This window comes from Streptomyces oryzae, assembly GCF_017676365.1.
In the GTDB taxonomy this organism is placed as follows: domain Bacteria; phylum Actinomycetota; class Actinomycetes; order Streptomycetales; family Streptomycetaceae; genus Streptomyces; species Streptomyces oryzae.
In genome coordinates, this window is record NZ_JADKMA010000017.1 from 1 (window position 1) to 54,183 (window position 54,183).

At 70.8% G+C, this 54,183-nt stretch carries 58 protein-coding genes and 2 pseudogenes (1 of these 60 only partly in view); 24 read left to right on the top strand and 36 right to left on the bottom strand.

What is annotated here, in order from left to right; translation table 11 throughout:
- A pseudogene (locus tag ITI46_RS05480) lies at window positions 1-291 on the bottom strand (hypothetical protein); the annotation flags it as partial.
- Between the two features lie 314 nt (window positions 292-605).
- Here ITI46_RS05480 and ITI46_RS05485 point away from each other — a divergent pair.
- Complete coding sequence (locus ITI46_RS05485) at window positions 606-905, top strand: YiaA/YiaB family inner membrane protein (RefSeq protein ID WP_209238240.1); 300 nt, start codon at window positions 606-608, stop codon at window positions 903-905.
- A gap of 28 nt (window positions 906-933) precedes the next feature.
- On the opposite strand, the gene ITI46_RS05490 is transcribed toward ITI46_RS05485, so the two are convergent.
- From ITI46_RS05490 to ITI46_RS05500, 3 genes are all read right to left on the bottom strand, one after another.
- Window positions 934-1,551 (bottom strand): DUF4865 family protein, encoded by a 618-nt coding sequence (locus ITI46_RS05490; RefSeq protein ID WP_209238241.1) that lies wholly within the window; start codon window positions 1,549-1,551, stop codon window positions 934-936.
- 109 nt (window positions 1,552-1,660) lie between these two features.
- On the bottom strand, window positions 1,661-2,311 hold the full coding sequence (locus ITI46_RS05495) for an O-methyltransferase (RefSeq protein ID WP_209238242.1): 651 nt from the start codon (window positions 2,309-2,311) through the stop codon (window positions 1,661-1,663).
- A 102-nt stretch (window positions 2,312-2,413) separates the two neighbouring features.
- Window positions 2,414-2,722: a DUF8827 family protein gene (locus tag ITI46_RS05500; RefSeq protein ID WP_016472248.1), complete on the bottom strand. Its 309-nt coding sequence runs from the start codon at window positions 2,720-2,722 to the stop codon at window positions 2,414-2,416.
- A gap of 386 nt (window positions 2,723-3,108) precedes the next feature.
- On the opposite strand from ITI46_RS05500, the gene ITI46_RS05505 reads away from it, so the two are divergent.
- Window positions 3,109-4,089 (top strand): C40 family peptidase, encoded by a 981-nt coding sequence (locus ITI46_RS05505; protein ID WP_307808068.1) that lies wholly within the window; start codon window positions 3,109-3,111, stop codon window positions 4,087-4,089.
- A 280-nt stretch (window positions 4,090-4,369) separates the two neighbouring features.
- Window positions 4,370-5,089 carry a phosphatase PAP2 family protein gene (locus ITI46_RS05510; RefSeq protein ID WP_209238244.1) on the top strand — a complete coding sequence of 240 codons (720 nt, stop codon included), beginning with the start codon at window positions 4,370-4,372 and terminating at the stop codon, window positions 5,087-5,089.
- A gap of 63 nt (window positions 5,090-5,152) precedes the next feature.
- Here the strand turns inward: ITI46_RS05510 and ITI46_RS05515 are convergent, their stop codons facing one another.
- Window positions 5,153-5,410, bottom strand: a complete 258-nt coding sequence (locus ITI46_RS05515) for a hypothetical protein (protein ID WP_209238301.1) — start codon at window positions 5,408-5,410, stop codon at window positions 5,153-5,155.
- A 138-nt stretch (window positions 5,411-5,548) separates the two neighbouring features.
- Here ITI46_RS05515 and ITI46_RS05520 point away from each other — a divergent pair, with 138 nt between their 5' ends.
- Window positions 5,549-6,457, top strand: a complete 909-nt coding sequence (locus ITI46_RS05520) for an SCO4651 family lipoprotein (RefSeq protein WP_209238245.1) — start codon at window positions 5,549-5,551, stop codon at window positions 6,455-6,457.
- Window positions 6,458-6,611: 154 nt separating this feature from the next.
- A complete protein-coding gene (locus ITI46_RS05525; RefSeq protein ID WP_209238302.1) occupies window positions 6,612-6,836 on the top strand; it encodes a hypothetical protein in 225 nt (74 codons plus the stop codon).
- A gap of 148 nt (window positions 6,837-6,984) precedes the next feature.
- Here ITI46_RS05525 and ITI46_RS05530 read toward each other — a convergent pair whose 3' ends face one another.
- A complete protein-coding gene (locus tag ITI46_RS05530) occupies window positions 6,985-7,353 on the bottom strand; it encodes a metal-sensitive transcriptional regulator (RefSeq protein WP_209238246.1) in 369 nt (122 codons plus the stop codon).
- A gap of 207 nt (window positions 7,354-7,560) precedes the next feature.
- Between ITI46_RS05530 and ITI46_RS05535 the strand changes: the two genes are divergently transcribed.
- Together ITI46_RS05535 and ITI46_RS05540 are read left to right on the top strand one after the other, a co-directional pair.
- A complete protein-coding gene (locus tag ITI46_RS05535) occupies window positions 7,561-8,181 on the top strand; it encodes a DUF47 domain-containing protein (protein WP_209238247.1) in 621 nt (206 codons plus the stop codon).
- Window positions 8,182-8,187: 6 nt separating this feature from the next.
- Window positions 8,188-9,183, top strand: coding sequence for an inorganic phosphate transporter (locus tag ITI46_RS05540; RefSeq protein ID WP_209238248.1), 996 nt, complete (start codon window positions 8,188-8,190; stop codon window positions 9,181-9,183).
- Window positions 9,184-9,378: 195 nt separating this feature from the next.
- Here the strand turns inward: ITI46_RS05540 and pstB are convergent, their stop codons facing one another.
- The 4 genes from pstB to pstS all read right to left on the bottom strand — a co-directional run bounded on the left by pstB (window position 9,379) and on the right by pstS (window position 13,570).
- Window positions 9,379-10,155, bottom strand: coding sequence for a phosphate ABC transporter ATP-binding protein PstB (pstB, locus tag ITI46_RS05545; protein WP_209238249.1), 777 nt, complete (start codon window positions 10,153-10,155; stop codon window positions 9,379-9,381).
- Between the two features lie 13 nt (window positions 10,156-10,168).
- Window positions 10,169-11,242 (bottom strand): phosphate ABC transporter permease PstA, encoded by a 1,074-nt coding sequence (gene pstA, locus ITI46_RS05550; protein WP_209238250.1) that lies wholly within the window; start codon window positions 11,240-11,242, stop codon window positions 10,169-10,171.
- A complete protein-coding gene (gene pstC / locus ITI46_RS05555; protein ID WP_209238251.1) occupies window positions 11,239-12,240 on the bottom strand; it encodes a phosphate ABC transporter permease subunit PstC in 1,002 nt (333 codons plus the stop codon). The genes pstA and pstC overlap by 4 nt, the downstream gene beginning before the upstream one ends.
- 208 nt (window positions 12,241-12,448) lie before the next feature.
- Window positions 12,449-13,570, bottom strand: a complete 1,122-nt coding sequence (gene pstS / locus ITI46_RS05560) for a phosphate ABC transporter substrate-binding protein PstS (protein ID WP_209238252.1) — start codon at window positions 13,568-13,570, stop codon at window positions 12,449-12,451.
- A 316-nt stretch (window positions 13,571-13,886) separates the two neighbouring features.
- Here pstS and ITI46_RS05565 point away from each other — a divergent pair, with 316 nt between their 5' ends.
- Entirely contained in the window at window positions 13,887-14,942 is a 1,056-nt protein-coding gene (locus ITI46_RS05565; protein WP_307808070.1) for an NlpC/P60 family protein, read from the top strand.
- A gap of 666 nt (window positions 14,943-15,608) precedes the next feature.
- Window positions 15,609-16,961 carry a PP2C family protein-serine/threonine phosphatase gene (locus ITI46_RS05570; RefSeq protein WP_372451850.1) on the top strand — a complete coding sequence of 451 codons (1,353 nt, stop codon included), beginning with the start codon at window positions 15,609-15,611 and terminating at the stop codon, window positions 16,959-16,961.
- Between the two features lie 83 nt (window positions 16,962-17,044).
- Here ITI46_RS05570 and ITI46_RS05575 read toward each other — a convergent pair whose 3' ends face one another.
- From ITI46_RS05575 to ITI46_RS05595, 5 genes are all read right to left on the bottom strand, one after another.
- On the bottom strand, window positions 17,045-17,401 hold the full coding sequence (locus ITI46_RS05575) for a DUF2516 family protein (RefSeq protein ID WP_209238298.1): 357 nt from the start codon (window positions 17,399-17,401) through the stop codon (window positions 17,045-17,047).
- 181 nt (window positions 17,402-17,582) lie between these two features.
- The gene (locus tag ITI46_RS05580) at window positions 17,583-18,239 is read right to left on the bottom strand and encodes a hypothetical protein (RefSeq protein WP_209238255.1); all 657 of its coding nucleotides are present in this window, start codon (window positions 18,237-18,239) and stop codon (window positions 17,583-17,585) included.
- Window positions 18,240-18,377: 138 nt separating this feature from the next.
- A complete protein-coding gene (locus ITI46_RS05585) occupies window positions 18,378-18,788 on the bottom strand; it encodes a helix-turn-helix domain-containing protein (RefSeq protein WP_209238256.1) in 411 nt (136 codons plus the stop codon).
- Between the two features lie 717 nt (window positions 18,789-19,505).
- A complete protein-coding gene (locus ITI46_RS05590; RefSeq protein WP_209238257.1) occupies window positions 19,506-20,279 on the bottom strand; it encodes an SAM-dependent methyltransferase in 774 nt (257 codons plus the stop codon).
- 369 nt (window positions 20,280-20,648) lie between these two features.
- A complete protein-coding gene (locus ITI46_RS05595) occupies window positions 20,649-21,011 on the bottom strand; it encodes a winged helix-turn-helix transcriptional regulator (RefSeq protein WP_209238258.1) in 363 nt (120 codons plus the stop codon).
- 76 nt (window positions 21,012-21,087) lie between these two features.
- On the opposite strand from ITI46_RS05595, the gene ITI46_RS05600 reads away from it, so the two are divergent.
- A complete protein-coding gene (locus ITI46_RS05600; RefSeq protein WP_209238259.1) occupies window positions 21,088-22,032 on the top strand; it encodes an NAD(P)-dependent oxidoreductase in 945 nt (314 codons plus the stop codon).
- 226 nt (window positions 22,033-22,258) lie between these two features.
- On the opposite strand, the gene ITI46_RS05605 is transcribed toward ITI46_RS05600, so the two are convergent.
- The gene (locus tag ITI46_RS05605; protein ID WP_209238260.1) at window positions 22,259-22,633 is read right to left on the bottom strand and encodes a MerR family transcriptional regulator; all 375 of its coding nucleotides are present in this window, start codon (window positions 22,631-22,633) and stop codon (window positions 22,259-22,261) included.
- Between the two features lie 102 nt (window positions 22,634-22,735).
- Between ITI46_RS05605 and ITI46_RS05610 the strand changes: the two genes are divergently transcribed.
- From ITI46_RS05610 to ITI46_RS05620, 3 genes are all read left to right on the top strand, one after another.
- Window positions 22,736-23,860, top strand: coding sequence for an alkene reductase (locus ITI46_RS05610; protein ID WP_209238261.1), 1,125 nt, complete (start codon window positions 22,736-22,738; stop codon window positions 23,858-23,860).
- Between the two features lie 9 nt (window positions 23,861-23,869).
- Complete coding sequence (locus ITI46_RS05615; RefSeq protein WP_209238262.1) at window positions 23,870-24,769, top strand: helix-turn-helix transcriptional regulator; 900 nt, start codon at window positions 23,870-23,872, stop codon at window positions 24,767-24,769.
- A 90-nt stretch (window positions 24,770-24,859) separates the two neighbouring features.
- Window positions 24,860-25,627, top strand: coding sequence for an SDR family NAD(P)-dependent oxidoreductase (locus tag ITI46_RS05620; RefSeq protein ID WP_209238263.1), 768 nt, complete (start codon window positions 24,860-24,862; stop codon window positions 25,625-25,627).
- A 37-nt stretch (window positions 25,628-25,664) separates the two neighbouring features.
- Here ITI46_RS05620 and ITI46_RS05625 read toward each other — a convergent pair whose 3' ends face one another.
- Window positions 25,665-26,435, bottom strand: a complete 771-nt coding sequence (locus ITI46_RS05625) for a TetR/AcrR family transcriptional regulator (protein ID WP_209238264.1) — start codon at window positions 26,433-26,435, stop codon at window positions 25,665-25,667.
- A 284-nt stretch (window positions 26,436-26,719) separates the two neighbouring features.
- Here ITI46_RS05625 and abc-f point away from each other — a divergent pair, with 284 nt between their 5' ends.
- The 3 genes from abc-f (at window position 26,720) to ITI46_RS05640 (ending at window position 30,290) form a co-directional block, all read left to right on the top strand.
- Window positions 26,720-28,369: a ribosomal protection-like ABC-F family protein gene (gene abc-f / locus ITI46_RS05630; RefSeq protein WP_209238265.1), complete on the top strand. Its 1,650-nt coding sequence runs from the start codon at window positions 26,720-26,722 to the stop codon at window positions 28,367-28,369.
- A 167-nt stretch (window positions 28,370-28,536) separates the two neighbouring features.
- Window positions 28,537-29,409 carry a Vgb family protein gene (locus tag ITI46_RS05635; protein ID WP_209238299.1) on the top strand — a complete coding sequence of 291 codons (873 nt, stop codon included), beginning with the start codon at window positions 28,537-28,539 and terminating at the stop codon, window positions 29,407-29,409.
- 116 nt (window positions 29,410-29,525) lie between these two features.
- Window positions 29,526-30,290: a class I SAM-dependent methyltransferase gene (locus ITI46_RS05640; protein ID WP_209238266.1), complete on the top strand. Its 765-nt coding sequence runs from the start codon at window positions 29,526-29,528 to the stop codon at window positions 30,288-30,290.
- A 32-nt stretch (window positions 30,291-30,322) separates the two neighbouring features.
- On the opposite strand, the gene ITI46_RS05645 is transcribed toward ITI46_RS05640, so the two are convergent.
- From ITI46_RS05645 to ITI46_RS05660, 4 genes are all read right to left on the bottom strand, one after another.
- A complete protein-coding gene (locus tag ITI46_RS05645) occupies window positions 30,323-30,742 on the bottom strand; it encodes an ankyrin repeat domain-containing protein (RefSeq protein WP_209238267.1) in 420 nt (139 codons plus the stop codon).
- Between the two features lie 65 nt (window positions 30,743-30,807).
- Window positions 30,808-31,527, bottom strand: coding sequence for an HAD family hydrolase (locus ITI46_RS05650; protein ID WP_209238268.1), 720 nt, complete (start codon window positions 31,525-31,527; stop codon window positions 30,808-30,810).
- A 92-nt stretch (window positions 31,528-31,619) separates the two neighbouring features.
- Complete coding sequence (locus ITI46_RS05655) at window positions 31,620-32,711, bottom strand: aminoglycoside phosphotransferase family protein (RefSeq protein WP_209238269.1); 1,092 nt, start codon at window positions 32,709-32,711, stop codon at window positions 31,620-31,622.
- 116 nt (window positions 32,712-32,827) lie between these two features.
- Window positions 32,828-33,694, bottom strand: coding sequence for a winged helix-turn-helix domain-containing protein (locus ITI46_RS05660; RefSeq protein WP_209238270.1), 867 nt, complete (start codon window positions 33,692-33,694; stop codon window positions 32,828-32,830).
- Window positions 33,695-33,988: 294 nt separating this feature from the next.
- Between ITI46_RS05660 and ITI46_RS05665 the strand changes: the two genes are divergently transcribed.
- Complete coding sequence (locus ITI46_RS05665; protein ID WP_209238271.1) at window positions 33,989-34,171, top strand: hypothetical protein; 183 nt, start codon at window positions 33,989-33,991, stop codon at window positions 34,169-34,171.
- A 114-nt stretch (window positions 34,172-34,285) separates the two neighbouring features.
- Here ITI46_RS05665 and ITI46_RS05670 read toward each other — a convergent pair whose 3' ends face one another.
- From ITI46_RS05670 to ITI46_RS05680, 3 genes are all read right to left on the bottom strand, one after another.
- Window positions 34,286-35,557, bottom strand: coding sequence for a GNAT family N-acetyltransferase (locus ITI46_RS05670; protein WP_209238272.1), 1,272 nt, complete (start codon window positions 35,555-35,557; stop codon window positions 34,286-34,288).
- Window positions 35,558-35,728: 171 nt separating this feature from the next.
- Window positions 35,729-36,679: an asparaginase gene (locus tag ITI46_RS05675; protein WP_209238273.1), complete on the bottom strand. Its 951-nt coding sequence runs from the start codon at window positions 36,677-36,679 to the stop codon at window positions 35,729-35,731.
- Between the two features lie 189 nt (window positions 36,680-36,868).
- Window positions 36,869-37,420 carry an RsiG family protein gene (locus tag ITI46_RS05680; RefSeq protein WP_209238274.1) on the bottom strand — a complete coding sequence of 184 codons (552 nt, stop codon included), beginning with the start codon at window positions 37,418-37,420 and terminating at the stop codon, window positions 36,869-36,871.
- Between the two features lie 152 nt (window positions 37,421-37,572).
- On the opposite strand from ITI46_RS05680, the gene dtd reads away from it, so the two are divergent.
- Entirely contained in the window at window positions 37,573-37,998 is a 426-nt protein-coding gene (dtd, locus tag ITI46_RS05685) for a D-aminoacyl-tRNA deacylase (RefSeq protein ID WP_209238275.1), read from the top strand.
- 37 nt (window positions 37,999-38,035) lie between these two features.
- Here dtd and ygfZ read toward each other — a convergent pair whose 3' ends face one another.
- The 12 genes and pseudogenes from ygfZ to ITI46_RS05745 all read right to left on the bottom strand — a co-directional run bounded on the left by ygfZ (window position 38,036) and on the right by ITI46_RS05745 (window position 48,004).
- Window positions 38,036-39,049: a CAF17-like 4Fe-4S cluster assembly/insertion protein YgfZ gene (ygfZ, locus tag ITI46_RS05690; protein ID WP_209238276.1), complete on the bottom strand. Its 1,014-nt coding sequence runs from the start codon at window positions 39,047-39,049 to the stop codon at window positions 38,036-38,038.
- 19 nt (window positions 39,050-39,068) lie between these two features.
- A complete protein-coding gene (locus ITI46_RS05695) occupies window positions 39,069-39,566 on the bottom strand; it encodes a Fur family transcriptional regulator (RefSeq protein WP_209238277.1) in 498 nt (165 codons plus the stop codon).
- A 28-nt stretch (window positions 39,567-39,594) separates the two neighbouring features.
- A pseudogene (locus ITI46_RS05700) lies at window positions 39,595-40,374 on the bottom strand (RNA-guided endonuclease InsQ/TnpB family protein); the annotation flags it as partial.
- 88 nt (window positions 40,375-40,462) lie between these two features.
- A complete protein-coding gene (locus ITI46_RS35715) occupies window positions 40,463-41,281 on the bottom strand; it encodes an LAETG motif-containing sortase-dependent surface protein (protein WP_209238278.1) in 819 nt (272 codons plus the stop codon).
- Window positions 41,282-41,665: 384 nt separating this feature from the next.
- On the bottom strand, window positions 41,666-42,229 hold the full coding sequence (locus tag ITI46_RS05710) for a heme-binding beta-barrel domain-containing protein (protein WP_209238279.1): 564 nt from the start codon (window positions 42,227-42,229) through the stop codon (window positions 41,666-41,668).
- A gap of 261 nt (window positions 42,230-42,490) precedes the next feature.
- The gene (locus tag ITI46_RS05715; protein WP_209238280.1) at window positions 42,491-42,859 is read right to left on the bottom strand and encodes a DsrE family protein; all 369 of its coding nucleotides are present in this window, start codon (window positions 42,857-42,859) and stop codon (window positions 42,491-42,493) included.
- Window positions 42,860-42,936: 77 nt separating this feature from the next.
- Entirely contained in the window at window positions 42,937-43,224 is a 288-nt protein-coding gene (locus tag ITI46_RS05720; RefSeq protein WP_209238281.1) for a DUF1416 domain-containing protein, read from the bottom strand.
- A gap of 38 nt (window positions 43,225-43,262) precedes the next feature.
- Window positions 43,263-44,099 carry a sulfurtransferase gene (locus ITI46_RS05725; RefSeq protein WP_209238282.1) on the bottom strand — a complete coding sequence of 279 codons (837 nt, stop codon included), beginning with the start codon at window positions 44,097-44,099 and terminating at the stop codon, window positions 43,263-43,265.
- 558 nt (window positions 44,100-44,657) lie between these two features.
- Entirely contained in the window at window positions 44,658-45,374 is a 717-nt protein-coding gene (locus ITI46_RS05730) for an LmeA family phospholipid-binding protein (RefSeq protein WP_209238283.1), read from the bottom strand.
- Between the two features lie 119 nt (window positions 45,375-45,493).
- On the bottom strand, window positions 45,494-46,756 hold the full coding sequence (locus ITI46_RS05735) for a hypothetical protein (protein WP_209238284.1): 1,263 nt from the start codon (window positions 46,754-46,756) through the stop codon (window positions 45,494-45,496).
- The gene (locus ITI46_RS05740) at window positions 46,753-47,019 is read right to left on the bottom strand and encodes a MoaD/ThiS family protein (RefSeq protein ID WP_209238285.1); all 267 of its coding nucleotides are present in this window, start codon (window positions 47,017-47,019) and stop codon (window positions 46,753-46,755) included. Before ITI46_RS05740 ends, ITI46_RS05735 begins: the two co-directional genes overlap by 4 nt.
- A 13-nt stretch (window positions 47,020-47,032) precedes the next feature.
- On the bottom strand, window positions 47,033-48,004 hold the full coding sequence (locus ITI46_RS05745; RefSeq protein ID WP_209238286.1) for an alpha/beta hydrolase family protein: 972 nt from the start codon (window positions 48,002-48,004) through the stop codon (window positions 47,033-47,035).
- A gap of 385 nt (window positions 48,005-48,389) precedes the next feature.
- Between ITI46_RS05745 and ITI46_RS05750 the strand changes: the two genes are divergently transcribed.
- The 6 genes from ITI46_RS05750 to mshD all read left to right on the top strand — a co-directional run.
- Entirely contained in the window at window positions 48,390-49,166 is a 777-nt protein-coding gene (locus ITI46_RS05750) for a winged helix-turn-helix transcriptional regulator (RefSeq protein WP_209238287.1), read from the top strand.
- 195 nt (window positions 49,167-49,361) lie between these two features.
- Window positions 49,362-50,420 carry a LacI family DNA-binding transcriptional regulator gene (locus ITI46_RS05755; RefSeq protein WP_209238288.1) on the top strand — a complete coding sequence of 353 codons (1,059 nt, stop codon included), beginning with the start codon at window positions 49,362-49,364 and terminating at the stop codon, window positions 50,418-50,420.
- A gap of 69 nt (window positions 50,421-50,489) precedes the next feature.
- The gene (locus ITI46_RS05760; RefSeq protein WP_209238289.1) at window positions 50,490-51,539 is read left to right on the top strand and encodes a S1C family serine protease; all 1,050 of its coding nucleotides are present in this window, start codon (window positions 50,490-50,492) and stop codon (window positions 51,537-51,539) included.
- 37 nt (window positions 51,540-51,576) lie between these two features.
- Entirely contained in the window at window positions 51,577-52,305 is a 729-nt protein-coding gene (locus tag ITI46_RS05765) for a response regulator transcription factor (protein ID WP_209238290.1), read from the top strand.
- 56 nt (window positions 52,306-52,361) lie between these two features.
- Complete coding sequence (locus ITI46_RS05770) at window positions 52,362-53,777, top strand: HAMP domain-containing sensor histidine kinase (RefSeq protein WP_209238300.1); 1,416 nt, start codon at window positions 52,362-52,364, stop codon at window positions 53,775-53,777.
- A gap of 58 nt (window positions 53,778-53,835) precedes the next feature.
- A protein-coding gene (mshD, locus tag ITI46_RS05775; RefSeq protein ID WP_209238291.1) for a mycothiol synthase crosses the window boundary here: on the top strand, window positions 53,836-54,183 show its 5' portion. It continues 552 nt past the right edge of the window; the window shows 348 of its 900 coding nt (coding positions 1-348); it begins with the start codon at window positions 53,836-53,838; its stop codon lies off the right edge, out of view.

Sequence of the window (54,183 nt, forward strand, 5' to 3'; positions counted from 1 at the left end):
GCCCTGGGACTGGGGGGCGTTGTTGCCCTTGCCATCGGAGGAGGCGTTGTCGCCGTCGCCGCTGCCCTCGCCGCCGCCGCGGTTGGCGAAGGCGATGGCGGCGATGAGGAGGACGACCACGGCGACGACCGTCACCAGGCTCCGCCCGGGGCGGCTGGGCGGCCGGTTGCCGCCGCCCTCACTTCCGGGCAGGCGTGTTCGAGTCGTTGTCCGTGCGCCGTCCCGGGCGCCGGGCACGCCTTCGCTGGTGCGAGTACGCGCCTCGTACTCGTCGCCGTCGCCGATGATCATGCCGGCCTGGCCCCCTCGACCTCTGTCGCTCAACTGCCGTCACTGCATTGTCTCCTCAGATGACGGTAGCGGTGTCACACCGCGCATGTGCCGTGTGCAAGACAGGTGAACGGCAGCATTTCGAACACCGCGACGGTGCGCCGTCTGTGTTCTTGCCGCTCAGGGGGCGATTACGCGCACGGTACGGGGGCGGGCGGTGCACCGGTGCGCCCCCGGTGCTCGGCGGGGCCCAGGGCGGCAGCTGAGCGGCTGCAGGGCGGGTTTGAGTATCCGTACCCATGTGCGGGGCGCCGGGGTGGTCCAGGCTGCCGGGTATGACTGATGTGACTCCTTCCGTGCAGAGACCCACCACCGCGGCGTTCTTCGTGCAGTCGGCGATTGCCTTCGGGGTCTCGCTGCTCGCGCTGCTCGTGGGGATCGTGCGGCTGCCGGTCGGCCCGTGGGAGCGCGGGTATCTGGGCCTCGGGCTGGTCTTCGTGGTGTCCTCCGCGTTCACGCTGGCCAAGTGCGTACGGGACAGGCAGGAGGTCTCGGAGGTGACGAACCGCGTGGACAAGGCGCGGATCGACAAGCTGCTGACCGAGGTCGATCCGTTCGGTCAGGGCAAGGTGTGAGGTTCGGCGGCAGCCTGCTGTTCGTACGTCACCACTGGCGGCCCGCGGGGAGTTCGGTGAGGCCGGGGGACGAGAGGTGCAGCACTTCGTAGCGTTCGGTCGCCGGTTCGGCCTCGTCCACGGTCTCGCGCCACAGGACGAAGCGCAGCAGCTGCCAGTGGTGGGGATCGAGGGCCAGCGCCGCGGTGTGGACGTCACCGTTCGCCGCCAGTGCCTGCAGCTCCTCGACCTCGCGTTCGACGAGAGCGGCCAGCCCGAGACCCGTACCGCCCTCCGCGTCGGGGTGCGGCGGGAGCGGCGTCAGGCGGCGGGAGGCGGCCTTGGGGGGTGTGGGGCGGGCTCCTCCGGGCACGCACGCCACTCCGGTCCAGTGCCGGACGGCGGGGCGGCCGAAGTCGCGGACGATGTTGTGGAATCCGCCGTCGCCGAAGAGGAAGTGGCCCATCGCGGCCGTGTCGTGCCACAGGTAGAAGGGCGCGTACTGGTTGACGGGAGAGCCGTGCACCCCGCGTTCCCGGATGAGATATGCCTTCAGGCCCAGGCCGGCCCGCTGATCGAGGGCGTGGCCGCCGCGGGCGACGCGGTGGCGGATGATCCCCATGTCGTAGTCGGCGGGGAGGGTGATCTCGTACTGGTTCGCGTACACGGGCTGCTCCGGGCTCGGCGGGCACGGTCCCGTGCATGGTAAGACCCGTACATACTAGTAGGTACAGTCGGGGTGCTCGGCCCCCTTGCCGGCGGCCTAAGGCCTCCGCCTACGCGCGTTTGCGGGCCAGTGTGACGCCGTCCCTCAGGGGCAGCATCACGGACTCCATACGTTCGTCCGCGGTGATGGTGTCGTTGATCCGGCGGATGGCGACGTCCGCCTCGTCCTGTGCTGCCGGGTCCACGACACGGCCCGAGCGCAGCACGTTGTCCAGCACGATCAGTCCACCGGGACGCAGCCGCGGCACCAGTGCCTCGTAGTACGCCGGGTAGCCGGTCTTGTCCGCGTCGATGAACGCGAAGTCGACGAACTCCTCCTGCGGCAGTGCGTGCAGCGTCTCGACAGCGGGGGCGAGGTGCAGGTCGACGCGGTCGGTGAGGCCGGCGCGTTCCCAGTAGCGGCGGGCGATGGACGTCCACTCCTCCGAGACGTCGCAGGCGATCAGCCGGCCGTCCGCGGGCAGCCCGCGGGCGATGCAGATGGAGGAGTAGCCGGTGAACACGCCGACCTCGACGGCGGTCCTGGCACCCGTCAGCCGCACCAGCATCGTGAGGAACTCGCCCTCGTCGTGGGTGATCTGCATGGTCGGGAGGTCCGGCACGCGCTCGTGGGTCTCCTCGACCAGATCGCGGAGGACTTCGTCAGCCGGCGTGCAGTGGGCCAGCAGATAGTCGTGGAGGGCGGGGTTCACGATGTCCATGGAGCTCCTTGTGAGCGGGCGCGGGCCGGCGCCGGGCGCGCCGCTGTGTCGTCTGTGGCCTCGCGGCTGAGCGGTCCTCGGAGCGCCGTGCCGCGGCGGGGGCTAGACCGCCATGCCGTAGACGATGGTGAACAGGGTGCCGAGGGAACCGATGATGAACACGCCGGTCAGCCCGGCGACGATCAGACCTTTCCCCTGTTCGGCGCTGAAGGTGTCGCGGAGCGCCGTGGCGCCGATCCGCTGCTTGGCAGCGCCCCAGATGGCGATGCCGAGGCAGAGCAGGATGGCCACGGCCATGATGACCTCGATCATTACCCGGGCCTCGTGCCCGAGGGAGCCGAACGGGCCCCAGTCCGGCGCGATCCCGCCGATGATGGTGGTGATATCGCCTTTGTCAGCCGCCAGGAACATGGTGAACTCACCGCCTAGTTTCAAGGTTTGTCTCTGACGGATTGTGCCACGGACCGGTGACATGAGGGCCGTCGAGCTTGCCCGAAGTGGCCCCGATTCGTGGCCGCTTCGGGAACCGTGGCGGGGAATCGACGGTCCTGGGCAGAAGAGGGGCAGAGAGAGGGGCAGAGAGAGGGGCAGAGAGGGACAGGAGACGGGTAAGAGGGGGGCACGGTCGCTCGGTCGTACATCCGTGCGCCCCTGGTGGGTCAAGTGCGGGGCGGGGCAGGTGATCTCGTTCACCTTCGCGCCCGTCGTCCGCCGTTCCGCTCGGAGGGCCGGCCTGGAATGATGTACGGGCGTGGTCGGCGTTACCGAACTGGGTTCCTGTGGGGGAGGGTTGGGCAGTGCGCCGTAGAAGAGCGTGGCTGCTGGCGATCGGTGGCGGAGTGGGGTCGCTGTCTCTGTTCGTCACGCTGCTCGTGGTGGGCACCTATGTGGCCTCCGCCGGCCTGCCGGGGGCGGTGGGCGGCGCCGTGGGGCTCGCCAAGGGCTCCGTGCCGGCTGCCTACGCGGGGCTCGTCCAGAAGTGGGGCAACCTGTGCAAGGCCCTCAACCCCGCGCTGCTCGCCGCGCAGCTCAACCAGGAGAGCGGCTTCAACCCCAAGGCGCAGAGCCCCGCAAAGGCGCAGGGCATAGCGCAGTTCATCCCGGCCACCTGGGCCACACACGGCATGGACGCCAACGGCGACGGCAAGAAGAACGTGCACGACCCCGAGGACGCCATTCCCTCCGCCGCGAGCTACGACTGCAAGCTGGCCGCCAACGTCAAGAGCGTGCCCGGCGACGCCTCGGACAACATGCTCGCCGCGTACAACGCGGGTCCGTACGCCGTCCTCAAGTACCGCGGCGTGCCGCCCTACAGCGAGACCAAGAACTACGTCTCCACCATCCGCAAGATGGAGCAGAGCTTCGCCGCGCCCACCGGCCGGCTCAGCCCCACCAAGCAGGGCGCGGGCGCCATCGCCTTCGCGCAGAGCAAGCTGGGCACCCCGTATCTGTGGGGCGGCAACGGCACGGCGGAGCAGGGCGGCCGGTTCGACTGTTCGGGGCTGACGAAGGCGGCGTACGCGAAGGTCGGCGTCAAGCTGCCCCGGGTGGCCAACGACCAGTACAACACCGGGCCGCATCCCAAGCGGAGCGAACTGCTCCCGGGGGACCTGGTCTTCTTCGCCAACGACCTGACCAGCTCCCGGTCCATCCACCATGTGGGCATCTACGTCGGTGGTGGCAAAATGATCAACGCTCCCTATACCGGAGCGAAGATCCGCTACGACCCGATCGACAGCCCGGACTACTTCGGGGCGACCCGGCCGAGCGCCAAGTGACCTGAAGGCCACGGCGTGGAGTACGCCAGGTTGCGCAGCTCAGGGGCAAGCTTGTGCGCACAGCGCAGGGATTGCGTCAACAATGCGTGAGGCATGGGCCCTGAGCTGCGCCGATGGGTCACCCTTGGGTAACGTCATGGTGATCGTTCGGTAAGAACGGAACGCTCCGCCTGCCGCAGCGCGTTTTCTCCACGGAACGGGACTTCCGCACCGCGACCACGGGGGGTCGTCAGCGTGATCCAGTGATGAGCACACAGCCGAAGTGAGGGGCCGCACCGCGATGGCACTCTGGGACAACCCTGATGTCGAACTGCTCTACGAGATCAACGGGCTGGCCAAGGACGCACCTACCTGGGCCGACCGCGTCATGGAGTACATCGGGGAGTACGGCATCGCCGTGGGGCTCGTCGTACTGACGCTGTGGGCCTGGTGGGGCGTGACCCGCAGACGCGAGAGCCGGGACGAGGCGCTGAGCGGATTCGCCGGGCTGCTCTGGGCTCCGCTGGCGGCACTGATCGCGCTCGCCGTGAACATCCCCATCCGCGGCTTCGTCGAGCGGCCGCGGCCCTTCCTGGAACACAAGGCCGTGGAGCCCCTCATTCAGGGCAAGACGGACTTCTCCTTCGTCAGTGACCACGCCACGCTCACCATGGCCATCGCCGTCGGCATCTTCATGGTCCAGCGCAAGCCCGGGCTCTTCGCCATCGCCCTGGCTCTCCTGGAGGCCTTCTGCCGCGTCTACATGGGGGTGCACTACCCCACCGACGTCATCGGCGGACTCGCGCTGGGCACCGCTGTCGCGCTGCTGCTGGCCCCCGTCGCCATGTGGGCGCTGACGCCGCTGGTGCGGGCCGTGGCCGGGAACGCCCGGCTGGAGACGCTGCTGTGGGCAGGTGCGGCTGCCGCGGCCGTAGGCGCTGCCGCGGCGGGCCGCCGGGCTGCGGGCCGGTCCGGCGAGGGCGAGCGGCGCCGCGCGGGGGACCGCGACCTGGCGGCTTGAGGGCTTGGCAGCCTGACGGGCCGAGGGCCTGAGGGCTGAACGGCACTACGGCTACAACTGCAACTACAGCGCCCCTGCCGCACTGTCCGGCGGGGACGCTGTCGTGCTGTTGCCGTGCTGCTGCAGGTGCGCCCGGCCGTCCTCGCGGGCGCGGTCGCGGGCTCGGCGGGCGGGGCCGCGCCAGCCGCAGCTGCACGACGCGGCGCAGAAGGAGCCCCGTTCGCTCAACGACGTCCCGTGCGGGGCCGCCTGGCCCGCCTGGGCCGTCGAGTGGGCCGGATTCGCCGGGTCCGGCTGGTGTTCGGGAGCTAGCTCTCGCACGTGACCACCGTACTCGGGCCGTGACGGCGTTCCCAGGGGCCTCGTTGAACCGTCGGATCCGGACCGGCCCTCGCCCCTGAGGGCACCTCCCGGCCGAAGGCTGGGCGGCGGCGACCGGGAGCGAGAGGTCGGCAGGACATGGCGGCGCGGCGGCAGTACCGAGGCGGCACGGTGCCCCTCCCGCTCGTGGCGGTGGCGCTCGGCGCGGTGCTGCTGTCGGTGGCCGGCTGCTCCGGGAAGGGTGCCGTGGCGACCGCCGGGCCTCCCACCGCCGCCGGGCCCCCTGCCGCCGGGCCGCAGGAGGGTGACGAGCCCTCCCGTCCCGGTCCGGCTGCCGTGCGGGCGGCGGCCGACCGGCTGGTACGGGCCGGGACGGCGCGGGTGCGTACGACCATGGAGATGGTCAGCGGCCACACCCGGGTCACCATCGAGGGCCGCGGCGCGTTCGACCTGGCGAGGCGTACCGGCCAACTGCGGGTCGCGCTGCCGCCCGGCGCCGACGGGGTAGCGCCGGGGGAGCGCAGGCTGGTGCGCGAACTGGTCACTCCTGGCGCCCTGTACATGCGGCACCGCGCGGGCGTGCCGGACGACAAGTGGGTGCGGGTGGACACCACCAGGCTGCCGGACGGGAACCTGGTCACCGGCGGGGCCACCGATCCGGTCACCGCCGCTCAACTGCTGTGCGGAGCACGCCGGGTGGCGTACGAGGGCCGCACCGAGCTGGACGGCGTCCGGGTGTGGCACTACAGCGGTGTGGTCGACATCGAGCGCGCGGCCGCGGGGGCGCCGCCACTGGCACGGCGTCAGCTCAAGGCGGCGGAGAAAGGGTTCTCCGGGCGTACGGTGCCGTTCGACGCCTACCTCGACGCACAGGGCCGGCTGCGGAAGGTCCAGCACCGCTTCACCTTCGCCGCGGACCCGGACAGCCCGCCCGACGCGGACTACGCGGTCTCTTCGACGACGGTGCTGCACGGCTTCGGTACCCGGGTGCGGATCGCGATGCCGGGGCGGGGCGACATCTGGACGGGGAAGATCGCGGCACCGTAGCCCCGCGCCATGGTGGCGTCCGTGGTTCCGGGCCGGTAAATGATTCGGAAGTGCCATGCGCCCGGGCGGCGGCCTCCCTAGGCTGGGAGGCTGGGCCCCGGCTCGGCCGCGGTGCTCCGCCCGGTGGATCCGTGCAGCACGGGAGGTGATACGTGTGCCCGTACCGAAGCGTGACGACAGGGGCGACGGCCGTGGGGGCCGCTGCCGACGGCGTTCGCTGATGCAGGACCACGTCGCTCTCGCAGAGATCGAGCTGTGCGGCGAGTTGATGATCGCTGCGTCCGCAGCCGAGGGGCCGCTGAGTGTGGCCCGTATCGACGAGGTGCTGCGGCGCGCGGCGGACGAACTGGACGACCTTCCGCGGTCGTCGGCCTGCTGAGACCGTCTCCGGGCCGGGCGGGGGTCCGGGCGAGGCGCGGGTCGTGCACAGCAGTCGCGAACGAGTGCGCAGCAGATGAAGATCAGGTGCGCAGCAGACGCGAATCAGCTGTGCGGCAGTCGCGGACCCGGTGCGCAGCAGTCGCCGATCAGGTGCGCAGCAGGCGGGCGATGGCGGCGGTGGCTTCCTCGACCTTGGCGTCCATCTCGGCGCCGCCGTCCAGCGCGGCGTGTGCCACGCAGTGCCGCAGATGCTCCTCCAGGAGCTGAAGCGCGAAGGACTGGAGGGCCTTGGTGGAGGCGGAGACCTGGGTCAGTATGTCGATGCAGTAGACGTCCTCGTCCACCATGCGCTGGAGCCCGCGGATCTGGCCCTCGATCCGGCGCAGTCGCTTGACGTGAGCTTCCTTGTTCTTGGTGTAACCGTGCTCGCCGGTGGCCGCGTGTGCCGAGCAGGATTCCGACGTGGCTTCGGCCACGGTCTGCGGCGTGTCCGGTGTGGTCTGCGGCGACGTCATGCGGTCCTCCCGGGTGGTGGTGAGGGGCTGCCGGAGCCGTGATATCGGGCTCGTCATACCCCTCCTGGGTATATGATACCGGACTTCTCGGAGCCCGCTTCAGAAGGCGAGTCTCCATGGGTGACACTGGGGGACGCCGGTTCGCTGTGGCCGGATGATGCGCCTAGCATCAACGAGACCGTCGCCGATGCACCCCGAGGACCCCCAGTGCGCTTTCGTCTGACCCCCAGGGAGACGAGCTTCTACGACATGTTCGCGGCCTCCGCGGACAACATCGTGACCGGCTCCAAGCTCCTCATGGAACTGCTCGGGGCTGAGTCCTCCGCGCGGACCGAGATCTCCGAACGGATGCGCGCGGCGGAGCACGCGGGAGACGACGCGACGCACGCGATCTTCCACCAGCTCAACTCCTCGTTCATCACGCCGTTCGACCGCGAGGACATCTACAACCTCGCGTCCTCCCTCGACGACATCATGGACTTCATGGAGGAGGCCGTCGACCTCGTCGTCCTCTACCAGATCGAGGAGCTCCCCAAGGGAGTCGAGCAGCAGATCGAGGTGCTGTCGCGGGCGGCCGAGCTGACCGCCGAGGCCATGCCGAACCTGCGGACCATGGACAACCTCACCGAGTACTGGATCGAGGTCAACCGGCTGGAGAACCAGGCCGACCAGATCCACCGCAAGCTGCTGGCCCATCTGTTCAACGGCAAGTACGACGCCATCGAGGTCATGAAGCTCAAGCAGGTCGTGGACGTGCTGGAGGAGGCCGCCGACGCTTTCGAGCACGTGGCCAACACCGTCGAGACCATCACGGTCAAGGAGTCCTGACGCTCCGTGGACACCTTCGCGCTGATCGTGACCGTCGGTGTCGCGCTCTTCTTCACGTATACGAACGGCTTCCACGACTCCGCGAACGCCATCGCGACGTCGGTCTCCACCCGGGCGCTCACCCCGCGTGCGGCGCTGGCGATGGCCGCGGTGATGAACCTGGCGGGTGCCTTCCTCGGCAGCGGCGTCGCCAAGACCGTGAGCAAGGGGCTGATCGAGACCCCACACGGCGACAGTGGCATGGCCATTCTGTTCGCCGCGCTGGTCGGAGCCATCGTCTGGAACCTCATCACCTGGTACTACGGACTGCCCTCGTCCTCCAGCCACGCCCTGTTCGGCGGCCTGGTGGGCGCGGCGCTGGCCGGCAGCATCGCCGTCCACTGGTGGGGAGTGCTCGAGAAGATCGTCATCCCGATGGTTCTCTCGCCGCTGGTCGGGCTGCTGTTCGGCTATCTGGTGATGTGCGCCATCATGTGGGTCTTCCGCAAGGCGAACCCGCACCGTGCGAAGCGGGGCTTCCGGATAGCGCAGACCGTCTCGGCGGCCGGTATGGCGCTCGGCCACGGTCTCCAGGACGCGCAGAAGACCATGGGTGTCGTCGTCATGGCGCTGACCATCGCCGATGTGCAGCAGCACAACGAGATTCCCATCTGGGTCAAGATCGCCAGCGCGGGCATGCTGTCCCTCGGTACGTACGCGGGCGGCTGGCGCATCATGCGCACGCTGGGGCGGCGCATCATCGAGCTGGATCCGCCGCAGGGCTTCGCCGCCGAGACGACTGCGGCTTCGGTGATGTACTCCGCGTCCTTCATGTTCCACGCGCCCATCTCCACAACCCATGTGATCACGTCCGCGATCATGGGCGTCGGGGCGACCAAGCGGGTCAGCGCGGTGCGGTGGGGCGTGGCGAAGAACATCATTCTGGGCTGGTTCATCACCATGCCGGCCGCGGCGATTGTCGCTGCGCTCATCTATGGAGCCATCAAGCTGGTCTTCGGCTGACCCGGCGCCCCGTCAGGGGCGCGGGGAACGGCGCGAGCAACCACAAACGCACCCGCACCCCGCAACCAACAGCAAGAGGCACCCCCTCCCCGGAAGAAACAGGGAGGGGGCGACAGGGATGCCCGCGGTGGCACCGCCATGCAGCACCGCGGGCGGTCAATGGGTGGCCGGTCAAGGCCGGCCAGGGCCGAGGGCTTAGCCGAAGCGGCCGGAGATGTAGTCCTCGGTGGCCTGGACCGACGGGTTGGAGAAGATCCGCTCCGTGTCATCGATCTCGATGAGCTTGCCCGGAGCACCGACCTCGGCGAGGTTGAAGAAGGCGGTGCGGTCGGAAACCCGCGCCGCCTGCTGCATGTTGTGCGTCACGATCACGATGGTGAAGCGCGACTTCAGCTCGCCGATCAGGTCCTCGATCGCCAGGGTGGAGATCGGGTCGAGCGCCGAGCAGGGCTCGTCCATCAGCAGCACCTGCGGCTCGACGGCGATGGCCCGGGCGATGCACAGCCGCTGCTGCTGACCGCCGGAGAGGCCGGATCCTGGCCTGTTCAGCCGGTCCTTGACCTCGTTCCACAGGTTGGCGCCCTTGAGGGAGCGCTCGACGATCTCGTCGAGGTCCTTCTTCTTGGCGTCGCCGTTCAGCCGCAGCCCCGCCGCGACGTTGTCGTAGATCGACATGGTCGGGAAGGGGTTGGGCCGCTGGAAGACCATGCCGATGGTGCGCCGTACGGAGACGGGGTCGACGCCGGGTCCGTACAGGTCCTCGTCGTCCAGCATCACCTTGCCCTCGACGCGTCCGCCGGTGGTGACCTCGTGCATCCGGTTGAGGGTGCGCAGGAAGGTGGACTTGCCGCAGCCGGAGGGGCCGATGAAGGCGGTCACGGAGCGGGGCTCGACGGTCATGGATATGTCGTCGATGGCGCGGAAGTTGCCGTAGTAGGCGGAGAGGCCGCTGACGTCGATCCGCTTGGCCATGGGAATCACTCCCTTAGTGCTTGGGGGCCTTCCAGCGGGCGATGCCGCGGGCGACCAGATTGAGGATCATGACGAAGGCGATCAGCACGAGGGCGGCTGCCCAGGCGCGGTCGTAGGACGGCTCGTTGCCGAGGGCCCACTGCTCGTAGATGTAGTACGGGAGCGAGGACTGCGCGCCTTCGAAGGGGTTGTTGTTGATCTCCGCGGAGCCGAAGACCAGCAGCAGGATCGGGGCCGACTCACCGGCGATGCGCGCGACGGCGAGCATGATGCCGGTGGTGATACCGCCGACCGCGGTCGGCAGCACGACCTTGAGGATCGTCTTCCACTTCGGTACGCCCAGCGCCAGCGACGCCTCGCGCAGCTCGTTGGGTACGAGCTTGAGCATCTCCTCCGTCGAGCGGACGACGATCGGCATCATCAGGATCGCCAGCGCCAGCGCGCCCGCGAACCCGGAGTAGCCGAAGCCGAGAATGATGATCCAGAACGAGAGGATGAACAGACCGGCGACGATCGAGGGGATGCCGGTCATGACGTCCACGAAGAAGGTGATGGCCTTGGCCAGCCGGCCGGTGCCGTACTCGACCAGGTAGATCGCCGTCAGCAGCCCGATGGGCGCCGCGATCAGCGTGGCCAGGCCGACCTGCTCCATGGTGCCGATCAGCGCGTGGTAGATACCGCCGCCCGGCTCCATGGTGATCACGCCGCTCATGGAGTGGGTCAGGAAGTAGCCGTCCAGCACCTTCACCCCGCGCGCGGCGGTCTCCCACAGCAGGGAGGCCAGCGGGACGACGGCCAGCAGGAAGCAGACCCAGATCACGCTGGTCGCCAGCCGGTCCTTGGCCTGCCGGACGCCCTCGACGGCGCCGGCGATGCCCGCGGTCAGTACGACATAGAGCGCGGCGGCGATCAGACCCCACTGGATACGGCTGTCCAGCCCGGCCACCAGGCCGATACCGATGCCGAGCGCGGCTGCGAGGGCGGCCAGGCCTGCCGGGGCCCAGCGCGGCAGCCGCGGCTGGCGCAGCCTGGGCAGCGGCGGCGCCGCGCCGTCCACGGGGGCGTCGGCCACAGCTGTCTGGCTCATGCGTTCGCTCCCGAGTACTCCTTGCGGCGCGCGATGATCAGTCGGGCGGCGCCGTTGACCAGCAGGGTGATGACGAAGAGGACCAGGCCGGAGGCGATCAGCGCGTCGCGGCCCATGGACCCGGCCTCCTTGAAGCCCGCGGCGATGTTCTGCGCGAACGTGCCGCCGCCCGGCTCCAGCAGGCTGGCCTTGATCAGGAAGCTGGGGGAGAGCACCGTGGCGACGGCCATCGTCTCGCCCAGCGCGCGGCCCAGGCCCAGCATGGAGGCGCTGATGACGCCGGAGCGGCCGAAGGGCAGCACCGACATGCGGATGACCTCCCACCGGGTCGCGCCCAGTGCGAGGGCCGCCTCCTCCTGCATCTTCGGCGACTGCCGGAAGACCTCGCGGGAGACGTTGGTGACGATCGGCAGAATCATGATCGCGAGCAGGATGCCGACCGTGAACAGGGAGCGGGCAGCGCCGCCCTCGTACGTGAAAAGCCCCGTCCAGCCGAGGTACTGATCCAGCCACTCGTAGAGGCCGGTCAGATGCGGGACGAGGAAGAGCGCGCCCCACAGGCCGTAGACGATCGAGGGGACGGCTGCCAGCAGGTCGATGACGTAGCCGAGCGGGGTCGCCAGCTTGCGCGGTGCGTAGTGCGAGATGAACAGCGCGATGCCGACGGCGATCGGCACGGCGAGCACCATCGCGATGATCGAGCTGACGACGGTGCCGAAGGCGAGGACCGCGATGCCGAAGCGGGGCGGGGTCGCGTTGGCGTCCCACTCGAAGCTGGTGAGGAAGCTGGCCTCGTCGGCGTTGATGGCGAGGGCCGCGCGCCAGGTGAGGAAGACGGCGATCGCCGCCATGATCACCAGAAGGGTGATCCCCGAGCCCCGGGAGAGCCCGAGAAATATTCGGTCACCCTTGCGCGTCGCACCCTTCGCGCCGTTCGCGCCCTTCACGGGCTGCGGCGCCGTGGGGCCCGCTGTCGCGGGAGGGGTTTCGGTAGCCATGGTTTCTCCGGTCTGACGGTGCGGGGCGCTTCGCGCTGCGCGTTCCGCTTTGCGGAGTCGCCCCTTTGGCGGTGCACCGGAACTTTCTGTGGCCCCGCATTTGCCGCGTGAGCGGACAATTGGGGTGCCGTTTGCATGCGGAGGGTGGGCGGCGGTGCGCTGGGCACCGCCGGTCCACCTCCGGGAGTGCCGCCTTCGCGGCCTCGGGTCAGCTCAGGCCGTCGATCGTGGTACGGACCTTGGAGTTGATCTCCGCGGGGATCGGGGCGTAGCCCTTCTCCTTGAGGGCCTTCTGGCCGTCCTCGCTCGCGGTGTACTTCAGGAAGGACTTCGTCGCGTCCAGCGACTCCTTCTTGTTGCCCTTGTCGCAGGCGATCTCGTACGTCACCAGGGTGATCGGGTACGCGCCCTCGGCCTTGGTCTTGTAGTTCAGCTCCAGGGCGAGGTCCTTGCCCTGGCCGACGACCTTGGCGTCCGCGATCGCCTTGGAGGCGTTGTCCGTGGTGGCCTCGACGGGCTTCTTGGCGCCGGTGTCCAGGTTGACCGTGTTGAGGTCGTTGCCGGTGGCGTAGGAGAGCTCGACGTAGCCGATGGAGCCGTCGTTCTGCTTGACGTTCGTGGCGATGCCGGACGAACCGTCGGCGCCCTGGCCGCCCTTGCCGGCCCACGCCTTCTCGGGCTCGTGCTTCCACGAGGAGGGGGCGGCGGAGTTGAGGTACTTGGTGAAGTTGTCCGTGGTGCCCGACTCGTCGGAGCGGTGGAACGTCTGGATCTTCTTGCTCGGAAGCTTCGCGTCCGGGTTGAGCTTCTTGATCGCGGGGTCGTTCCACTTGGTGATCTTCGAGTCGAAGATCTTGGCCAGCGTGTCGGCGTCCAGCACCAGGTCGTCGACGCCGCCGAGGCTGTAGGTGACCGCGATCGGGCCGCCGACCATCGGCAGGTTGATGCCCTGGCCGCCCTTGCAGACCTTCTTGGACTGGGCGACCTCTTCCGGCTTGAGGGCCGAGTCGGAGCCCGCGAAGGCCGTCTTGCCCTGGAGGAACTCCTGGATGCCCGCGCCCGAGCCGGTGGGCTTGTAGTTGATCTGGGTGCTGCTGCAGGCCGACTGGTAGGTCTGCGTCCAGATGTCCATCGCGTTCTTCTGCGCGCTGGACCCGGAGGCCAGGAGCTTGCCCTCGCCGTCACACTTGATCTTGCTGGCGGCCTTGGTGGTGTCACTGCCGGAACCGCCGGAGTTGTCGTCCGAGCCGCAGGCGCTCAGGGCCAGGGCGCCACAGACCGTGAGAGCGCCGACAGCTGCAGGGAGCCGGAGCGTGCGCTGAAGCTTCACTTTCGTTCAGTTCCTTCCTGGGCCCGGGAGCGACGACCGGCCGGCCGTCGGATTCTCTGGCTATGGGGCGCAGTCCCTGTCTCTGGGATGCCGCGCTCGTCGTAAGGCTGAAATTAGCCAGATCAGGTGAAGCGGCCGACGGAGCTGAGTGAACGCCGAGTGAACCTCGGCGGACAGCCCGGTGCCACCGTGCGGCGTGGGCGCAGAGGGGGAGCGCCGTCCATACTCGTCAGTACTTTTCTCTGTCGTCTTCGGGCCGGCCATGGCACCATCCGCTGCGTTGGCCAAAGTTGACCATATCCAGGGGGTGGCCCGGGTGACACGGCCGCAGACCAACTCGACCCTCCCGTCCGGCCGGTACGGCACGCTGGTGCTGGCCTGCACCATGGCGCTGCTCGCGGGGCCTGCGGTGGGTACCGCGTACGCGGAGCCGGACAAGCCGGGCCTGGAGGAGATCCGCAAGCGGATCGAGCGGCTGCACGACAAGGCCGGGTCGGCGACGGACGCGTACAACGCTGCCGAGGACGCGGTCAAAAAGCAGCAGAAGCACATCGTCAAGCTCGCCAAACGCATCGAGACGACCCAGGGAAAACTGGACGAACTCAACAGAACGGCGGGCGCCATGGCCCGCGCGCAGTACCGGGGCGGCGGAATGCCGGACGAGGCCAAGCTGATGCTCGGCGGCGATCCGGAGAAGTTCCTGCACAACGTCTCCCTCGCCCGCAAGGGCCAGCACGCGACCCGGGGATTCATCGGCACCCTCACCAAGACCCGCGGCAGGCTTCAGGGGTACGCCAAGGACGCCACGGACGAGTGGAAGAAGCTGGAGAAGACCCGCAAGAAGAAGGCCGCTGCCAAGAAGAAGATCACCGCGCAGCTGAAGCAGGCCAAGAAGATCGAATCCGGCCTGAAGAAGGACGAACTGGAGCGGCTGCGCCGGCTGGAGGACGAGGCGGCGAAAGCACGTCAGGCGAAGTGGCTGAAATCCGGCGTGCTCAAGAATCTCAAGGGCAAGGCGTCCCCGGCGGGCCGACGGGCCATCGAATGGGCCACCAAGCAGCTCGGCAAGGACTATGTCTGGGGCGCCGAGGGCCCCGACACCTTCGACTGCTCGGGCCTGACAATGCGTGCCTGGGAGGCGGCGGGCGTGCGGATCCCGCGTACTTCGCAGGAGCAGTGGAAGCAGTTGCCGCATGTGCCGATCGGCAAAATGCGCCCGGGCGACCTGATCATTTACAAAAAGGACGCCAGTCACGTGGGGATCTACATCGGTGACGGAGCGCTGTTGCACGCGCCGCGCACCGGTCGGCAGATCACCGTCGAGGGCGCCGGAACCATGCCGATACTCGGCGTGGTGCGCCCGGACAAATAAGGCATTCGTTCCGCAGCGGCAGGGTCGGCCAGGGAATTCCGGGCGGATTTCTTCCCGGGTGTGTGCTTTACGGTTTTCGATGCGTGAGCTTGGTCATGCGAGGGCCGGCGAAAACGGCTGTATCTGGGCGTGAACTCCCGGTCTGGGATGGGCATATGACAGTGGCGGATTATTGTCAGCCATTCCGTCCCTCTGTACGAGGGCGCTATGGTCCTGTCCGATAGCCCGGGATGACGAGCGCCCGACCACCGCGAGCCGTTCCGGGCTCAGCCATGGTGGCCGCCGCTCGGCGCGCGCACCACGCCCTCGGGGGAGGGAGAGGTTTTCAGCATGCCCGTAAGCGCGCCCCTGGCCGGGGCGGCGGCACAGTCCGCCGGCGCGCCGGCCAGACAGGCCGCGCCGGGACCCGGCAGCAGCCTGACCCTGCTGGTCATCGAGGACGACCCAGCAGGGGCGCTGAGTGTGCCCCGCATGCTCGACGCGTACGGCAGGCCCGTGCGGGTCCGTACGGCCCGCAACCTCACCGAGGCCGCACGGCTGCTCACGGACGATGTCCACTGCATCCTGCTGGACCTCGCGCTGCCCTGTGAGGCGCGCGGGGACTCCGAGGAGGCGCCGGCCGAGGGCCTCCCGGCCGAGCTGCCGGAGGCCGCGCCCGGCGGCGCCATCCCCGGCATCGGCGGCGTCCCCGGCACGGCGGCTCCCGCGGCCCGGCCCGTGGGGGCGGACGGAGCCGGTGGGGTCAGCGGGGCTGCTGGTTTCGGCGGGGCTTTGGGGGGCTCGGGTGCCTCCGGTGCCGCTGGTGCCTCCGGCGCTTCGGGCGCGAGCGGGGGCGCGGGCGCGAGCGGTGGTGCGGGCGCCACGGCGGGCGCAGGTGCGGGTGCGCCCTCCAGCGCGGGTGCCGGCGCCGGTGCCGTCCCCGAGCCCGGCTCGGCCGCCGGTGCCGGTGCCCGTACCGGCTCCGCTCCCGCTTCCCGAACGGCATCCGAGCCCGACGAGCTGCAGATCCTCCGCCGCGTGCTGCGGATGGCCCCGCGCCATGCCGTACTGGCGCTCACGGACGGCAGCGACGCGGAGCGGGCCGCCGAGGCCGTACGGGTCGGCGCCCAGGACTACCTCTTCCGGGACGAGCTGGACGGCAGGCTGCTGATGCGTGCCATCCGCTACGCAGTGGAGCGGAAACGGGCAGACCTGGCCCAGCGCCAGCTCACCGAGACCCGGCTGCGGGCGCAGGAGAACGCCCGGCTGGAGCGCGGGCTGCTGCCCCGGCCGCTGCTGGAGGGCAGCGATCTGCGGTTCGCCGCGCGCTACCGCCCGGGCCGCTCCCGCGCCCTGCTGGGCGGCGACTTCTACGACACCGTCCGCACCCCCGACGGCGTGGTCCACGCCATGATCGGCGACGTGTGCGGGCACGGCCCGGACGAGGCGGCACTCGGGGTCGAGCTGCGTATCGCCTGGCGTGCGCTGACCTTCGCGGGGCTGTGCGGCGAGGCGCTGCTGAGCACATTGCAGAAGGTGCTGGAGAACGAGCGGGCCAGCGAGGAGATCTTCGCGACGCTGTGCACCGTGGACATCGCCGCCGACGGCCGCAGCGCCGGGATCTATCTGGCCGGGCACCCCTCGCCGCTGTTCGCGGGGGAGGTGGCAGAGGGGGAGCCGGTGCCACGGCTGCTGCCGGAGGACGGGAGCGGGCCCGCGCTCGGGCTGCTGCCCCAAGCGCGCTGGCCGCGCCGCCAGGTGCTGCTGGGGCGCTCCTGGAGCCTGATGATGTACACGGACGGGCTGATCGAGGGCCGCGTGGACGAGGGTCGCGCGGAGGAGCCCGGCGCAGGAGAAGGCCGGGCGCCGAGCCGGGAGCGGCTCGGCCAGCAGGGGATGCTCGACATCGTGGCCCGGCGGCTGGCCGACGGCGCGCGGGGCGAGGACCTGCTGGACGCGACGATGGACGAGGTGCGCGGCCTCAACGGAGGCGAGCTGACCGACGACGTCGCCGTTCTGCTGCTGGAACGCGGACGGTGAACCGGCAGGAACCCGGCACCGTGCCGGGCCTCGCGCTCAACAGCGCGTACTGATCGACCTGGTCGGCTCAGCAGCGCCCAGCGTCACCGGCCGTTGAACGGGCCGTACGGGCCGTCGCTGCTGCTGCCTCCGCGGCGCTGGCCCCAACGCCGGCCCCGGGAAGCACCCATGACCTGCTTGAGCGCCGGGCGGACGTCGACGATGTACACGATGGTGGCGACCAGGCCGATGAGCTGCAGCAGGAGGAAAGGGATCTGCAGTACGTTCACCAGCGCCGTCAGACCCAGGATGATCAGCCAGAAGGGCTTGCTCTGCTTGTCGGCCGCGCGGTAGGCGTCCTCCCGCCGCAGTGCGGCGTCCACGAACGTGAAGACCGCCAAGGCGAGCAGCACGACGCTGATCAACGTCATGACGGTGAGCTGGAAGCCCTCGAACAGCATGGTGCTCACTCTCCTGGTCGGTCTCGGGCCGTGCGCGGTGTCGACTCGGTCCTGAAGGGGCTTGCCGCAACCGTACCCCAGCGCTGACGGAACATACCGGGCCCGCACTCATGGAACGGGCCGGGCCCGCGAAGGGTGCCCGGCCCGTTCCGTGCTCTTCCCCCGCGCCGTCCCATGTGGCTCAGGACTCGTTCTTCGGAGCCGACTTCCGGGTGGAGGACGTGGTGCTGCCGGTGCTGCCGGTGCTCTTCCGGGCGGAGGTGCTCGTCTTCTTGGCGGCGCCCGCCTTGGTGCCGTTGCCGCCGGCGCTCTTGGCGCTGGTGTCGTCGGGCTTGACGGTCTTGGCGGTCTTGTCCGTCTTGGCGGCCGTACCGGCGCCGGCGCCGGTGTCGGCTTCGGGGGACTCCTCGGCCGGCGGCTCGGCGATCTTCACCGACTGGGCGGGCTCGCGCTCGACGGTCACCTCGGGGGCCTCGTCGCCGCTCTCGCCGCGCCAGTTCCTGACCGCCTCGCGGCCGCGCACCGAGAGCTCCTCGTACGTCTCCCGGGCCTTGACCGCGTACTCGGCCGCGACGCCGACCCCCTGGAGCGCGAGGTGCTGGGCCTGCTCGCGGAGCTTCTTGATGTCGGTGTCGATTCCGCTGAGGGTCTCGCTCACCTTGGCCTGGGTCTCCTTGGCCTGCTGGGTGAGCTTCGCCTGGACCTCCTTGGGGTCCGTCTCCCGGACCGCGGCGAGGGCCTGCGGCGCCTCCTCGCGGATCTTGTCGACGACGCCGGCGGCGAAGTAGAGGGGCGTCGGGTCGGTGAGAGTCTTGCGCAGGTCGTTCGCGATGGGCATGAGGGTACGCCTTTCGTGGCTTTTGTGGCTCAACTCGCCTGACAGGGCCGTGCGTCGCGTCTCAGCGCTACGGCGCACGTCCGGTGCCGGTGGTCCGCACCGTTGCGGCCCTTGGTGTCCTTGCTCCGCTTGTTGTGCTTACTCCGGCTGCCGAGGCCCCTCGGCGGGCGGGGCCGCCGCGTCGTGGGCGGTCGTCCGCTGCTGTGCGTTCTCCTTGCGGAACGACTCGTAGATCTGGAGCAGCGCCTGCTTCTGCTGCTCGTTGATCGAGGAGTCCGCGAGGATCGCGGCGGGGACCTGCAGCAGGTCCTGCCGGTCCCGCTCGTCGAGAATCCCGGCCTGCACATAGAGCGTCTCCGCCGAGATCCGCAGTGCCTTGGCCAGCTGCTGCAGGATCTCCGCGCTCGGCTTGCGCAGGCCGCGCTCGATCTGGCTCAGATACGGGTTCGAGACGCCGGCGGCCTCCGCGAGCTGCCGCAACGACAGCTTCGCGGTCCGCCGTTGTTCCCGCAGGAACTCGCCGAGGTTCCCGACATTGAGCGAGGCCATGTCCCCAGAGTGCACCGGATCGCTAACTATTGCAAGCAGGCTGCTTGCAAGTGTGTGCCTCCGGGTGGCTTGGGGCCTTGGGCTTGAGCCCGTGATCTGTCCCGCTGAAGGCGGGCCGGCCTCGGTCCATCTGAGTCATCTGGCCTTGCGGCCCGGTCGATCTGGGCCATCTGCCGATCCGTCTCGCTCTTTCTGAGCCACTGCCGGGCCCGGCTCCCTACGGTTGTCGTATGTGGTCAGCGCCGGGTGGGGGTGGCTGGTGGAAGCTGAGGACTTCTCCCTGGGGTACGGCGACGCTCGTGGTGAGCTGCACAGCGGGCCGTTTGAGGCGATGCGGTCGACGCGCTCCGCGTCTGCCGGGCAGGTGCGGACGTTCCCGTCGTACCGGGGCAGCGCAACTTCCCGGCTGGTGCTGGGCCGTCACCAGTGGCGAGTTGGCCGGACTGCTTCGTGCGTCGTCCGGACGGCTCCGCCGTGGTGCTGGATGTGCGCCGATGACCGGATCGAGCCCGAGGATGCCGTGAAGTTCGCGGCGACGGCGGCGGCTTGCGCCGTGGCGGGCTACGGGGCGATCTATCCCGAGATCGTCAAAGCCATGGTGTTCTACGCAGCCCGCGCTGGCACAGCGCACACACCATCGAGGCAGCGACAGCACTCGACGCTGCCAACTCGGAGCTCAGTTGATACTCCCGTTTCGCCCCCAGTTTTCGGCAGCGTTCAGGTTCTGGTAACCGGGACGAGGGTCAAGTACGTGATGCCGAGGATGTTGCGGTAGCCGTCAGCCCAGGTCGACCGCTGGCGGTCGACTCGTTCGCGGGTCTCGGCGGCGAGTGGATGGTCCGGGTTCATGGCGAGCCAGAGTTCTGTGTCGTGGCGGTAGCCGGACTCGAACTCCTCCCACTCCTCACGGCTCGCCGACTCGATCCAGGCTGGCCGGAAGCCCGCCTCGACAGCGAGGTCGACGAGTGGTCCGAGCCGCAGGTGGTCGCCTGCGTGCGCCCCGGGCCACATAGCCGCGAGTTCCTCGTCCGTCGGGGTGCGATCCCAGAAGCCCTCGCCCAGAACGACACGTCCGCCTGGGCGGACCAAGCGGCGCAGCTCGTGCAGTACGACGCTGGGATCGTACGGCTGCTCGGGGTCGCACAGCGCCTGACCAGCCCCCAGGCAGAGCACCGCGTCCACGGGCCCGCGTGCCGTGCCGAGGGCCGACTCCTCGGCGAATTCGACCCGTCCGGCCAGTCCGCGCCCCTTCGCAAGGTCCCTGCCCCTGGCCAGATCCTCGGCGTTGATGTCGAGGCCCACTCCTGTCGCCCCTGGGACAGACTCCAGAACGCGGAGCAGCAGTTCGCCCCAGCCGCACCCGATGTCGAGGACGGTGGAGGGTGACACGGCGGCGAGCCGCGCGACGATGCGCCCGGCGCGGGCTTCGGAGAGCGGTCCGTGGAAGGTCAGACTGCCGAGACGCGGGGGAGGATCGGAAGCGGTTGCCATAGGGCGGAACGTTAGTTCGCCCTGAGTAGCGTGCCGAGTGATTTAGATCTGGCTCGCCGTTCTCACCGCTTCAGACGGCCTCCTGCACAAGGCGCGGGGCATCCTGCCCACGGAGCTCAAGTCTCAGATTGAGTGAGATGTCGGCCCTGCTCGTCTCACTCAATCTGAACCACTACAGGTCACAGCGTTGCGATGCCCCATCTTCATTGAGACAGGTCAACCCGGGCTTGGGTCGGGCGTCGGCGGTAGCCACCTTTTTGTGGGTACTTGGCAGTGGCAAGCGGCCGGGTGAGTCTGTTGGTGGCCGGCCGGGAGACCGGCGGCCATGCGGTAACGAGAGAAGAGTGAGGGGGCAGGGATGGCGCGAGGTCAGGAGAGAGGTGTCTGCGGCGCTGTCGCCCCGGTCAGTTGCTCCAGGCGGCGGTGGCCCCAGTCGGACAGCGGGCCCAGCGCCTCGGCGAGATCGCGGCCGAACGGAGTGAGCGAGTACTCGGTCTTCAACGGCAGCACGTCGTACACCTCGCGGTGTACGAGGCCGTCCGTCTCCATCTCGCGGAGCGCCTGAGTCAGCACCTTCTCGGTGAGCCCGGGCAGGTTTCTGCGGAGCTCGCCGGGGCGGCGCGGGCCTGACTCCAGCTGCCAGAGCAAGGCGGTCTTCCACTTGCCGTCGATCACGGCGATCGCGGCTGTCACCCCGCACACGTTCGGGTCCTGAGCACGGCTGCGCGTCATATCCGCCTCTTTTGTTGTCAGTTGTTACCACTGTACCGCTTGTTGTTGTTCAGCCTATTTGCTTGGGAGTTGAGTCATGTCTCCGACCACTGCTTCGTCGTCTTCGTCCCACGAACAATCCGCCGCCCGTACGTCTTCCGGGGACGGCGGTCGGTCGGCCGTCACGGTCCTCGGGCTGGGCCCGATGGGGCGGGCGCTGGCCGGTGCGTTCCTGGACGCGGGGATACGGACCACCGTCTGGAACCGGACACCCGGCAAGGACCAGGAGCTGGTCGCGCGAGGTGCGACGAGCGCGGCGTCGCCCGAGGAGGCGGTCGCCGCCGCCGAGCTGACCGTCGTCTGCGTCGTCGACTACGACGCGGTCGACGCCGTACTCCGGCGCGAGGCCGTCACCGACGCGCTCAAGGGCCGTACGGTCGTGAACCTGACCGCCGACACCCCGGCACGCGCCCGGGACGCGGCCGACTGGGCGGACCGGCACGGCATCCGCTACCTCGACGGCGCGATCATGACGCCGACCCCCACCATCGGCACCCCGGACGCCGTCTTCCTGCACAGCGGCCCGTACGAGCTGTACGAGCGGCAGCTGCCCGTGCTGAAGGCGCTGGGCGGCACCCACACCCACCTCGGTGCGGAGATCGGTCGCGCGGCGGCCCACGACATCGCCCTGCTCGACATCTTCTGGACCGCGGCGGCGGGTTACGCACACGCGCTGGCGATGGCCCGCGCGGAGGGCATCGCCGCGCGGGAACTGGCGCCCTTCGCCAAGGGCATCGCCACGATCCTGCCGCCGCTCTTCGAGGAGTGGGCGGGGGACATGGACGACGGCACCTTCTCCGGCAGGCTCAATCCGCTGACCTCGGGGGCCTCTTCCATGGCGCACATCGTGCACACCTCCGAGGAGCACGGCATCGACGCCGGGGTGATGCGCGCGGTCGAGGGCTGGGCCCGCCGCACCGTCGGGCTGGGGCACGGGACGGACGGATTCATCCGGGTCGCGGAGGTGCTGGGGCGTCACTGACGGGGCGTGCGAGTGCCGCACTTTGCCCGGCCTCCCCCTCGCGCTCGGCCTCCCCCTCGCGCTCGACCTTCACCTCGGGGGAGGCCACAGCCGGTGCTGCCCGCACGCGCGTTGACGGGGCAGGGCGCTGATGGCGCGGTGGAGATACGGCTCCGCGAGGAGGAGCTGGGCGCTTCAGGAGGAGCTGGGCGCTTCACCAAAGGGCTGAGCGCTTCAGGAGGACCTGTCACCTCGGCGCGGCCGTCGCCCCGGCTGCCGCGTCGATCACCTCGTCCAGCACGTCCCGCGATCTCAGCAGATCGTTGATCATGCGGTCGATCCGTGCCCGTTCCTCCGTCAGTCGGGCCACCAGCTGCGGGGTGGCCCGCGCCGATGGGCCGCCGTCCTCGTCCCGTATGCACGGCAGCAGCTCAGCGATCTTCTTGCTGCTCAGGCCGGCGGCGTAGAGCTCCTGGATACGGATGACGCGGTCGACCGCGCGTTCCGCATACTGGCGGTGGCCGCCTGGGGTGCGCTCGGAGGTGAGCAGCCCTTCCCGCTCGTAGTAGCGCAGCGAACGCTCGCTGACGCCGGTGCGCTGTGCCAGTTCACCGATCCGCATCCGTTACCGCTCCTCTCCCGGCCACGGTTCGACCTGGCGCCACTGGTCGGGTCCGACGCAACGGTTGAATCTGACGCCGGTGTCAAGTTTTACCTTGCGGGAATGCCGAACGAAACCCCCTTGCTCGCCCCGGCCCGGCTTCCCTCTCTCGGCCTGGACCTCCCCAACCGGCTGGTCATGGCCCCCATGACCAGGAACCGGGCCGCCGCGGACGGCACTCCGACCCCGCTGATGGCGACGTACTACGCACAACGCGCCACCGCCGGGCTGCTGATCGCCGAGGCGTCCACCCCGAACGCCGTCGGCCAGACCTACCCCGACATCGCCGCCATCCACCGGCCCGCACACGTTGCCGGCTGGCGGCAGGTGACCGACGCGGTGCACGTAGCCGGCGGCCGGATGTTCCTCCAGATCCAGCACGGTGGCCGCGTCGGCCACCCCGACAACAGTGGACACATCCCGTTGGCGCCCTCGCCCATTCCGCTCCCTGACACGGTCTTCACCCCCAAGGGGCACCAGAAAGCGGTCGTTCCACGGGAGATGAGCGTCGCCGACATCCGCTCCACCGTGGCCGACTTCGCCGCGGCTGCGCGCAACGCCCTGGAGGCGGGTTTCGCCGGAGTCGAGGTGCACGCCGCCAACGGCTATCTGCTGCACCAGTTCCTGAGCAGCAACACCAACCGCCGTCACGACCAGTACGGCGGCACGGTGACCGGCCGGATCCGCTTCGTCCGCGAGGTCGTGGCGGCGGTGGCCGACGCCGTTGGACCGGAGCGGGTCGGCGTCCGTATCTCGCCGTACTTCACCGGCAACGGCATGCACGAGAGCGACACCGAAACGCTCTACCCTGCGCTCGTCGCCGCTCTGGCGGACCGCGGCCTCGCCTATCTGCACCTCGTACGTGCCGACGCCGGCCTCCCGCTCTTCCAGCAGCTCCGCGACGCCTGGCCCGGCACCCTGATCGCCAACCCCGCGCTGCCCCGGGACGCCATCCCGGCCGACGGCGGACGCGCCGCGGGCGAGCGTCTGTTGACCGCAGGTGCCGACCTGATAGCCCTGGGCCGCCCCATCCTCGCCAACCCCGACCTGGTCGACCGGCTCCGCCGCGGTGCCCCTATGAACCCTGTCCGCGACCGCTACCTGATGTACGTCGGCGGCGCGACGGGTTACACCGACTACCCCGCCCTGTCGCCGCCGGCGCCGGGAGGCTTCCGGCGGGACTCCTAGCATGGACGGATGGAGATCTCGAAGCTGTCCGCCGAGGCGCGGGAGCGGCGCAGTGCGGAGATACGGGCGTTCCTGCGGTCGCGGCGGGCGCGTCTGACGCCCGCGGACGTGGGAATGGCGCCCGGGAGCGGGCGGCGCACGCCCGGTCTGCGGCGCGAGGAGGTCGCGGTCCTCGCCGGGGTCGGGGTCTCCTGGTACACGTGGCTGGAACAGGGGCGGGACATCAATGTGTCGGCCGACGTGCTGGACGCGATCGGCCGAGTGCTGCAGCTGGACAGCGCCGAGCGCGAACACCTGTATCTGCTGGCCGGACTGAACCCGCCGACGGCGCCGCCCGCCGACCGGGCAGTCCCGGCCGGAATCCGCCGGGTCATCGACGGCTGGCTGCCGCGCCCCGCCTACGTCATCGACCGGCACTGGAAGCTGGTGGCCGTCAACCGGGCGGCCCGGCTGGTGTTCGGCTACGGGGAGCGTGACCACAGCTGCCTGGTCAGCTTCTTCACCAACGCCCATTTCCGTGCCGCGCTCCGCGGCTGGGAGGACGCGGCGCGGCAGATCGTCGGACTGTTCCGGGCGGACGCCGCGCGCTATCCGGACGACCCGGAGTTCGGCAGGCTCGCCGAGGACATGTGCGCCGCCAGCCCCTTGTTCGCCACCGTCTGGGCCGAGCACCCGGTGGGCAGCGCGACCGAGGGCGTCAAGTCCCTGGTGCACCCTGCGGCGGGGGAGCTGACGTTCGACTACACGATGCTGCCGGTCGCCGATCTGCCCGGTGCGCGGCTGCTGTTGTACACCCCGGCCGAGGGGACGCCGACCCAGGAGCGGGTGGCCGGCCTGCTGGCGGTACGGGACGAGGCCGAGGCCGAGCCCGCGCCCGAGCGGGTGCCGGCACCGGCACCGGCACCGTAGCCGTAACCGCCGTCCGTCGAGGGTGGTGGTGGCAGACCCAGGTTCGGCCCGCACTGCCGGGCCCGCGCGCACCGCCCGAGCATCGTTGCCATGCAGCGATTCACGAACAAGACAGTCCTGATCACCGGCGGCACCAGCGGCATGGGTTTCGCCACGGCACGACGGCTCCTGGACGAGGGCGCGTACGTCGTACTGACCGGACGCGACAAGGCGCGCCTGGACGCGGCGGTCGACCGGCTCGGCGCGGTGGAAGGGCGGGTGCTCGCCGTAGCAGCGGACGCCGGCTCGCTCACCGACACCGACGCGCTGATGCGGCGTACCGAAACCTGGCGCGGCACCCTGGACGCGGTCTTCGCCAATGCGGGAGTCGGCGTTTTCAAGCCGACCGCCGAGATCACCGAGGACGACTTCGACCACGTCGTGGACGTCAACTTCAAGGGCGTCTTCTTCACCGTGCAGAAGGCGCTGCGGCTGATGCCGCAGGGCGGTGCCGTCGTCATCAACGCCTCCTGGACCCTGTACCGCGGGCTGCCCGTCGCCTCCGTCTACTCCGCCAGCAAGGCAGCGGTCCACAACCTCGCCCGCACGCTGGGGTCCGATCTGGCGCCGCGCGGAATCCGTGTCAACTCCGTCAGCCCCGGCTACATCGACACCCCGATGTGGCGCGCGGCCAACACCGACCCCGGCGACGAGGCCCGCAACTCCGCCGAGGTGGCGCTCGGCACGCTCGGTCACCCCGACGACATCGCGGCAGCCGTCGCCTTCCTCGCCTCCGACGACGCGGCCTACATCACCGGCCAGGATCTGATCGTGGACGGCGGCCTGGTCGGTTCCGTGCCGGTCCCGGTGGAGGGCTGACGGGAGCGGCGTTGTCCATGGGGCGTGCCCATGCGGGTCACGCATCGGCGGAGGTGCTGGTGAACGCTCCGGCCCGGGCGGCGAGTGCGGCCGCGCGGGCCGCCTGCGCGGGCAGGTCCGGGCCGGGCGCCGCGTGCAGCAGCACCCGCTGGTGGTAGACGGGGGCGGTCGAGCTCACCACGAGCTGCCGCGCGTCGACGGGCGGACTCAGCTCCCCGCGTGCCACCGCCCGTTCCACGACCACCTCGCAGCGTGCGTACCGTTCCTCCCAGAACCGTCTCAGCGCCCGCGCCGCCTCCTCGGAGCGGAAGGAGGCGGCGATCAGGGCCAGCGCGACGGACGGCTCCTGCGTCAGCGCCTCCTGCACCTCCTCGTTGAGCGCCCGCAGATCCTCCTCCAGGGAGCCGGTGTCGGCCGGGCGCCAGGTGTCGTCCCCCGCCGCGTCGAGTACGTCGGCGAGCAGTCCGCCCACATCGCGCCAGCGTCGGTAGACCGTCGCGCGGTGCACGCCCGAGCGCGCGGCGACGGCGTCGACGGTCAGACCGTCGAACCCCTGCTCCACCAGCAGCGGGCCCACAGCCGCCAGCACCTGCTCGCGGACGCGCGCCGTCCGCCCGCCCGGCCGCCGGGAGCCGGGCGGCGGGGGCTCGGCGGTCTCGCTGCCGGGGCCGTTGCCGTTGCCGTTGCCGGGGCCGGGGCCGTTGGCAGGGCCAGGGCCAGGGTTGGGGCCGGTGCCAGGGTCGGGGCCGGGTCCCGGTCCGGGCCTGGCACCGTCGGCACTGCCGTCTCCGGCATTTCCCGCGGTCACGTCCACTTCACGATCGCCTCGTCTCCCGTCCTCGCTGCGCCTGCTGCCCGGCCGCCTCCCGCCGGCGCCCGCAGAAATTCCTCTTGCCGTGGCGGGGCCGTCGTGTCACTATCTTAACGCGACAGGCGTCGCTGTAAAGCCTCGCCGGTCGTGCCGAGTCGTATCCGTCGCGCGTCGCGCATGCCGCGACATGGAAGAGGAGCTTTCGATGCTCAACCAGAGCGTTCACCCGGTCCTTCGGTCCTCCCCGGCCGCCTCACCCACGTTCGTTTTGGAGAGCACGGATGCCCACCCAGATCACGGCCTCGGCCGTCACGAAGTCGTACGAAGGCCGGACCGTCCTGGACGGGGTGAACTGCGCGCTCTCGGCGGGTGAGCGCGCGGGGATCGTCGGGGAGAACGGCTCCGGCAAGACGACCCTGCTCCGCCTGCTCGCGGGGGACGAGAAGCCGGACGGGGGAGAGATCGTCCTGTACGCCGAGGGCGGCGTCGGTTACCTCGCCCAGGAAGAAGTGCTGCCCCCTGAGTTGACCGTGCAGCAGGTCGTCGACCGAGCGATGAGCGAACTGCGCGCCATGGAGCGGCGCCTGCGCTCGCTGGAGGCGGCGATGTCGGCGGGCGACGAGTCTGCTCTCGGGGAGTACGGAGAGCTGCTGACCGTCTTCGAGCTGCGCGGGGGCTATGAGGCGGAGTCCCGCGTCGAGCGTGCCCTGCACGGGCTCGGACTGGGGCTGCTGCCCCGCGCCCGCACCGTGGGCGGCCTCTCCGGCGGCGAACGGGTGCGGCTCCGGCTGGCCGCCCTGCTGGCCGCGGGCCCCGAGGTGCTGCTGCTGGACGAGCCGACGAACCATCTGGACGACGCCGCGCTGCGCTGGCTGGAGGAGCATCTGCGGGCCCGCCGCGGCACCACGATCGCGGTCTCCCACGACCGCACTTTCCTGGAGCGCGTCGCGACGACGCTGCTGGAGGTGGACGCCGACCGCCGCCAGGTCGTCCGCTACGGCAACGGATACGCGGGCTATCTGGCGGAGAAGGCCGCCGCCCGGCGCCGCTGGGCAGAGGCGCACGAGCGCTGGCGGTCCGAGACGGAACGGCTGCGCGAGGCTGCCGCCACCACGGCTCGCCGAGTGGCCCCTGGCCGGGCGATGAAGGACGGCAACAAGATGGCGTACGACCGGGCCGCAGGTCGCGTCCAGCAGTCCCTCGCCGGCCGGGTCCGCAACGCGGAGGAGCGGCTGCGCCGACTGCTGGCCGACCCCGTGCCACCCCCACCGGCACCACTGCGCTTCGCCGCCCCGGCGCTGCGCGGCGCCGGGCTGCGCGGGACGGTGCTGGATGTCGAGGGGGCCGGCGTCCGCGGGAGACTGCCCCGCACGGACCTGACGCTCGCCGCCGGTGAACGGCTGCTGGTGACGGGACCGAACGGGGCCGGCAAGAGCACCCTGCTGAGCGTCCTGGCCGGAGAGCTGGAGCCCGACACCGGCCGGGTCTCGCGCCGGGGCCGGATCGGCCATCTCGCCCAGGAGCCGGAGAGCGTCGCCGGTGCCGGGCAGACGCTGCTGGAGGCGTACGCCCGTGGCCGTCCCGGGCCCCCGGAGGAGCACGCCCAACGGCTGCTGTCGCTGGGCCTGTTCGACGCCGAACGGCTGGCGGTGCCCGTCGCCCGGCTCTCGACCGGCCAGCGGCAACGCCTCGCCCTGGCCAGGCTGGTGACCGAACCGGCCGACGTCCTGCTGCTGGACGAGCCGACCAACCATCTCTCACCCGCGCTGGTCGAGGAGTTGGAAACGGCCCTGGACGCCTACGACGGCGCGCTGGTCGTCGTCAGCCACGACCGCAGCCTGCACCGGCGCTGGCGAGGCGCGCGGCTCGCCCTGGAAGAACCGAACGCGTCGCTCCCCGAGGGGACGGCCGAGGAGAGGAGCCCCTTGTGAGCCCCGACCGAGAGCACCCCACCACACCCGCCGCCCCCACGCCTGCGGCGACCGGGCCGACGTCTGCGGCGATCGCCCCCACGTCTGCGGCGACCGGACCCGCGTCGGCGATGGCCGGACCCGCGTCGGCGGTGACGGGACCCGCGTCGGCGGTGACCGTGACCACCATGGCGGCCTTCGGCTCCGAAGCGGCTCCCTATGGCATCGCCACCGGGCCCGATGGGGCGCTGTGGGTGACGCTCGTTGGCGGGGGCGCCATTGCCCGGGTCACCCCGGAGGGGCGGGCGAGGACGTTCGCGCTCGACGCAGCCGGCTGCGGCCCGACGGTGATCACGCCGGGTCCCGACGGCGCCCTGTGGTTCACCCGTACCAAGGACCACCGGATCGGCCGGATCACGGTGGACGGGCAGACCGAGTCCTTCGCGCTGCCGACACCGGAGTGCGGTCCGTACGGCATTGCGACGGGGGCGGACGGCGCGCTGTGGTTCACCGAGACGAGCGCTCACCGCATCGGCCGGATCACCACCGAGGGCGAGGTCACCGAGTTCCCGCTTCCGGTCAGCGGGTGCTTTCCCTCCGCCCTGGTGGCGGGCCCTGATGGTGCGCTGTGGTGCACGCTCAACCAGGCGGACGCGGTCGGCCGGATCGCGCTGGACGGCAGCGTCACGCTGTACGAGCTGCCCACCAAGGGTGCCGCGCCGGTGGGGATTGCCGCCGGGACGGACGGGGAGCTGTGGTTCGTGGAGATCGGTGCCGGTCAGCTGGGCCGGATCAGCACGGACGGCTGTATCGACGAGTTCCCGCTGCCGGACCGCGAGTCCAGGCCGCATGCGGTGACCGTGGCCCCGGACGGCACCTGCTGGATCACCGAGTGGGCGGCCAACCGCGTGGCAGCGCGTGTCCCCTCGGGCCACATCGTGGAGCACCCGTTGCCCACTCCGGGGTCGGAGCCGCATGGCCTCGCCCTTGGTCCGGACGGCTACCTCTATGTCGCGCTGGAGCTCGGGGAGGTGGTGCGGATCAGCACGGCGATGCCGTGACCGGACCGGCCACCGGACCGGGCACGGAACCGGCAGAGGCGGGCGGCGAACCGGCAGCGGTGAACCGGGCGACAAACCAGTTGGTCCGGGTGGCGCGGTCACGTGACGATGGGGGTATGGCGTGTGCGTTCGATGATCTGGTGGCGGAGGCCGCTGCCGTCTCCGTGGACGGGTGGGATTTCTCCTGGCTGGAGGGGCGGGCGACCGAGGAGCGGCCCTCATGGGGGTATCAGCGGCTGATGAGCGCACGGCTCGCCACCGCCTCGGCCGCGCTCGACATCCAGACCGGCGGTGGGGAGGTGCTTGCGGGAGCGGAGAAACTGCCGTCCACGATGGCCGCGACCGAGTCGTGGCCGCCGAACGTCGCCAAGGCGACCGCGCTGCTGCGGCCGCGCGGGGTGGTGGTTGTCGCGGACGCGGACGAACCGCCGTTGCCGTTTGCCGACGGCGCGTTCGACCTGGTGGTCAGTCGCCACCCGGTGCGGGCCTGGTGGCCGGAGATCGCCCGGGTGCTGGAGCCGGGCGGCAGCTATCTCGCCCAGCATGTGGGCCCGGCGTCGGTGTTCGAGCTGGTGGAGTTCTTCCTCGGCCCCCAGCCCGAGGCCCGGCAGCACCGGAGGCCCGAGGACGAGCGGGCGGAGGCCGAGGCGGCGGGCCTCGAGGTGGTGGACCTGCGGTCCGAGCGGCTCCGGATGGAGTTCTTCGATATCGGCGCGGTCGTCTACTTCCTGCGCAAGGTCGTATGGATGGTCCCGGACTTCAGCGTGGAGCGGTACCACCAACGGCTGCGGGAGTTGCACGACCTGATCGAGGCGGAGGGCCCGTTCGCCGCGCACTCGGCACGCTTCCTCATCGAGGCCCGCAAGCCCGCCCGAGGCTGAGCTGCCCCAGTTCCTCGGGGCCGGTGGCGGCGCTACTGCTCGCCGAAGAGGTCCAGGAGTTCCCGCTTTTCGAACATGCGGGCCGTCTCCACCGCGGACGGCGTTCCGGCGTGCGGGTCGGCGCCGGCCTCGACGAGGACCCTGACCACCTGGTCCTCCCCCTTGAAGACCGCACCGGCGAGCGGGGACTGCCCCCGGTCGTTGGTGCGGTCGGGGTCGGCGCCCTGCGCGAGGAGAGCGCGGACGGTCTCCGGGTGGCCGTGGTAGGCGGCCAGCATCAGGAGGGTGTCGCCCTTGTCGTTGCTCAGGTTCGCCGGGACGCCCGCCTTGACGTAGGCGGCGACGGTGTCGGTGTCGCCGTGCCGGGCCAGGTCGAAGACCTTCTGCGCCAGTTCCAGGACCTCGGGGTCGTGTGCGGGCTCGTCGCTCGCCGGGGTGGGTGCGTCACTCATGGGGCCAGCGTACGGATCATCGCGGGTCACAAGAGGTTGCGCCCCAGCCCGCGCACCCGGGCCGGTCACACATGGGCCAGCGGATCGACCGTCAGGAGTATCTCGCGGAGGGAGGGTACGACCCACTCGGCGCCGGCTTCCCGCAGCTCGCGTTCCTTGCGCTCGTTGCGGGCGTAGCCCACGAAACCGACCCCGGCGGCCCGCGCGGCGGTGACGTCGCGTGCCGAGTCTCCGATCATCACCGTATCGGCGGCCTCGGCCCCCGTCGTTTCCAGGGCGCGCAGCACACAGTCGGGGTCGGGCTTCAGCCGGAGCGGCGCGGCACCGTCGCAGACCCGGCCGCTCACGCGCCCTGCGAATGCTTCCAGCAGGGTGCGGCCTGCGAGATAACGTTCCACCGCCTCGGCGGAGTTGTCGGTGGCGACGGCCACTGTGCGGCCCGTGGCGCACAGGGTCCGTACCAGCGCGTCGGCGTATCCGGTGGGGAAGGCCACCTCAGCTGCGGCGATTTCCTCCGCCACCAGCGACCGTTCCATCTGCCGTGCGCTCTCCGGCGGCAGCAGTGTGGAGTCGGCGAAGGCGGCGGTCAGCAGCCGCAGCGGGTCGTTGGTATCGGGCCACTTTCCGGCGGAGCCTTCGGAGCCTGCGGCGCCTTCGGCGCGGTCGGTGTACGTCTCGCGCAGCCGGCCGGCGACCGAGGCGGCCGTGCGCCGGGCGAAGAGGTGGCACAGCGGGCCGTCGAAGTCGAATATCACGCACCGCGCCGAATCGATCGCATGTTCCACTGCCGCCACCATCGCTGTCCCCCGTCCGCTGTCCCCGTCGCCCTGCGCGCCGTGGGTCGTGAGTCGCACGTCGGGCAGCGATTGTCGCAGGCTCACCCGTGCGCGGGCAGCGGTCCGTCCGGCCCGGTGCAGAAGTCGGCGTACGCCAGCTCGACGGCGCCCGGGCTCGGCACGTCGGCCAGCTCCAGGGGCTCGGCGGCGCGCAGGAGTACGTCGTGCACCAGCTTGGCCGCCTGCCCCAGCCGGTCGGCGAAGGCGGCCGAGCCCACCGCGTCGGCGACCGCCACGGCCTGCCGCACGACGTCGGTGAAGACGGACTGGGCCCGTTTGAAGCCGAGGTAGCGCGGCAGGTCCTCCGCGAGCTGCGTTTCGGCTCCGGGCAGCAGCGGGGCGACCGTCCGCCGCCACCGCGCGACGACTTCGGCGTGCTGCTGTGCCGGGTAGTCCATCAGATACAGATGAGTTGCCAGGTCGTACAGCGGGTCGCCGAAGGAGGCCAGCTCCCAGTCGATGGTCCACAGCGTGCCCGCCGGGTCGACGATGAAATTGGCCCGGTGCAGATCGCCGTGCAGGAGACATACCGGCCGGTCGGTCAGTAGCGCGGCGTCCGCCGCGAGCCGGGAGCGGGGGCCCAGCGCGTCGCGCGGCACACCGAGCCGGTCGAAGAGCGGAGCGAAGCGCGGCAGGCGCGCCCGGTAGGCGCGCTCGCGGGTGAACTCCAGCAGCCCATGCAGAAATCCCGGGCCACTGATCCGGTCGCCGCTCCGCTCGCCGCCGAGCCTGCGGGCGCGCACATCCCCTGGCCGCAGTCGGCACAGTGAAGCGAACCGCTCCATGATCTGCCGCAGTTGGGCGGGCGCCACCGGGTGGCCGCGGGGGGAGAGCGCCGCGAGGGTCCGGCCCTCGATGAAACCGTGGAAGACGGTCCCGGTCGAGCGGACCCGGTGGACGGGCGGCACGCGCGGTACGCCGAGCCGGGCGAGCTCGAGCAGCAGTTCGTCCTCGGAGGCGAAGTACCGCCGGTCGAACCACAGCGCGCCTTCCCGCGGTTCGCCGATCTTGACCCGTCCCAGCCTGGTCAGTTCGCCCTGCGGCCGGACGACGTACCACTCGCGGTGGTAGCCGGCCAGCGGTCCGTCCACCGTGCCGATCGCTTCGGCCTGCTGAAGTGCGGGTGAGGTCATCGGAGCTGTCCTCGGGGCGGTTGGGCCCGGCCACGGAGATCACCGGGGTGCCGGAACCTTACCGGGCCCCTACGCGCCGCCTCTCGCGGCTCCCTCGCCTGTCACCCGAAGGCCTGTCACCCAAAGGGAACCGCGATGGTGGTCCACAGGGAGTCGAAGAACTCCTGCGACTCCGCCACGAAGGTGGCCTCCTGCTCGTCCCGCGCCTCCGCACCCCGGGTGGAGCGGAAGAGCTTGGCGGTCAGACCGAGTACGTCGTACAGGGCCAGTTGCTCGCCGTGGAAGTCGGCGTCCTCGTTCTTGACGACTTGGTAGTAGCCGGTGAGCGCCTCGTCGCCGTTGAGCAGGTAGAGCTTGTGGGTGGGGGTGAGCGGGACGGCACGGACGGTCAGCTCCACCTCGGTGCCGAACTGGGAGAGCGAGCCCAGGGAGTTGCGGAGGGCGTTGACGTAGGTGGTCTGTATCTGGTGCAGCCGCTCGCGGGGTTTGGGGTCCTCCGGGTCGTCTATGAGGCGGGGGAGGGCGAGCCGGGCCCCGAGGCTGGGGATGATCACCCGCGCGGTGACCGAGCGGGGGGTCAGCTGCAGGTCCATGACCTGGCGAACGGGCCAGGCCAGGGCGTTGTTGAGGGTTTCGGTGGTGAGGGAGAACGCGTCGATGGTCACGTGCTCGGCCTGAAATGCCTCGTGGAGGCGGTCCGTCAGCTCCACGCCCGCGCTGCGCGGGGCGTCCGCGTGGTGCGTGGGTTCGGCCACGGTCGGTGAGGCCCCTCGGCCCACGTTCTCCAGCAGCCCTTCCTGGGCGAGGGCTGCCAGCGCCTCGCGTACGGCGCTGCGGCCTACGGAGAACTCGGCTTCCAGCTCCCGTTGGGTGGGGAGACGGGTGCCGGGCCGGAGCTCTCTGGTCCGGATCCGCTCACGGAGGGTGTCGGCGACCACATCGCGCGGGCGGCGGCCGCTTGCGGAAGTCGGCTTCCTGGTCACGCGATGACCATACAACTTCGGGACAACGGGCGTTAGTTGTCAGTCATTGGTTTTCGAATGGTGGACAAGTGGGAATGTACTAAGCGAGTTGGTCGCCAACTTTTGGGCTTTGCAGCCAACTGGCAGCAGATCCCGCCAACCAGTCCGTTCCGTTCTGTTCCGTTCTGTTCCGTTCTGCTCCACTCCGTTCCGCTCCTTGGTCGGCCGTGAGCCATCCGCCCGTCCGATGTCGCATGGGCGAACCCGTACTCCCAGCACAGCCGTTCCTCTCGTGCCTGAGAAGGAGGGACCGCCATGCCGCTCTTCGCGCTCGCCGTAGCCATCGCCGTCGTCGCCTTCGAGCAGCTCGTCCAGGTGCGCTACGGGGTCCTGGGCCTCGTGGGCTTCCTGCTGCTGAGCGTCGGCCTCAAGGCCCGGCACACCGGGTGCAGCACCGCGGGGGCACTCGTGCTCGCCACCTTGCTGCTTCATCCCTGAGTGCCCGGTCCGCCGTTCCCGGCGGCCGCTGTCATGCCGCCTTCCCCTCCCATCAACCCACGCCACGGGGGAAGGCGGCTTGACGGCGGAATGTCCCTTCGGGGCGCCGATGTCTCAGAACATGTCCTGGCACCACGGCCGTCGTGCCGTGCGGAAGAGCACGTCCGTCCGCTCCGTAGCCCCCTCCCGGTGCTCGGTCAGCCGGCCCAGGGCCGCGAGCCGGGTGGCGGACTCCTCGCCCAGGAAGAGGGCGCCCAGGTCGGAGACGTCCAGCGACAGTTCCGCGTCCTCCCCCGTGGCCGCGCAGTGTGCCCCGCCCTGCGGACCGGCCGCCTCCAGCTTGAAGCATCCGCCCGCGTAGCCGTCCTTGTCCCGCACCTCCAGCACCAGCGTCCCCTCGACGCCGTACGTTCGGGCCGCCAGCATGCGCGGCACATCCAGCGGCCGCAGCCACAGCCAGTCGGCGTGTGTGACGGTGCGCGCGGCGCGCGGGTCGGGCAGCAGCAGGGGCAGTACGTCGTCCGGGGCGCGGGAGCCCGTGCGTACCCGGAGCACCCAGTCCATCGACAGCACGAACCGCCACAGCGCCGCCTCGCCTGCGGGCGTGGTGGCGAACAGATCCCGTACGGTCACCGTCTGCTCGGGCTGATTGGCCTGCCATACGTCGTCGGAGGTGTAGCTCACACCGCCCTGCGGCTGCCCTGCGGCGTCGCGGTAGACGGCGTGGAAGGCCGGGGTGAAGCCGTCCTCCGGGAAGCGCAGCTCGCCGGTTGCCGACCGCCACCACTTCTCCGACCGGTCGATGGCGCCCTGCCGCTGCGGACCGGTGCGGAACCGCTCGTGGACGGCCGGCATCTCGGCCCGGAACTCGGCGGCGTCCACCAGATCCACCCGCCCGCCGTCCCCCAGGTCGGCCGGGCCCGCGTAGCGCCGGTCCAGGCCCGTACGGGCGACGAGGACCTCCCACTCGGTGGTCCAGCTCGCGGGGCCGAAGCCGTACCGCCCGTAGATCGGGTACTCGGCCGCGATCAGCGTCGCGCACACTTCGCCGCGCTCCTTGGCCGCGTTCAGGGCGTTCGCCATCATCCCGCTCAGCAGCCCGCGCCGCCGGTGTGTGGGCGAGACGGTGACACCGGAGACCCCGCAGGCGGGCAGCATCGCGCCGCCGGGGACGGTCAGCGACTGCGGCAGCGTACGGAACGTGCCCACGCACCGGTCGCCGTCGTAGGCGCCCTGGATACGGCCGAGATCCGTGCCCAGCGCGCGGACCGCCACCTCTTTCTCGCTGACGGTGGGGCCGCGGAAGAAGCCGGTGGCCACGGCGCGCAGCCACTCCTGGTACTCGTCGGGGCCGGCCAGGGTGCGGATCTCGACGCGGTTCGCCATGCGCCCACGCTAGGCACCGGCTCCCGGCACCGCACCCGGATTTCCGCCGCCCGACAGCCGCTGCCAGTCGCCCGACAGTCACCCCACAGCCGCTGCCAGTCGCCCGACAGCCACCGCCAGTCACCCCACAGCCGCTGGCAGTCGCCCAGCAGCCGCCCGCCCCGCGCCGCCTCAGAACGCCGCGCGGACCTCGCCGACCCGTACGCCGCCGCCCAGTATCGGAGCCGTCGCGATCCGCTCCAGCACCGGCGAGCTCACTCCCATGTGGACGGAGAGCGCCCTTGCCAGCACGGGGCCCAGCGCCCGCGAGGCGCCGTCCTCCACCTTGAAGGCGAGGGCGCGGCCGTCCGGGAGGGCGAAGCCCTGCACGGCCTCGGCGCCCATCTTGCTGACCGCGCCGGGCAGTTCCCGCATCAGCCAGGTGTCGTGCCGCCGGGTGCCGCCCACGTACTCGGGGTGGGCGCGCATCGCCTCGGCGACCCGCCCCTCCGGCGACTGCGCGGGGGCCAGCGCCAGCGCACGGAAGCCGCGTGCCAGCCCGGTCAGCGAGACGGCCATCAGCGGGGCGCCGCAGCCGTCCACCCCGGTGTGCGCGACCGGGTCGCCGGTGGTCTCCTCCAGCGTCTCCCTGACCAGCTTCTGCAGCGGGTGGCCGGCGTCCAGATAGCTGTCGGCCGGCCAGCCGTTGGCCCGGCAGGCGGCGAGCATCGCGGTGTGCTTGCCGGAGCAGTCCATGGCCAGCGGCGTACGGCTGGAGCCCGCCGCCAGGAACGCCTCGGCCTCCTCCTCGTCGAGCGGGAGGGAGGCGGGGCACTGCAGATCCGACTCGGCCAGCCCGTGGTCGGCGAGCATGGCGCGGACCAGATCGAGCTGGAACCCCTCCCCGGAGTGGCTCGCCGCGGCCAGCGCCAGCCTTGCGCCGGACAGCTCAAGTCCGGAGCGCAGTACGGCGGACGCCTGGAACGGCTTGTTCACCGAGCGCGGGAAGACCGGCGCCTCCGGGTCGCCCAGCGCGAACGTGACGCTTCCGTCGGCCGCCAGCACCACCAGCGAGCCCCGGTGCCGTCCCTCGGTGAAGCCGGACCTGACGACCTCGGCGAGCACGGGGGATATCTCGGGCATCTCGGGACCTTCCAGTGGTGTACGCCGCATGACGGCATGCGGGGCAGTCGGGTTATGTGACCCTTCACGGTAACCGGACCGCCCGTACCGCAGAAGGGACGCCCCTCCCGCTGCCCCTCCCGCTGCCATCCCGCTGCCTCTTCCGCCGCGGACCTGCCCGCGCCCGGCCGCGCCTGCCGACGCCCCCGCCTACGGCAGCAGGTCGTCCACCTGTGCCTCGCCCTCCCGATAACGGCGGGCGATCTCCGTACTGCACTCGTCGGCGGTGCGCTGGAGCGACTGGCGGCGCCGGGAGACCTGTTGCTCGTAGCGGACGAGCCTCGCCATCGCGTCGTGCAGCTCGCCGTCCGTACGGGCCTTCAGATCGCTCAGCTCCACCTCGGCCAGCATCTCCTCGGCCAGGGCGCGGTACTCCTCGCTGCGCGGTGCGGCGAGCGTCACATGCCGGGCCGAGGAACGGTGGCTGGGCGGGTCGTCGGCGAGGATCTGCGGCAGCAGATCCAGCAGCGGCGAGCCGGCCGAGCTGCGCCGGGCCAGTTCGGCACGGAGGATGTCGATACGCCCCTGGAGCAGTCTGCGCACATAGCTCAGATCCGCCTCGTCCTGCTGCGCCGAGCCGCGCAGGGCCCGCAGTTCGCGCAGGCACAGCGCGTGCAGATCCGGCTGCTCCGGCTCACGCAGCGCCTCCAGGGCCCCGGACTGCCGCGGCGTCCGAGGCCGGCCCGCTCCGGTTGTGCTCATGGGCTTGTGTCCCCTCATCCCCATTGCGCGGTACCTGCTGAACGCACCGCGTGTGCGCATCGTGCCACTCTGTGCCCCTTGTTCGCAGCGCTCCTCACCCGCCGTTCGGCGGCTGTGCGACCCGCCGGCCGGCGGCACGGCATCATGGCGGCATGCGAGCAGTGGTGCAGAGAGTGGACGGCGCGAGCGTCACCGTGGACGGCGAGACCGTTGGTCGGATAGTCGGCGAGGGCCTGTGCGTGCTGGTCGGAGTCACGCACGACGACACGAAGGAGAAGGCGGCGCAGCTCGCGCGGAAGCTGTGGTCGGTGCGGATCCTGCACGAGGAGAAGTCGTGTTCGGACATCGGTGCGCCGCTACTGGTGATCAGTCAGTTCACTCTCTACGGTGACGCGCGCAAGGGCAGACGCCCCACCTGGAACGGCGCCGCGCCCGGCGATGTCGCCGAGCCCTTGGTCGACGAGGTGGTCGCCCAGCTGCGGGCGCTGGGCGCCACCGTCGCCACCGGTGCCTTCGGCGCCGACATGAAGGTGTCGCTGACCAACGACGGCCCCTTCACGGTGCTGCTGGAGGTGTGAGGCCCCTCTCCGGGGCCCCACTGAAACCGTCACCGGTTCAGGGGGTGACGACAATCTCCTGTGCCGCGGCGGTCGCGTCCGGGCCGACGATCAGCTGCGCGTCGGGATCGACGTTCCGCTTCACCAGCGCCAGCGCGATCGGCCCCAGTTCGTGGTGGCGGGCCGAGGTGGTGACGAAGCCGATCTGCCGCCCCTCCAGGCCCGCGGCGGCGAGCCGTACGGCGTCGCCGTGCACCGGGAGCCGCACCTCGCTCCCGTCGAGGTGCAGGAAGACCAGCCGGCGCGGCGGCTTCCCCAGGTTGTGGACACGCGCCACGGTCTCCTGGCCGCGGTAGCAGCCCTTCTCCAGGTGCACGGCCGAGCCGATCCAGCCCACCTCGTGCGGGATGGTCCGGTGGTCGGTCTCCATCCCCAGGCGCGGCCGCCGCTCCTCGACCCGCAGCGCCTCGTAGGCCAGCACCCCGACGGCCGGCCCGTGCGAGGCGGCGAAGTCCCTCAGCTCGCCGCGCGGCAGGAACAGATCGCGCCCGTAGGAGGTCTCCCGTACGGCCAGGACGCCGGCCGGCACCTCGGCGATGGAGCCGGCCGGCAGGTGCACGACGGCGACGTCCGGCGTCCGGTCGGCGATCTCGACGCGGTAGAAGAACCGCATGCTCTCCAGGTAGGAGATCAGCTCGCCCTGCTTGCCCGGCTCGGTGTGCATCCACACCGTCGCCCCGTCGTCCACCAGCTGGAGCGCCTGCTCGATGTGCCCGTTGGCGGAGAGGATCAGCGCCTCGGTGGCCTGGCCCGGCGGAAGCTGCTCGACGTGCTGGGTGAGCAGCAGATGCAGCCAGGAGAGCCGGTCCTGGCCCGAGACGGTGACCACACCGCGGTGCGAGAGGTCCACGAAGCCGGTGCCGTCGGCGAGGGCGCGCTGTTCCTTGAACAGGTCGCCGTAGTGGGCCGCGACGCCCTCGTCGGGGGCTTCGGCCGCCACCGCGCCGGGGAGGGACAGCAGAGGGCTGGGGGCGGGAGCCGCGGCGCTGTTGCTCGAACTGCTGGAGGACATACGCCCAGCCTACGACGGGCTAGGAGGCGCTTTCGGGCTTGCCGCCCCGGCCGCCACTGGCGGCCTTGCCGCCCGCACCGGCCTCGCCGCCGTCCGCGTCCTTCGCGGCGCACTTCGCGCACTGGCCGAAGATCGCGAAGTGCTTCATGTCCGTCTCGAAGCCGAAGCGCTCCCGCAGGGCCGCGGTGAACGGCTCGGCGACGGACAGCTCGGCCTCGATCACATCGGTGCAGTCCCGGCAGACCAGGTGCATGTGGTGGTGCCGGTCGGCCAGGTGGTAGGTGGGCGCGCCGTGCCCCAGGTGCGCGTGGGAGACCAGCCCCAGCTCCTCCAGGAGCTCCAGCGTGCGGTAGACCGTCGAGATGTTGACGCTGCCGGCCGTGCGGCGGACCTCGGCGAGGATGTCGTCGGGGGTGGAGTGCTCCAGCTTGTCCACGGCCTCCAGCACGAGCTGGCGCTGCGGAGTGAGCCGGTATCCGCGCGCCCGAAGGTCGCTCTGCCAGTCGGTGGTAGCCACGCCGTCCAGTTTGACATCCCTCGCCTACCTAAAGGAGGGCGAGCCCCGCCTGCTGCCCGGTTGCCGGGTGCTGCTTCGGGTGGGTTCCTGTTTCCTTGCGCTGTGCCGGGACGAGCCCCGGTCTTACCTGCGCTCAGCAGGCTGTCACGGCCAGTCCGGCCGCCTTGGCGACGTTGACCGCCGCGTTGATGTCCCGGTCCAGGACGGTCCGACATTCTCGGCACGTCCAGGTACGGACGTGGAGGGGTTTGGGGCCGTCCTTTACGCCGCAGGCCGAGCAGACCCGTGAGGTCGGCTCGAACCTGCCGATGCGCACGAAAGTGCGCCCGTACCGGCTGGCCTTGTATTCGAGCATGGTCACGAACTGTGACCAGCCGGCATCGTGTACAGACTTGGCCAGACGCGTACGGGTGAGCCCCTTGACCGCCAGGTCCTCCACCGCGACGGCTTGGTTCTCGCGGATCAGCTTGGTGGAGAGCTGGTGGTGGTGCTCGCGGCGCGCGTCGGCCACCCGCGCGTGAGCGCTGGCGACGCGGATCCGGGCCTTGTTCCGGTTGGCGCTGCCCTTCTCCTTGCGGGAGAGGGCACGCTGAGCTTTCTTGAGCTGCTTCTCGGCCCGGCGCAAAAAGCGGGGGCTGTCGATCTTTGTTCCGTCGGACAGGACCGCGAAGTGTCCCAGGCCCAGGTCTATGCCGACCTGGGGCGTGACGGAGGGGCCGGTCTCGACTACGAACGACGCAAAGTAGCGGCCCGCACTGTCCTTGATCACGGTCACCGTGGACGGGGTGGACGGCAGGGTGCGGGACCAGGTCTGGGCCGAAGGCCTGGCGTACAAACGGCGCGGGTCCAGGTGCCCCCGTGGCACCCGGACCCGCTGTACCGGAAGGAGCCGATGATCAGCTCTGGCCGGCCTTCTTCCGCTTGGCCAGGAACAGGGCGGCGCCACCGATCACGACCAGGGCACCCGCACCGCCGACGAGCAGCGGGGTGTTGGAGTTGCCACCGGTCTCGGCGAGGTCGCCGTCCTTGCCGCTGTCGCCCTTGTCGGAACCGCCGTTGGGCGCCGGGGTGTTGGCGTCGGAGGCGTCGTCGCTGGGCTTCGACGGCTTGCTGGTGGGCTTCTGAGAGGGCTCCGAGGGCTTGCTGGTGGGCTTCTCGGTCGGCTTCTCAGTGGGCTTCTGGGTCGGCTTGTCGGGGTCCCAGTCCGGAGCGTCGACCGAGTAGTTCATGGTCTTGGTGTTGTTGCTCGGGTCCGGGTCCGGCTTGTCGCCCTTGATGCTGGTGCGCAGCGTCTGCTTCTTGCCGGAGATGTAGCCCGGGACGTCGACCTTCTCGATCTCGTCGCCGTCGCCCGCCAGGTCGACCGTGACGACGACCTGCTTCTCCGTGACGGACTTGACGGTGAAGTTGTGCTTGTCGTTCGAGGCGTCCTCGTCGAACGTCGGCTTCTTCTTGGTGTCGAAGTGGATGTTCTTGACTGCGGTCACCGTGAGGGTGGCCTTGGTGGCCTCGGGGCCGTAGCTGCCCAGGTTGATCCCGAAGCCGCCCCTGACCTCGCCAGTGCCCTTGTTGTACAGGAAGCCGGTCGCGGCGCCCGAGTTGAGGTCGGCGCCGCCGGCCGCGAACGCACTGCCTGCGGTGGCGAACTGAGTGACCGCCAGCCCGCCGACCAGCGCGACGGTGGCGGCTGCGGAAGTGATGCGAGAACGATTCACAGAAGAGCCTTTTCCCCGTTAGGGCAGCCGAGCGCAGCGGCGAGCGGGCGCGGGAAACGCGCAACTCGGCCTCACCGGCGCTCGTGCCGGTGAATGGATTAACGCCATTCTTATCACTCGGGGGCACGCATTAGCTCGTCGACGCAGGGTGACAAGCGGAGAGCCCAGCGTGTGCAAACCCGCTCTGACCTGCGGTTTTGTCGCGTTCTCAGCGCAAAAAAAGAGTTCCCGAACCGCGCATGAACAAGGCGCTATTTCACAGCTTTCACATTCGTGACACCGTCGAGACGTCCGATGACTTGTCAGTTCCGCTCGCGACGGGGTTTGTTCAGCAAACAACAATCGGCAGGCGGGCAGCTGTCCGTGGGCAGCTGCCCGAAAGCGTCAGCGGAAAAAGGCGATTCCGTCGTCGGGAAGATCCACGACGTCCTTGGCCCATTCCTTGGGGTCGACGACCTTCTTCAAGTGCGCCGACATGTAGGGCCGCAGCGGCACTTCGGGCGTGGCCTTCTCGCCCACCCACATCAGATCGCCGTTGACGTAGCCGTACAGCCGCTTGCCCCCGCTGTACTCACCAGCGGCGGCGGTCCTGGCCACCGCGTCGGTCGCCAGATCGATCTGCGGCTTCTTCTCGGCCAGCTCGCCGTACCAGACCTCCGCGATGCCCTGGTCCCGGATCATGACGACCTCGACCTTGCGGTCGCTGTCGATCCGCCAGTAGCCCGTCTCGGTCTCCAGGGGGCGGACCTTCTTGCCCTCCGCGTCCAGCTCCCAGGAGTGTGAGACGTACTCCAGGAAGTCACGGCCGTCGTGGGTGAAGGTGACCTCCTGCCCGAAGTTGCACTTGTCCTGTCCCTCGAACTCCGCCACTCCCGCACCGGTCCAGTTGCCGAGGAGGAAGGCGAGGGGGACGAGGTCCGGGTGGAGGTCGGACGGAATCTCGATCATGGAGCTGGTCGATCCCTAGCTGTGGCGGGGGCGGCGAGCGCTCAGCGCTGGCCCTGGTAGAGCTTCTTGAAGGTCAGCCCGGCGAAGGCCACGGTGCCGACGCAGACCAGGACCATCAGGGCGGTGAAGAATGCCTCAAGCACGGGGTGGCTCTCCTTGCGCGGTGTTCGGTGACCCGGCCGAGTCTAGTCGTGGTCGCGGAGTGCGGCCCTCCGAGGGGCCCTCAGTGGACGGTGGGGCCCTCTGTGGATGGTGGGCCCCTCAGTAGACGAGCGCCTGCACGCCCTCGGGCATGATCTCGCTCACGAAGAGCTGGGCGCCCGCGATCCGGACCCCCTCGATCACGTCCTTCTCCTCGATGCCCCGGCGGGCCGCGCACTGGGCGCACAGAGTGATCCGGCCGCTCGCCTGCACCGCGGCCATCAGATCGGGCAGCGGCGCCGCGTGCGGCAGCTCGAACTCCGCCGCGCGGCCCGGGAGGGCGAACCAGGCGGACTCGCCGGTCAGCCACAGGCTGACTTCGGTGCCGCTGGCCGCCGCGACGGAGGCGACCGTGAACGCCTGCGAACACCTCTCGGGTGCGTCCGCGCCCGCGGTGACCTTGATGACGAGCTTGCTGCGCGATGCCATACGTCCAGCATATGGGGGCTCCGTCCCTGGGCCCCGGCGCCGGGACCCAGGGACGGAGCCCCCGGGGAAGAGCTGGGTCAGACCGCGATGGTGACCTCGGCCAGGCCGCCGTTCTGGGCGACCACGGTGCGGTCGGCGGTACCGCCGGGCACCAGCGCGCGGACCGTCCAGGTGCCCTCGGCGGCGTAGAAGCGGAACTGGCCGGTGGCGGAGGTCGGGACCTCCGCGGTGAACTCGCCGGTCGAGTCCAGCAGCCGCACGTAACCGGTGACGGGCTCGCCGTCACGGGTCACATTGCCCTGGATGGTGGTCTCGCCCGGCTTGATGGTGGAGGCGTCGGGGCCGCCGGTCTGTGCTCCGCACATGAGAGGTGTTCCGTCCTTTCGGGAGGTGCCGCGAGGGGTCAGTTGGAGCCCAGCTCGACGGGCACGCCGACGAGGGAGCCGTACTCGGTCCAGGAGCCGTCGTAGTTCTTGACGTTCTGCTGGCCCAGGAGCTCGTGCAGTACGAACCAGGTGTGCGCGGAGCGCTCACCGATGCGGCAGTAGGCGATGGTGTCCTTGCCCAGGTCGACGCCCTCGGCCTCGTACAGCTCCTTGAGCTCGTCGTCGGACTTGAAGGTGCCGTCGTCGTTGGCCGACTTCGACCAGGGGATGTTGCGCGCGCTGGGCACGTGGCCCGGACGCTGCGACTGCTCCTGCGGCAGGTGCGCGGGGGCCAGCAGCTTGCCGCTGAACTCGTCGGGGGAGCGGACGTCCACCAGGTTCTTGGCGCCGATGGCGTCGACGACCTCGTCGCGGAAGGCGCGGATGGAGGTGTCCTGCGGCTTGGCCTGGTACTGGGTGGCCGGGCGCTCGGGGACCTCGGCGACCAGGTCGCGGGAGTCCAGCTCCCACTTCTTGCGGCCGCCGTCGAGGAGCTTGACGTCCTGGTGGCCGTAGAGCTTGAAGTACCAGTAGGCGTAGGAGGCGAACCAGTTGTTGTTGCCGCCGTAGAGCACGACCGTGTCGTCGTTGGCGATGCCCTTGGCGGACAGGAGCTTCTCGAAGCCCTCCTGGTCCACGAAGTCACGGCGCACCGGGTCCTGGAGGTCCTGCTTCCAGTCGATGCGGATCGCGTTCTTGATGTGGTTCTTGTCGTAGGCCGAGGTGTCCTCGTCGACCTCGACGAGCACCACCTTCGGGTCGTCGATGTGGGCCTCGACCCAGTCTGCGTCGACCAGAACGTCGCTGCGGCTCATGCTGTCTCTCCTCGTGAGGTGGGTGGATGCGGCGGAGGGCGAACTGGGGTGCGCGCACGCGGCGGCGCCGATACGGTCGGGCGCACGGCGGAGTGCGGCCGTGCGCGGCGGTGCGCGGGGAGACGTACGCGGAAAACTGCTCTGCGGCGCGCTGCGAATGCCGGAGGCGCTGGGCGCGGGGGCGCTGCGGCACCGGCGGAACGCGCGGACGGTCAGCGGGTCAGCGGGAGCCGCGACAGAGCATGGCGGCGATGCGGCACAGGTCCACTGCCCGGCGCTTCGTGAGGTCCGCCTGTCGCTTCATGAGCTCGATCGTAAGGACGACTGCGGGGCCCTGTCACCGCCGATCCGCCATATGAGACGCGATCGTCCACCATGCGGGAAGCGATCGCTTGGAGGGGGGCCGCTCCCGGTGCCTGTGAGCCCGGCTGTCTCGGATACCGGACCACTGATCTCGCGCCGGTTGCGCCCCGTAAGGGGCGCGGGGAACTGCGCGACCAGCCAGAACGAACCCGCAGACTGCAACGAACAGTCAGGGGCAGCCCGTGCCCAGCAATCTCAGCCGGCCAGGTTCACATGGGTGCCCGCCATGGAGACGTCCACGCCACCCTTCGTGGCCACCACCTTCTCCAGCTTCAGCCCCTCCGGCAGCTGATCGATCTGCCGCTCGAAGTCGATCTTCTTACGGATCGCCTTCTCGACGCCGGGCACCTTCGACCCGGGTACCGAATCCGCATGCAACCGCACCGTGTCCCCACCCGACACACTGACGGTGCTGTAGACGCTGCGCTCGACGGCGCGGCCCACCAGCGGGAGGGCGACGCTGGCGGTGACCTTCACCTGGTCCTTGCCGGAAGTGCTCTTGCCGCCGTAGCTGACCCGCACACCCTCGTCCGCTGCGTTGGACAGATCGGCGTAGGAGAGGTGCACGGTTCCGGTGGCCCGGTCGGCGACGGCCGAGCTGTAGTTGTCCGCCAGCTTCACATCCTCGGCCTCCATGGAGACCTTGCTCAGCCGCACCTGGCGGCCCTGTGCCGTGGCGGTCACGCCGTCGACCTCGACGGTCACCTTGTCCAGGTCCTTGGCGGCGATCTGGGTCAGAAAGGGGAAACCCCCGATGGACACGGACGGATCGCCGGACGAGGCCGAGCCCAGCTGGCCCTTCAGCTTCTTGGCCACCTCGTCCTCAGCGAGGTTCACCGCGATGCGGTCGGCCGCCACGAAGAGCCCGGCGAGTACCACCAGGATCACAAGCCCTATGCGTAGTGCGCGCATCGTGTCCGTATCCCCCCAGAATCGCTGCCCACAAGTCGGCTGGCTAGCTGCGAGCGTAACCCGCGGGGAGCTCCGTCAGGCCGGGGGCTGCTGTGGCGGCTGAGGTTGGTGGGGCGTTGTTACATCACGGTACGGCCCAGCAGATAGAGGGCGGGGGTGGCCAGTGTGAGGGGGAGGGCGACGCCCGCCGTCATGTGCACGAACCGGGAGGGCCAGTCGTAGCTGGCCACCCGCAGACCGAGCAGCGCGCACACGCCGGCCCCCAGGCCGAGCTGCGCGGCGGGCACCGGGTCCACCCCGTTCAGCTGGCCCGTCCCGGCTCCGGCCGCCGCCGCGGCGGCGAGCGCGAGCAGGACCGAGAGCGGCGCGGGAAGCGGTACGGCGCGTGCCAGAGCGCCCACCGCGACGGCTGCGGCTCCCACCGTGACGGCCTCGGGCTCGGTCGCGAGCAGCCCGCCGGCCAGTACCGTCAGGCCGGTGGCGGCGAAGCCCGCGGTGAGCGCGTAGAGGCGCTCGTCGGGGCTGGAGTTGTTGCGCAACTGCAGCACGAGGGAGAGGACGCACCAGACACCGGCTGCGCCGAGCAGCACCGTGGGCGCGTTGTCCTTGCCGTCCGTGAGCAGCAGCCCGGCGTCGGCCGTCAGCCCCGCCACGAACGCGAGGGCGATGCCCTGCCGGGCCGGCCACATCCCGTTGAGCCGGTACCAGCCGGCCGCCGTCAGCGCCTGGAGCAGCACCAGCGCACCGGCGAGCGCCCACTGCCCCAGCGGCGCCGCCCCCGCGAGCAGCGCAGCCAGCACCGTGGTGACGGCAGCGGGCCGGAACCCGGGCGCGATGATCGGCGAGCCGGTGCGGGGCCGCGTTCCCGGTGCGGGGGCGGCGGCCGCCTGTGGGGGCGGTGGTGCGGCGTCGTACGGCTGGGGTTGCTGTTGCGCGTACGGCTCGGGCTGCGGCTGAGACTGAGGCTGAGGGGATGCGTAGGGCTGCTGAGGCTGGGCGTGCGGCTGAGGGGATGCGTACGGCTGGGGCTGGGGCATCGGCTGTGGCTGGGAGTGGTCTTCCGGCGGCAGGGGGCCGGGCGCCCCGTACCCGGCCGGTCCGGTGGGCTCGGGGAGGGGCTGGTGCGCGGTCTGGGCCCCGTTGGGGAGCATGCCGGTGCCCTCCCACGAGCTCCCGTACGCGGGCTGCGTGGCCTGGGGGTGAGGGGGCACGTCGGCGCGGGTCACCTCGTACGTGACGTCGTACGCCGAGTCGTACGTCCCGTCGTACACCTCGTACGCGCCCTCGTACCCAGGCAGCGGCCCGCCCTCGGGCTGCGGGAGGGGGCGGCCGTACTCGTCGTACGCGCCGCGGTAGGGGTCCTCGTACCGGCCGTCGTTCATCGGGCGCCGCCTGCGAAGGGGGGAAGGACCTCGACGGTGCCGCCGTCGTGGAGCCGGACGGTCTCGTGGGCGCGGGTGCCGACCGGGTCGCCGTCCACCAGGAAGGAGCAGCGCAGCAGTACGCGGGCGAACTCGGGCTGCTCCGCGTGTGTCTCGCGGGCGCGCTGGAGCGCGTCCGCCAGGGTGCCGGCGTCGTACGGCTCCTCGGCGGTGCCTGCCGCGGCCTTCGCCGCCGCCCAGTAGCGGATCGTGCCGCTGGCCATGGTGGAGTCCCTCTCAGCCGTCGGTGCCCTCTGTGGCGCCCTGTTGGTCGCGGCTTACATGATGCGGCCTCGCGGCGGGTGCTTGTAGCCGGGTGGCGGCCCAGTCGCCGATCCGGTCCAGCAGCGCGGGTGCCGCGGCGTTCTCCGCGTGTCCGAAACCGGGCACCAGCCACAGCTCGGACGCTTCGGGGTCCGCCGCCTCGGCCAGCGCGAGGGGGTGGTCGAGCGGGAAGAACGGGTCCTGGTCGCCGTGGACGACCAGCAGCGGTACCGGGGCGATCAGCGGGGCCGCGGCGACGGGGGAGAGGGGCACCGGGTCCCAGTCCCGGTGGTGGACGCGGGTGCGCAGGCCGTAGCGCGAGAAGAGCCGGCCGGCCGGATGCTGGATCATCCGGTGCAGCCACCGCATCGGCGCGGTGCCGCGGTAGTACCAGCGGGCGGCTGCGCTGACGGCGACCACGGCGTCGGCGTACGCGTCCTCCTGTGCGTCTCCCCGCTCTCCACGGTCGTGCGCGCCGCCCGGGGAGAGCGGGTACGCGACCGTGCGCCCCCTGTGCATCACCGGATCGGGTGTTGACGATGCGTGACCGCCTCCGTGCTCCGCGCGGTACAGCGCCCCGTGCCGCAGGACCACCGAGCCGCCCATCGAGAAGCCGACGGTCGCCACCCGGCGGTGCCCGAACGAACGCGCCCACGCCACGGCCGCCGCCAGGTCCAGCACCTCACGGTCGCCCAGCGTCGAGCGCCCGCCCGAGCGGCCGTGGCCCCGGAAGGAGAAGGTCACCACGGCCCCGTACGCGGTGAAGGCGGCAGCGGCGCGGCGCAGCGCCGGCCGGTCCCGGGAGCCGGTGAAGCCGTGCGCCAGCACGATCGCCCCCGGGTCCCCGGCCGCGTCGGTGCCGGTGGGCCGGCCCGCACGAGGCTCGTACCGGGCCTCGATCCGCACCCCGTCCACCGTCCGCAACTCCGCCCGAACCGCCCCCATGGCAATACTCTCCGTAACAGTCTGCTGGTGATCGCGAGCGACGTCACATGCCGCTCGGCCCCTCGTGCGGGTATTCTGCTTTGCAAGCAGGATCCGGGCAGCGTCGCCCCCGGGTCCTTTTGTGCTTTCTGGGGGCCGGGGCCGGTGGGACAGGCCGCGGCCCGGCCCTCGGGCAGTGCCGTACGAAGCAGTGCCGCCATATTTCCCCCGGGCGACCGTCCCGGGTGGCGCCCCCGGCGCAGGGCGCCAGGAGGGAACTCGACGTCATGGGCAAGCGAACCGTGCAGAACCGAGACCGGAACCGAGGCCGTCCGAAAGCGCACCAACCACGTGCCGCGTGGGTCCGCCCCGCGCGGGTCCGCTCCGCGGGGGAGGGTGTCACCGCATGAGTTCACTGCTGCTCCTCACCAACGCACTCCAGCCCTCCTCCGAGGTGCTGCCGGCGCTGGGGCTGCTCCTGCACAACGTGCGCGTCGCCCCCGCCGAGGGGCCCGCGCTGGTGGACGCGCCGTCCGCCGACGTGATCCTCGTCGACGGCCGCCGCGACCTGCCGCAGGTGCGGTCGCTGTGCCAGCTGCTGCGTTCCACCGGGCCCGGCTGCCCGCTGATGCTGATCGTGACGGAGGGCGGGCTCGCCGCCGTCACGGCGGAGTGGGGCGTGGACGACGTACTGCTGGACACCGCGGGGCCCGCCGAGGTGGAGGCCCGGCTGCGGCTGGCCACCGGTCGCCGGCAGATCGCCGCCGACGACAGCCCGATGGAGATCCGCAACGGTGATCTGTCGGTGGACGAGGCCACCTACAGCGCGAAGCTGAAGGGCCGGGTCCTGGATCTGACCTTCAAGGAGTTCGAGCTGCTGAAGTTCCTCGCCCAGCACCCGGGGCGGGTCTTCACCCGCGCCCAGCTGCTGCAGGAGGTGTGGGGCTACGACTACTTCGGCGGCACCCGCACCGTGGACGTCCACGTGCGGCGGCTGCGGGCCAAGCTGGGGCCCGAGCACGAGGCGCTGATCGGGACCGTTCGGAATGTGGGCTACCGCTTCGTCTCGCCCGAGAAGGCGGCCGAGAAGAGCGAGGGCGCGGATTCTGCGGAGTCGTCCGTTGCGGATGAGGCGGAGCGCGTTGCGCGGGAGGCGGCGACTTCTGGGCGGGGCGGCGATTAGGGCTTGCCCCTCACCGCTGTTCCGATGAGGGGGTGCCCCTGGCCGTCGCTTGCGGGGTGCGGGTGAGTTGTGGTTGGGCGCGCCCACGCGGCGGAGCCGCACATTGAACGCAGCCCCGCGCCCCTTCGGGGCGCAGCCGCGAAGAGGGCATGCGGCAGGAATGGTCAGAGGGTTCATCCCGCGTAGACTCTCGGCGTGGCCAAGGTGACGCGGGACGACGTGGCGAGGGTGGCGGGGACCTCGACAGCCGTTGTCAGCTATGTGATCAACAACGGTCCCCGACCGGTCGCCCCGGCGACCAGGGAGCGGGTGCTCGCCGCCATCAAGGAGCTGGGGTACCGCCCCGACCGCGTGGCCCAGGCCATGGCGTCGCGGCGTACGGACCTCATAGGGCTGGTCGTGCCGGACGCGCGCCAGCCGTTCTTCGCGGAGATGGCGCACGCCGTCGAACGCGCGGCGGCCGAGCGGGAGAAGATGGTCCTGGTCGGCAACTCGGACTATCTGGACGACCGTGAGGTGCACTATCTGCGCGCCTTCCTCGGGATGCGCGTCTCCGGCCTCATCCTCATCAGCGCCGGGCCCAGCGAGCACGCGGCGGCGGAGATCGACGCGTGGGACGCCCGCGTCGTCCTGATGCACCGGCGGCCCGAGGCCATCGACGATGTCGCCGTCGTCCTCGACGACATCGGCGGCGCCCAGCTGGCGACCCGGCATCTGCTGGAGCACGGCCACGACTACGTCGCCTGTCTCGGCGGCATGGAGTCCACGCCGGAGCAGGGCGACCCCGTCACCGACCACATCGAGGGCTGGGCGCGCGCCATGCGGGAGGCGGGCAAGTCCGTCGAGGGCCGGCTCTTCCAGGCCCCGTACAACCGGTACGACACCTACCGGATCGCGCTGGACCTGTTGCAGCGCCCCGACCGGCCAACGGCGCTGTTCTGCGCGACCGACGACCAGGCCATCGGGGTGCTGCGGGCGGCCCGCGAGCTGGACATCGACGTGCCGGGCGAGCTGGCGGTGGCCGGGTTCGACGATGTGAAGGAGGCGGCGCTGACCGATCCGCCGCTGACGACGGTCGGCTCGGACCGCGAGGCCATGGCGAAGGCCGCCGTGGACCTGGTGCTGGACGACTCGCTGCGGATTCCCGGTACGCGCAACGGCGGCGTTCCCGGCAGCAAGGGCAGGGTACGGCAGTTCCCCTCCGGGCTGGTCATCCGGCGCTCGTGCGGCTGCGATCCGGCGCAGCCCCGATAGGCCGACAACTCGGGGGTTTCTCAGGGCCTCTTCAGGGAGCTCTCATATTGCGGGGCCACCCTCAGTGGCATGGAAAACTTCGGGCGGGAGAACCCGCAGCACCCGTATGACCAGCAGAACCCGCAGAGCCGGCAGGACCCGCAGAGCACGGCTTCCTTCGGTGCCGTACCGCCGCCGCCCGCCGGGCCGCCGTACGCCACGTTCCCCACTCAGCCCGGCCCCCCGGCGCGGCGCCGGATGCGGCGGCCCGCCGCGCTGCTGACCACTGTCGCCGTGGCCGCTGCGGTGATCGGCGGGGGCACCGCGTACGGGATGGAGCAGCTGCTCGGCGGTGGCAGCGGGGCGAGCGCGGCGGCGCCGGCCGCCAGCGGCAGCAACGCGACCGCCAAGGGCAGGGTCTCCCAGGTGGTGGAGAGCGTCCAGGACAGCGTGGTGGAGATCAAGGCGACCAGCGGTTCGGGGCAGGCGACAGGTTCCGGCGTCATCATCACCAAGGACGGCCAGATCGTCACCAACAACCACGTCGTCTCCGGCGCCGACACCGTGAAGGTCACCTTCAGCAGCGGCAGGACCGCACAGGCGAAGGTCGTGGGCACCGACGCGGACAAGGACCTGGCGCTGCTCAAGGTGGACGGGCAGGACGACCTCCAGCCCGCCGCGCTCGGCGACTCGGACGCGGTCGGGGTCGGCGACCAGGTCGTCGCGATCGGCTCGCCCGAAGGGCTGTCCGGGACCGTGACCAGCGGCATCGTCTCGGCCAAGGACCGCGAGGTGAAGGTGCCCAAGGAGGACGGCAACCAGAGCGAGCCGCAGGGCGGCCAGGGCGGCGACAGCTGGCCGTTCGAGTACGGCGGCGGCCAGTACAACGGCGGCGTCCAGGGCGAGACCACCACCTACAAGGCCATACAGACCGACGCCTCCCTCAACCCCGGCAACTCCGGTGGCCCGCTGTTCAACATGGCCGGGCAGGTCATCGGCATCAACTCGGCGATCTTCTCGTCCGGTTCCGGCGACGGGCAGGCGTCCCAGTCCAGTGCGGGCAGCGTCGGGCTCGGTTTCGCCATCCCGGTCAACGACGTGAAGCAGGACCTGGGCTCGCTGCGGGACGGCGGTGCATGACGCTCCCGCTGCCCGGGACGGTGCCAAGCTGGTGACCATGCCCTCCGAGACGCAGCCGAAGCAGACCATCCTCGTCGTCGACGACGAGCCCGCCGTCCGGGACGCACTCCGCCGCAGCCTCAGTTTCGAGGGGTACGAGGCGCAGCTGGCCGCCGACGGCGCCGAGGCGCTGGAGAAGGTCGCCGAACACGAGCCCGACCTGGTGGTGCTCGATGTGCTGATGCCCCGGATGGACGGGCTGACCGCCGCCCGGCGGCTGCGCGCGACCGGAGTGCGGGTGCCGATCCTGATGCTGACCGCGCGCGACACCGTCGGCGACCGCGTCACCGGGCTGGACGCGGGCGCCGACGACTACCTCGTCAAACCCTTCGAGCTGGACGAACTCCTCGCCCGCGTCCGGGCGCTGCTGCGGCGCAGCTCGTACGCGCGCGCCCAGGCGCAGGCCGAGGCGGCTCAGGAGCCGGAGACGCTGTCGTTCGCCGATCTGCGGATGGATCTGCGCACGCGCGAGGTCACCAGGGGCGAGCGCCAGGTCGAGCTGACGCGCACCGAGTACACGCTGCTGGAGATGTTCCTCGCCCACCCGCGGCAGGTGCTCACCCGGGAACAGATCCTCAAGGCCGTCTGGGGCTTCGACTTCGAGCCGTCGTCCAACTCGCTGGATGTGTATGTGATGTATCTGCGCCGCAAGACCGAGGCGGGCGGCGAACCGCGCCTGGTGCACACGGTGCGCGGCGTGGGCTATGTCCTCAGGGACGACACGTGACCTCTCCGCGCAGTGCGCTGTTCCGGCTGCGCAGGAAGGGTGCCCGGGCCGTCTCCATGCCGCTGCGCGGGCGGCTGGCGCTGCTGGCCGCGACGACGGTGGCGCTGGCGGTCGCCGCGTGCGCGCTGGCCTGCTGGTTTCTCGTACGGGCCCAGCTGCTCAACTCGCTGGACGACTCGCTGCGGGACAACTCCGTCTCGCCGGGCACCGTCGTCGACCGGGTGCAGTCAGGGCAGTGCACGCCGCCCGACCAGCCGGCGCCCAACCCGTTCGGGGCCACCGTGCAGGTGGTGGACACCTCGGGGCGCAGCTGCGTGATCGTCGGCCGGAAGCTGGATGTGACCGACTCCGACGTCGAGCTGGCCGGGCAGCGGCACGGCGAGTCCCTGCACACGGCACGCGCGGCCAACGGCACCGAATACCGGGTGCGCACCACCCCGGTGCCCGGCACCGGGCTCGCGGTGTCGGTGGCCCGGCCGATGGCGGAGATCCAGCAGTCGCTGCGCAACCTTGCGCTGATCCTCACCCTGGTCGGCGGGGCCGGCGTGCTGGGCGCGGCGGGCGCCGGTGTCGCGCTGGCCCGCGCGGGGCTGCGGCCCGTGGACCGGCTCACCGAGGCCGTCGAGCACATCGCGCGTACCGAGGATCTGGCGGTACGCATTCCGGCGGACGGCCACGACGAGATCGCCCGGCTGTCCCGCTCCTTCAACGCCATGACCGAGGCGCTGGCCTCCTCGCGCGAGCTCCAGCAGCAGCTGATCGCCGACGCGGGCCACGAACTGCGCACCCCGCTGACCTCGCTGCGCACCAACATCGATCTGCTGGTGCGCAGCGAGGAGACCGGGCGGGCGCTGCCCGAGGAAGACCGCAGGGAGCTGCTGTCGTCGGTGCAGGCACAGATGGCCGAGCTGGCGGAGCTGATCGGCGATCTCCAGGAGCTCTCCCGTCCACAGGCGATGCCGGACGACGCCGGGAGCTCCCAGGAGCCGGGCGGCGACCCCTCCCGCATGGGGGTCGTCGGGCTGCACGAGGTCGTCGAGCGCGCCGTCGAACGGGTGCGCCCGCGCGGGCCGCGGCTGACGCTGACGACCGACCTCGCCCCCTGGTACGTACGGGCCGAACCCGCGGCGCTGGAGCGGTCGGTGGTCAATCTGCTGGACAACGCGATCAAGTTCAGCCCCGAAGGCGGCACCGTGCGCACCGGACTGCGCGACGGCGTACTGACCGTACGGGACCAGGGCCCTGGCGTTCCCGACGACGAACTCCCGCACGTCTTCGACCGGTTCTGGCGCTCCCCCTCCGCGCGGAGCCTGCCCGGCTCGGGCCTCGGGCTGTCGATCGTCGCCCGTACGGTGCGGCAGAGCGGGGGCGAAGTGCGGCTCCAGCGGCCCGCGGACGGCGGCCCGGGGACCGAGGCGGTACTGCGGCTGCCGGGAGCCCCCACGCCGCCGCCGGCCGAGTCGCCCGGCTGAGCGCCTTCGTGGACGGGGGCGGTCCTGCTCGGCCGCGTTCGGCCGTAGGGTCGTTCCCATGAGTGACGTGGATGTTGTGGACGAGGTGTCCGCTGAGGTCGTACGAGAGGTCCAGGCGCTGATCGACGCCGCCGCGCGGGAGGACGGTCAGCCCGCCGTCTCCGAGCAGGGCCGGCTCCAACTGCGCGGGGGCGCGCGTGAGGGCGTACGCCATCTGCTGCTGCGCGACGGCGACGGGGTGCTGGCCGGTTATGCGCAACTGGAGGACACCGACCCGGTGGAGGCACCCGCCGGGGAGCTCGTCGTCGCACCCACACGCCGCGGCAACGGCTTCGGCAGGCGGCTCGGCCAGGTACTGCTGGAGCAGTCCGGGCGGCGGCTGCGGGTCTGGGCACACGGCGGCCAC

Bases quoted from the DNA above. Each gene is read 5' to 3' on its own strand.
- ITI46_RS05580 (WP_209238255.1), bottom strand. From the start codon at position 18,239: ATGCCCATCGCGAACGACCTGCGCAAGACTCTCACCGACCCGACGCCC.
- ITI46_RS05510 (WP_209238244.1), top strand. From the start codon at position 4,370: ATGGCACTCTGGGACAACCCTGATGTCGAACTGCTCTACGAGATCAAC.
- ITI46_RS05715 (WP_209238280.1), bottom strand. From the start codon at position 42,859: ATGGCATCGCGCAGCAAGCTCGTCATCAAGGTCACCGCGGGCGCGGAC.
- ITI46_RS05620 (WP_209238263.1), top strand. From the start codon at position 24,860: ATGCAGCGATTCACGAACAAGACAGTCCTGATCACCGGCGGCACCAGC.
- pstA (WP_209238250.1), bottom strand. From the start codon at position 11,242: ATGAGCCAGACAGCTGTGGCCGACGCCCCCGTGGACGGCGCGGCGCCG.
- ITI46_RS05710 (WP_209238279.1), bottom strand. From the start codon at position 42,229: ATGATCGAGATTCCGTCCGACCTCCACCCGGACCTCGTCCCCCTCGCC.
- ITI46_RS05530 (WP_209238246.1), bottom strand. From the start codon at position 7,353: ATGACGTCGCCGCAGACCACACCGGACACGCCGCAGACCGTGGCCGAA.
- ITI46_RS05770 (WP_209238300.1), top strand. From the start codon at position 52,362: ATGCCGCTGCGCGGGCGGCTGGCGCTGCTGGCCGCGACGACGGTGGCG.
- ITI46_RS05640 (WP_209238266.1), top strand. From the start codon at position 29,526: ATGGCGTGTGCGTTCGATGATCTGGTGGCGGAGGCCGCTGCCGTCTCC.
- ITI46_RS05725 (WP_209238282.1), bottom strand. From the start codon at position 44,099: ATGAGCCGCAGCGACGTTCTGGTCGACGCAGACTGGGTCGAGGCCCAC.
- ITI46_RS05635 (WP_209238299.1), top strand. From the start codon at position 28,537: ATGGCGGCCTTCGGCTCCGAAGCGGCTCCCTATGGCATCGCCACCGGG.
- ITI46_RS05495 (WP_209238242.1), bottom strand. From the start codon at position 2,311: ATGGACATCGTGAACCCCGCCCTCCACGACTATCTGCTGGCCCACTGC.
- ITI46_RS05740 (WP_209238285.1), bottom strand. From the start codon at position 47,019: ATGGCCAGCGGCACGATCCGCTACTGGGCGGCGGCGAAGGCCGCGGCA.
- ITI46_RS05485 (WP_209238240.1), top strand. From the start codon at position 606: ATGACTGATGTGACTCCTTCCGTGCAGAGACCCACCACCGCGGCGTTC.
- ITI46_RS05680 (WP_209238274.1), bottom strand. From the start codon at position 37,420: ATGAGCACAACCGGAGCGGGCCGGCCTCGGACGCCGCGGCAGTCCGGG.
- ITI46_RS05500 (WP_016472248.1), bottom strand. From the start codon at position 2,722: ATGTTCCTGGCGGCTGACAAAGGCGATATCACCACCATCATCGGCGGG.
- ITI46_RS05615 (WP_209238262.1), top strand. From the start codon at position 23,870: ATGGAGATCTCGAAGCTGTCCGCCGAGGCGCGGGAGCGGCGCAGTGCG.
- ITI46_RS05730 (WP_209238283.1), bottom strand. From the start codon at position 45,374: ATGCGCGCACTACGCATAGGGCTTGTGATCCTGGTGGTACTCGCCGGG.
- pstB (WP_209238249.1), bottom strand. From the start codon at position 10,155: ATGGCCAAGCGGATCGACGTCAGCGGCCTCTCCGCCTACTACGGCAAC.
- ITI46_RS05745 (WP_209238286.1), bottom strand. From the start codon at position 48,004: ATGGGGGCGGTTCGGGCGGAGTTGCGGACGGTGGACGGGGTGCGGATC.
- ITI46_RS05610 (WP_209238261.1), top strand. From the start codon at position 22,736: ATGCCGAACGAAACCCCCTTGCTCGCCCCGGCCCGGCTTCCCTCTCTC.
- ITI46_RS05720 (WP_209238281.1), bottom strand. From the start codon at position 43,224: ATGTGCGGAGCACAGACCGGCGGCCCCGACGCCTCCACCATCAAGCCG.
- ITI46_RS05670 (WP_209238272.1), bottom strand. From the start codon at position 35,557: ATGGCGAACCGCGTCGAGATCCGCACCCTGGCCGGCCCCGACGAGTAC.
- ITI46_RS05605 (WP_209238260.1), bottom strand. From the start codon at position 22,633: ATGCGGATCGGTGAACTGGCACAGCGCACCGGCGTCAGCGAGCGTTCG.
- ITI46_RS05760 (WP_209238289.1), top strand. From the start codon at position 50,490: ATGGAAAACTTCGGGCGGGAGAACCCGCAGCACCCGTATGACCAGCAG.
- ITI46_RS05590 (WP_209238257.1), bottom strand. From the start codon at position 20,279: ATGGCAACCGCTTCCGATCCTCCCCCGCGTCTCGGCAGTCTGACCTTC.
- ITI46_RS05765 (WP_209238290.1), top strand. From the start codon at position 51,577: ATGCCCTCCGAGACGCAGCCGAAGCAGACCATCCTCGTCGTCGACGAC.
- ITI46_RS05575 (WP_209238298.1), bottom strand. From the start codon at position 17,401: ATGCTGTTCGAGGGCTTCCAGCTCACCGTCATGACGTTGATCAGCGTC.
- ITI46_RS05595 (WP_209238258.1), bottom strand. From the start codon at position 21,011: ATGACGCGCAGCCGTGCTCAGGACCCGAACGTGTGCGGGGTGACAGCC.
- ITI46_RS05750 (WP_209238287.1), top strand. From the start codon at position 48,390: ATGAGTTCACTGCTGCTCCTCACCAACGCACTCCAGCCCTCCTCCGAG.
- ITI46_RS05655 (WP_209238269.1), bottom strand. From the start codon at position 32,711: ATGACCTCACCCGCACTTCAGCAGGCCGAAGCGATCGGCACGGTGGAC.
- abc-f (WP_209238265.1), top strand. From the start codon at position 26,720: ATGCCCACCCAGATCACGGCCTCGGCCGTCACGAAGTCGTACGAAGGC.
- ITI46_RS05675 (WP_209238273.1), bottom strand. From the start codon at position 36,679: ATGCCCGAGATATCCCCCGTGCTCGCCGAGGTCGTCAGGTCCGGCTTC.
- ITI46_RS05520 (WP_209238245.1), top strand. From the start codon at position 5,549: ATGGCGGCGCGGCGGCAGTACCGAGGCGGCACGGTGCCCCTCCCGCTC.
- ITI46_RS05735 (WP_209238284.1), bottom strand. From the start codon at position 46,756: ATGAACGACGGCCGGTACGAGGACCCCTACCGCGGCGCGTACGACGAG.
- ITI46_RS05645 (WP_209238267.1), bottom strand. From the start codon at position 30,742: ATGAGTGACGCACCCACCCCGGCGAGCGACGAGCCCGCACACGACCCC.
- ITI46_RS05665 (WP_209238271.1), top strand. From the start codon at position 33,989: ATGCCGCTCTTCGCGCTCGCCGTAGCCATCGCCGTCGTCGCCTTCGAG.
- ITI46_RS05600 (WP_209238259.1), top strand. From the start codon at position 21,088: ATGTCTCCGACCACTGCTTCGTCGTCTTCGTCCCACGAACAATCCGCC.
- dtd (WP_209238275.1), top strand. From the start codon at position 37,573: ATGCGAGCAGTGGTGCAGAGAGTGGACGGCGCGAGCGTCACCGTGGAC.
- ygfZ (WP_209238276.1), bottom strand. From the start codon at position 39,049: ATGTCCTCCAGCAGTTCGAGCAACAGCGCCGCGGCTCCCGCCCCCAGC.
- ITI46_RS05585 (WP_209238256.1), bottom strand. From the start codon at position 18,788: ATGGCCTCGCTCAATGTCGGGAACCTCGGCGAGTTCCTGCGGGAACAA.
- pstC (WP_209238251.1), bottom strand. From the start codon at position 12,240: ATGGCTACCGAAACCCCTCCCGCGACAGCGGGCCCCACGGCGCCGCAG.